Genomic DNA, 57125 nt, shown 5'->3' with positions numbered 1-57125 from the left:
CAGGGCCTCGTCGGCGCGCAGCTGCTGCTCGGAGGTCTTGAGCCGCGTGATGTCGGTGCGCACCGAGATGAGCTTGTCGATCTGCCCGTGGTCGTCCATCACAGGGATGACCACGCTGTTGACCCAGTAGAGCCGGCCATCGCTGGCGCGGTTGCAGACCTCGCCGTGCCAGGACTGCCCGGACTGCACCGTGGCCCACATCTCGGCCCAGAAGCCAGGGGGGTGATGGCCTGAATTGAGGATGCGGTGATCCTGACCGATCAGCGCCTCGCGCGGGTAACGGCTGAGCGCGCAGAAGGCGTCGTTGGCCTCGGTGATGAGGCCGTGGCGGTCGGTGGCCGAGACGATGGCGTACTGGTTGAGGGTGGTCAGCAGGGCCAGGTGGGTGCGCAGGGCCGGATCGGTCTGGGCGCCACGCATGGCGGGGCGTGGGTGGCCTCGGCCCAGCAGGGTGCCGAGGGTCTGCCTGAGGTGATCGAACACGCGTGTCATGGCCCTGTTGCTCGTGGCATGGTTCGGGCCGTGGCGCCAGGTGGACGCTGCCCGCGGGTTTCCCCTATTCGGACATTGTGGGCCGGGGCGGCGCGCTCTGGTCCCCGTGAAACACCCCAGTCCGTGCGCTATTTCGCGTTCACGGTGCGCCGATCAGGCCAGCCACTCGATGCCCGGCAATTTGGCGCACTCGCTGCGGATGATCTGGGCCATGTCCTGCATGTAGGGGCGGGTGGCCTGCGCCTTGGGGCAGATGGCGTGCAGCTCGCTCCACAGGCCTTTGGGGCCGATGGGCAGGGCCTTGACGTAATCGTGCTGCAAGTAGCTCTGCAGGCCCCAGTTCGGCAGGGCGGCGATGCCGCGGCGACTGGCCACCAGCTGCACGATGGCCACCGTCAGCTCGGCGGTGCGACGCGGCAGGCTCAGCCCGGCGGGCCTGAGCACCTCGCGGATCAGGTCGATGCGCTCCTCGGGCACGGGGTAGGTGATCAGGGTCTGGTCGGCCAGGTCTTTGGCGGCGAGGAAGCGCTTGTGGCGCAGCGGGTGTTCGTTGGCCAGCACGGCCAGGATCTCGAAGCGAAACAGCGGCGTGACCGACCAGGCCCGCAGCGCCTTGGGGCGCGAGCCGATCACCAGGTCGGCCTTGCCCTCCTTGAGCAGGGTGAGCGGGTCGGCGTGGAAGCCGGCCACCAGGTCGACCTCGACCTCGGGCCAGCGCTGACGGAAGGCGTGCATCACCGGCATCAGCCAGTCGAAGCAGGTGTGGCACTCCAGCGCGATGCGCAGCTCGCCGGTGGTTTCGCCCTTCATGCGGGCGAGATCGCGCTCGGCCGCGCCCACCTCGGCCATCACGCTGCGGGCGAGGGTCAGCAGCCGTTCGCCCGCGGGCGTGAAGCGCAGGCCCTGGCGGGTGCGCTCGAACAGGGGCAGGCCGTGGTGGTCTTCCAGGGCGCGGATCTGGTGCGACAGCGCCGACTGGCTCAGGTGCACCCGGTCGGCGGCGGTGGCGAGCTTGCCGCTGTCGGCAATGGCAATGAGCGAGCGCAGGTGGCGGATTTCGAGCATGAGCGAGATGATGCCTGATCCGGCTGTGCATGCGCTGCATTCATGTCGCGCTGCCGGGCCGCGCTTGGCTTACAGTGCGGCCATGAGCCTGGACTACCTGATCTTCGATTACAGCGACAGCACCGATGGCACGGGCACCTTCGAGGCCATGGTCTCGGTGGGCCCGCAGCACGTGCCGGCCGTGCACGCCGAGGTGGCGGCCGTGCTGGCCTGGTGCCATGCCCGCTTCGGCTCCGATTGCGGCCCGGTGGGCGAAGGCTTCACCTGGGACGCCGAGCTGCAGGGCCAGCAGGAGTTCAGTGCCCGCGAAGACCTGCACTTCGACGTGGCCACGGGCCGGCTGAGCGCCCGCCTGATGCCGCCCGGCACACCGCGCCACACCCTGACGCTCACGCTCACCGGTGACGAGGCCTTCTGCGAGGCGCTGCGCAGCCACTTCGCACTCGACTGAGTCGCCCCGATCGCCTGGCGCCCAGGGCGCGGGCCGGCGTCCTTACAATGGCGCCCCTTTCCGCCTGGGGCCCTGTGGCCGCCAGGCCCTTTCCCTTTGCCCTGCTGCCTGCCATGAACATCACGGTCAACGAAGACCTGCGCGCCTACATCGACCCGCTCACCCCCGAAGAACACGACGCGCTGGAGCGCAGCATCCTGGCCGAAGGCTGCCGCGATGCCCTGGTGCTGTGGGGCGATGTGCTGGTCGACGGCCACAACCGTTATGGCATCTGCACCAAGCACGGCCTGCCTTTCCAGACCGTGCAGAACACGCGCTTCAAGTCCATGGAAGACGTGCACCTGTGGATGATCGACCAGCACCTGGGCCGCCGCAGCGTCTCGGACTTCCAGCGTGGCGTGCTCGCCTTGCGCAAGAAGGAGATCCTGACCACGCGCGCCGAAGCCGAGGTGAAGGCCAAGGCCGATGCCGCCGCCGCGGCCAAGGCGGCTGCCGAGGCGGCGACCCCGGTGACACCACCCGCCGAAGCCGAGCCTGCGCCCGCGCCCCTCACGCCCGAAGAGCGGGCCGAGGTCGCGGCCCTGGCCAGCCGCGAGGCCCTGGCCCGCGCCGCGCGCATCAGCCCGGCCACCGTGGCCCAGATCGAGAAGATCCAGAAGCTGGCCGCGCCCGAGCTGGTGGAGGCCGTCAAGCAAGGTGCCGTGTCCATCAACACCGCCGCCACCGTGGCCACCTTGCCGGTGGCAGAGCAGGTGGCCGCCGTGGGCGAAGGCAAGAAGGGCCTGCAGCAGGCCGCTCGCCAGGTGCGGGATTCGCGCAAGAAGGAGCGCGAGGCCCGCAGCGCCGAGGTGGTGGAGATGCTGTCCGAAGGCGCCGCCCCCTGGGACGCCGAGGGCGCACAGGACGGCCCGCGCGAAGGCGAATCCCCCGAAGACACCATCACCCGCCTGCTGGCCACCGTGGCCGGTCTGCGCCAGGAGCGTGCCGCCCTGCAGGCGCAGCTGGCGGCCCTGCAAGCCTGATGCGGGCCGGAGTCAGGCCGCCCGCTTCAGCCCGGCCTGGTCCGTGCCTGCGGCCACTGGCTGGCTGAAAACCAGGGTGCCGTCGTCCACGTTGTGGCCCTTGAAGGCCAGCACGTCGAGCAGGTAGTTCTGGTGCATCTTCCAGGGCAGTCGGTTGCCCTGGTTGGGGAAGCGGTTCAGGCTGCGCAGCACGTAGCCCGAGGTGAAGTCCAGCAGGGCTTCGGGCTTGAGGTCGGCAGGGGCGACCGGCGTGGCCACGGGCTGCCCGGTCTTCTGCATGTGGTTCAGCACCTTGCAGACCAGTTCGCTGGTGAGGTCGGCCTTCAGCGTCCACGAGGCATTCGTGTAGCCGAAGGCATAGGCCAGGTTGGGCACGCCCGAGAGCATCATGCCCTTGTAGCTGAAGGTGCGGCGGGGCTTGACCACCTTGCCATCGACCACGATGTCCATGCCGCCAAAGGCCAGCAGGTCCAGGCCCGTGGCGGTCACGATCACGTCGGCCTCGAGGTGGGCGCCCGATTTCAGCTGGATGCCCGTGGCCGTGAAGCGCTCGATGTGGTCGGTCACGACCTCGGCCTTGCCGCTGCGCAGGGCCTTGAACAGGTCGGCATCGGGCACCAGGCAGACACGCTGGTCCCAGGGCTTGTAGCTGGGCTCGAAGTGCCGGAGCAGGTCCTTGCGCGGGCCCAGGGCCCGGGCCACGCCCTTCAGGATGTAGCGCTTCATCATCTCGGGGCGCTGGCGCGAGAGCTTGTAGAACAGCATCTGCATGAGGACGTTCTTCCAGCGCGTGATGCCGTAGGCCAGCTTCAGCGGCAGGGTCTCGTTCATCCAGTTGGCCAGCCTGTCGCTGCCCGGGCGCGCCAGCACATAGGTGGGGGAGCGCTGCAGCATGGTGACCTGCGCAGCCTGTTCGGCCAGAGATGGCACCAGGGTCACGGCCGTGGCGCCACTGCCGATCACCACCATGCGCTGGCCCCGGTGGTCGAGGTCCTGCGGCCAGTGCTGCGGGTGCACGATGCGGCCCTGGAAGTCGGCCGCGCCGGGGAACGCGGGCGCGTGGCCCTGTTCGTAGCGGTAGTAGCCGGTGCAGAGGTAGAGGAAGCGGGCGCTGATCTGGCGCAGCGTGCGCTCCGGGCCCACCTCCACGTCGACCAGCCAGCGCGCGTTGGCACCCGACCAGCTGCTGCGCACCACGCGGTGCTGCAGGCGCACATGGCGTTCGAGGTCGTGCTCGCGGGCCGTCTCTTCGATGTAGGACAGGATGGCGGGGCCGTCGGCGATCGCCTTGGCCCGGGTCCAGGGCTTGAAGGCGTAGCCGAGGGTGTACATGTCGGAGTCGGAGCGGATGCCGGGGTAGCGGAACAGGTCCCAGGTGCCCCCGATGGCCGCGCGGCCCTCCAGGATGGCAAAGCTGTGCCCGGGGCAATGCTGCTTCAGGTGCACGCCCGCGCCAATGCCCGAGAGGCCACCCCCCACGATCAGCACGTCCAACTGCTCGATGCCCATCTTTTCACTCCTCATGTCCTGCGACCGCGCGCCATGACCGCGATCAAAGACGGCGATTGTGCGGGCTGCCCGGGCGCCGCGTGGGGTGCGGGCGCGACACTTTGGCGGCGCGCCCCAACCCCTGGCTGGGGCATCGTGCCGGGGTGCCCGCCGCGTGCCATGATCTCTCCATGTCCATGCCTTCTGTTCCGAGCCCCATGGGCCCCACGGGGCCTGCTTCGTCGCCCTGGTGGCGCCAACGCCGCACCCTGTGGTGGCTGCTGCTGGCCGTGGCCCTGGCCGGTGGCGCCTGGTTGCGCTGGCGCCCGGCCGAGGTGAGTGCCGTGGTGCTGCGCAGCCAGCCCCTGACCCGCACCCTGCAGTTCACCGCCCGCGTCAAGACGCCGGCCCGCGTCGAGCTGGGCAGCACGGTCACGGGCCGCGTGTGGAAGGTGGCGGTGAACGAGGGCGACAGGGTGCAGGCCGGTGCCATCCTCGTGATGCTGGAGGCCGACGAAGCCCGCGCCAACCTCCAGCAAGCCCGTGCGGCCCTGGTGCAGGCCGAGGCGAAGCTGGCCAGCCAGCAGGCCTTGTCCCTGCCCAGCGCCCAGTCGGCACTGGCCCAGGCCGATGCCAATCTGCTGGCGGCCCAGCGCGACCTGGTCCGCACCCAGGAACTCGTGGCCCAGCGTTTCTACAGCACGCAGAAGCTGGACGACAGCCAGCGTGCGGTCGACGTGGCCCGCGCCCAGCGCGACGCCGCCCGCGCGCAGGTGCAGGCCAACCAGCGCGGCGGCGAGCGCGGCGCGGCCGAGGCCCAGGTGGCGTCGGCCCGGGCGGCGGTCGAGGTGGCCCAGGCCCGCCTGGACCAGACCACCCTGCGTGCGCCCGCAGCCGGCCGCGTGCTGCTGCGCACCGTCGAGCCCGGCCAGATCGTGCAGGCTGGCAAGGCCTTGCTGACCCTGGCCGTGCAGGGGCGCACCGAGTTGCTGGCCGATGTGGACGAGCGCTTCCTGGCGCAGCTGCAGGTGGGCCAGACCGCCCGCGTGCTGGCCGATGCCTACCCCACCCAGCCCTTCAGCGCCCATGTGGACCGACTGGGCGCGGCGGTCGACGCCCAGGCCGGTTCGGTCGAGGTGACCTTTGTGCTCGATGCCGCGCCACCGGCCTTCCTGCGCGAAGACATGACCCTGTCCATCGAGGTGGTCACGGGCCAGCGCGCCCAGGCCAGGGTGCTGCCCCTGCGGGCCCTGCGGGGGGCGGCCGATGCCACCCAGCCGGCGCGCGGCAGCGTGCTGGTGGCCGAAGGGGGGCGTGCCGTGCTGCGCGAACTCACCCTGGGCCTGCGCACCCTCGACCAGGCCGAGGTGCTCGCAGGCCTGAAGGATGGCGAAGCCGTCTTGCTCGACGCCACCGTCCAGCCCGGCCAGCGCGTGCGCGCGGTGCTGGCATCGCCCGCCACTCCAAACGCCACTGCGCCGTGAGCCGCGGGCACAAGCCATGAGAGAACACGGCGTCCTGGGCGTGGGCTTCGAACTGAACGTGGCCGTGCGCTTCCTGCGCGAGGGTCGCTTTCAGAGCCTGTTGATCATCGTGGGCGTGGCCGCCGGTGTGGCCGTGGTGGCCTACATCTCGGCCCTGGTGGTGGGCCTGCAGCGCAACACGCTGGAAAAAACGCTGGGCGCCCAGGCCCATGTGGTCGTGTCCCCGCTGGACGACAAGGTCGCGCCGGTGCTGCCGCGTGCGCCCGACCAGGCCGTGATCGCCGACATCCAGACCCGCGCCCAGCGCCTGCGCACCGTGGTCAACTGGCCGGCCGTGGTGGCCGCGCTCGACCGGCGCGAAGGCGTGGCGGCGGTGTCGCCCATGGTGGGCGGTGCGGCCCTGGCGCAGCGCGGCGAGGCCACCCGTGCCGTGGCCATCACGGGGGTCGACATTGCCCGCTACGACCGCATCGTGGGTCTGGGGCAGAAGCTCGTGGCCGGCAGCCTGCGCCTGGGCCCGGGCGAGACCATCGTGGGCCAGACCCTGGCCGCCGACCTGGGCGTGCGCGTGGGCGACCGCCTCACCGTCACCGTGGGCACGGGCGCCACCGCCCGCAGCGAAACGCTGCGGCTCACCGGCCTGGTCGACCTGGGCATCAAGGACCTGAACCGCCGCGTGCTCATCGTGCCGCTGCGCTCGGCCCAGAGCATGCTCGACCTGGCCGGCGGTGCCACGCAGATCGACCTCACGCTGGACGACGTCTGGGCGGCCAAGGCACTGGCTCAGTCACTGAGCCGGGAGCTGCCCTACAAGGTCGAGAGCTGGCAGGAGACCAATGCCCAGCTGGTGACCGCGCTCAATGCCCAGGGCATCAGCACCCTGCTGATCCGCGTGGTGGTGATGATCGTGGTCATCCTGGGCATTGCCAGCGTGCTGGTGGTCTCGGTCGTGCAGAAGCAGCGCGAGATCGGCATCCTGCGGGCCATGGGCGCCACGCGCGACCAGGTCATGCGCATCTTCCTGATCCAGGGCGGGCTGGTGGGCGCCATCGGCTCGGTGCTGGGTGTGGCGATGGCCGCGGGCATGATCTGGGTTTTCACCCACGCCGTGCTGGGCGCCGATGGCAAGCCCCTGTTCGCCATCACCCTGCCGCCCCGCATGGCCCTGCAGATCGTGGGCATCGCCTGGCTGGCCGGGGTGCTGGCCGCGGCCGCACCCGCCCGCCGTGCGGCCCGCATGGACCCGGCGCAGGCCATCCGCTCCTGAACACGCCCTGAACTTGCCATGACCACGCCCCTCATCCAGTTGCAGGCCTTGCGCAAGGTCTACAACGCCGGCCAGCCCAGCGAGGCCGAGGTGCTCCACGGCCTCGGGCTGCAACTCCAGCGGGGCGAATTCGCCGCCCTGATCGGCCCCTCCGGTTCGGGCAAGAGCACCCTGCTCAACATCCTGGGCCTGCTGGAGCGCCCCAGCAGCGGGCAGTACCTGCTGGCAGGGCAGGCCGTGCAGGCCCTGCCAGACGATGCGCTCACACGCCTGCGCCGCGACACCCTGGGCTTCGTCTTCCAGTTCCACCACCTGCTGCCGGCCTACTCTGCGCTGGAAAACGTGGCCATGCCCGTGCTGGTGCGCGACGGCAAGGTCTCCGCCGCAGCGAAGGGCCGTGCCCGCGAACTGCTCGATGCCGTGGGCCTGGGTGGGGCGATGGACCGCCTCTCGGGTCAGCTCTCTGGCGGCATGCAGCAGCGCGTGGCCATCGCGCGGGCCCTCATGCTCTCGCCCGCGCTGGTGCTGGCCGACGAGCCCACGGGCAACCTCGACACGGCCTCGTCGAACGAGGTGTTTGCGCTGCTGCGCCAGATGCACGCCAAGGAGGGCACCACCTTCCTGGTGGTGACCCACGACCCACGCATGGCGGCCCGCTGCGACCGCGTGATCGAGCTGGTCGATGGCCACATCGCCCACGACGGGCCACCCCGAACGGCCACCCTGTGAGGACATGAATGGCATTCATGTGAGTGTGAAAACATCTCGCTTGATGCAAGCCAGCCGAATCGCGAGACTGCGTGCCATCGCATCGATTCGGACCTTTTCCCCATGGCACACACCCACCTTCTCGGCTTCCCGCGCATCGGCGCCCAACGCGAACTGAAGTTCGCCCAGGAGGCCTTCTGGCGCGGCGACCTGGCCGAGCCCCAGCTGCGCGAACTGGGCGCCACGCTGCGCAGCCGCCACTGGCGGCTGCAGCGCGACGCAGGCGTTTCCCGGGTCAGCACCGGTGACTTCGCCTGGTATGACCAGACGCTCACACTTTGCGCCACCCTGGGCGCCTTGCCCAGCCGCTTCGGCTTCGACGCCCGCACGCTCACCTTGAGCCAGTACTTTGAACTCGCCCGTGGCAATGCCGCCCAGCCGGCCATGGAGATGACCAAGTGGTTCGACACCAACTACCACTACCTGGTGCCCGAGCTCTCGCCCGAGAGCCGCTTCGAGGGCGGTGTGGACTGGCTGTTCGACGAGCTCGACGAGGCGCTGGACCAGGGCTTCGAGGCCAAGCCCGTGATCCTGGGACCCCTGACCTTCCTGTGGCTGGCCAAGTGCCATGGCGCCTCGGCCGACTTCGACCGCCTGAGCCTGCTGCCCCGCCTGGTGCAGGCCTACCGCCGCATCCTGCGTGGCTTCGCCCAGCGCGGCGTTGAATGGGTGCAGATCGACGAGCCGGCCCTGTGCCTGGACCTGCCCGCCAACTGGCTGGCCGCCTATGCCCCGGCCTACCAGGACCTCACCGGCACCGGCGTGAAGCTGCTGCTGGCCACCTACTTCGACACCGCGGCCGACCACGCCGTGCTGGCCTGCCAGCTGCCCGTGCAGGGCTTCCACATCGACCTGGTGCGGGCCCCGCAACAGCTGCCGGCCTGGCGCACCGCACTGCCTGCCGACGCGGTGCTCTCGGTCGGTGTGGTCGATGGTCGCAACATCTGGCGCACCGACCTGCGCAAGCAGCTGCCCGTGCTGCAGGCCCTGCATGCCGAGCTGCAAGACCGCCTCTGGGTGGCGCCTTCGTGCTCGCTGCTGCACGTGCCCTTCAGCCTGGCGCAGGAGCGCAAGCTGGACACGGACGTGCGCGCCTGGCTGGCCTTTGCCACCGAAAAACTGGGCGAGTTGCAGACCCTGGCCCGCGCCTTGAATGAGGGCGAAGACGCCGTGGTGGCCGAGCTGGACGCGGCCGATGCCGCCGTGCGCTCGCGCCAGACCTCGCCGCGGGTGCGCCATGCCATCGTGCAAAAGCGCCTGGACCGCCTCACGCCCGAGATGGCGCAACGCCACAGCCCCTTTGTGCAGCGCCAGGCGGTGCAGCGCGAAACGCTGGGCCTGCCTTTGCTGCCGACCACCACCATCGGTTCCTTCCCGCAGACCGCGGCCATCCGCCAGACGCGCGCCGCCCACAAGCGCGGCGAGCTCAGCGCCCAGGCCTACCTTGAACGCATCCGCGAAGAGATCGAACTGGTGGTGCGCAAGCAGGAAGCCCTGGGCCTGGACGTGCTGGTGCACGGCGAGGCCGAGCGCAACGACATGGTCGAGTACTTTGCCGAGCAGCTCTGGGGCTATGCCTTCACCGAACACGGCTGGGTGCAGAGCTACGGTTCGCGCTGTGTCAAACCGCCGGTGCTCTATGGCGATGTGGTGCGTCCCGAGCCCATCACCGTCGAGACCACGCGGTATGCGCAGTCGCTCACCGTCCGGCCCATGAAGGGCATGCTCACCGGCCCGGTCACCATGCTGCAGTGGTCTTTCGTGCGTGACGACCAGCCGCGTGAGACCACGGCCTTCCAGCTGGCCCTGGCCATCCGCGACGAGGTGGCCGACCTGGAAAAGGCCGGCATCCGCCTGATCCAGATCGACGAGCCTGCGTTCCGCGAAGGCCTGCCGCTGCGCCAGTCCGACTGGCCCGTCTACCTCGGCTGGGCCGTGCGGGCCTTCCAGCTCAGCGCGGCCTGTGTGCAGGACAGCACCCAGGTCCACACCCACATGTGCTATGCCGAGTTCAACGACATCCTGCCCTCGATCGCGGCCATGGATGCGGACGTGATCACCATCGAGACCTCGCGCTCGGCCATGGCCTTGCTGGATGGCTTTGGCGACTTCGCCTACCCCAACCAGATCGGCCCGGGTGTCTACGACATCCACTCGCCCCGCGTGCCCAGCGTGGCCGCCATGAGCGCGCTGCTGGGGCGGGCGCTGTCGGTGATCCCGGCGGAGCGGCTCTGGGTCAACCCCGATTGCGGGCTCAAGACCCGGCACTGGCCGGAAACCGAGGCAGCCCTGGCCCACATGGTGCAGGCGGCCCAGGCCTGGCGGGAAAAGCTCGCGGCCTGAGTGGGTGTGGTCTGGCGATGGGGCGCCGGCGCCATCCGCTCAGGCCGGCAGGCTGCGGGGCAGGGTCACGGTGAAGCAGGAGCCCTGGCCTGGTGTGCTCCACACCTGCACCTGCCCGCCCATGCCCTCGACCATCTGCTTGACGATGCACAGGCCCAGGCCGCTGCCTTCCACGTGGCGGGCATGGCGCTCGATGCGCTGGAAGGGCTTGAACAGGCTCGCGACCTCGGCTTCGCTCAGGCCTTCACCGGTGTCGGCAAAGCCCACGGAGACCTGGGTGTCCGTGGCGCAGAGGGTGAGGGTCAGCGTGCCGCCCGGGCGGTTGTACTTGCAGCCATTGCTCATCAGGTTGAGGAAGACCTGTTGAAGACGTCGGCCATCGACCAGGGCCAGCAGGGGCTCGCCCGGCGCGGGGGGGCGCAGCGCAACGCGGTGGCGTTCGGCCACGTTGGCCACGATGGGCAGGCAGCTGTCCAGCAGGGCGCGCACATCGGTCGGCTGCAGGGTCATGCCGATCTCGCCCGCCTCCACCTTGCTCAGGTCGAGCACGTCTTCCACCAGCCGCAGCAGCTGCTGGCCCGCGTCCCGGATCAGCCCGATCTGCTGGCGGTCGCGCTCGGTGTGGTGGCGGTTTTCTTCGCGTGCGAGCAACTGCGCAAAGCCCAGGATGGCGTTGAGCGGGGTGCGCAATTCGTGGCTCAGGCGCGAGAGGAAGCTGCGCTGGGCCAGGGCCACGCGCCGGGCGGTTTCGCCGTCGGCCAGGGCCTGGGTGCGGAGGCGCTCGGTCGTCACGTCGCGCGAGACCCCCAGCACCTGGCCGGTTTCGGCGATGAGCTGGCCGTGGCTTTCGATGTGGCGCACCTGGCCGTCGGGCCACACGGCGCGGTAGTCCAGCCGGCCGATCCGACCTTGGCGGACGATGGTGTCCACGCCCTCGCGGGTGGCGTCCATGTCCTCGGGGTGCAGGCGCTCGCGGATGTCCTCGCGGTGGATGGAGACGGGCCCGGCCAGGCCGTGCAGGCCCGCCACGTGGGCGTCCATCCAGTAATGGCCACTGGCCGGGTTGAGTTCGAACAGGCCCATGCCGGCGCACTGCAGGGCCAGCGCCGTGCGTTCGTTGGCGCGCTGCAGGGCGCGCTGGCGGGCCTCGATGTGGCGCACGGCGCGCCGTGTCGTCCAGATGCACAGCCCACCCAGCAGCAGGCCCAGCGTCAGCTGCGTGCCGGTGATGAGCCGGTAGGTGAGGCGGCCGGAGTGTGCGAGGTCCACCTGGGTCTGGTGTTCGTTGCGGTCCATGTGCTGGCTGAGCGCGTCGATGCGGGTCAGCCAGCGGCGCGTCTGTTCGGCCGATGGCGTGATCCCCTGGAGCATGGCGGCGTCGATCTCGGCCCCCACGGCCAGCATGGCCTGGGCACAGGCCTCGGTCTGCTGCCAGCGGTCGCGGATGGGCTGGAAGCTCGCCATCCTCAGGATCCAGCCATAGACGCGCACCAGCTGGTCGGCGTCATCGGGCAGGGCGCCGCTGCGCACCAGGCCGGCGCGGGCCTGTTCCAGGTTGCCATCAGGCCGGTTGAGTTCGCGCAGGGCCAGGCTGAAGCCCTGCAACTGTGCCGCGCGGGCCTGCGCCTGGTCGTGTGCCTCGGCTGAGGGCAGGGCCGCGTGGCGCAGGAAGGCCATGCTGGTGGCATTGCGGGTCATGGACCAGCGCGCCTGCATGCCCGTGATGGCCCGTCCGGCGTGCTGCACATAGAGCAGGACGAGGCAGGACCCCGTCAGCACGACGAGGGTCAGCAACATGGGCCACAGCACGCGGTAGGTGCGTGCCGAGCTCATGTCGGCGGGAGCCTGAGACACCATGGGTGAAACTGCCTTGCATGGGGCTCCTGGCCTTCAGGGCTCTGTCGGCCCTGCGCTCCCTGGCCAGGGGCGGTCTCAGTCGGCTTGAACGCGCGCGGTCACGGCCTTGCCGCTCTTCAGGCCGAGCTTCTTCATCAGGGCCTGGTCGTTGTCGAAGGCCGGGTTGCCGGTGGTCAGCAGCTTGTCGCCGTAGAAGATGGAGTTGGCGCCAGCCAGGAAGCACAGGGCCTGCACGGCCTCGCTCATGGCCTGACGACCGGCCGACAGGCGCACGCGCGCCGTGGGCATGGTGATGCGGGCCACGGCGATGGTGCGCACGAATTCGAGTGGGTCGAGCTGGGGGGTGTCGGCCAGGGGGGTGCCGGGCACGCGGACCAGGTCGTTGATGGGCACCGACTCGGGGTAGGTGGGCAGGTTGGCCAGTTGGGCGATCAGGCCGGCGCGGCCTTCGCGGGTTTCGCCCATGCCCACGATGCCGCCGCTGCAGACCTTGATGCTGGCTTCGCGCACGTGGGCGAGGGTGTCCAGGCGGTCCTGCATGTCGCGGGTGGTGATGATGTCGCCGTACAGCTCGGGCGCGGTGTCGAGGTTGTGGTTGTAGTAGTCGAGGCCCGCGTCCTTCAGGGAGCGGGCCTGGGTGTCGGTCAGCATGCCCAGGGTGCAGCAGGCCTCAAGGCCTTCTTCCTTGATCACGCCGATGAGTTCGGCCACCTTCTCGATGTCGCGGTCCTTCGGGGCGCGCCAGGCGGCGCCCATGCAGAAGCGGCTGGCGCCGGCTTCCTTGGCGGCAACGACGGCCTCGCGCACTTCCTCGGGGCTCATCAGCTTGCTGGCCTCGACGCCGGTGTCATGGCTGGCCGACTGCGGGCAGTAGCCGCAATCTTCCGGGCAGCCACCGGTCTTGACCGACAGCAGCGTGGCGTGTTCGATCTCGTTGGCGTCCCAGTGCTGGCGGTGCACCTGCTGGGCCTGCCAGAGCAGGTCGTTGAACGGCAGGTTGAAGAGTTCGAGCACCTTGGTGCGCGGCCAGCGGCCGTTGTCGAAGTTCGGGTCGGTGCAGTCTCCGCCGCAGCCGTGGGCGTTGAGCACGGCCTTCCGGGGCACGATCTGGATGGGCTTGGCGGCCGCTTCAGGCTGGGTGGCGTCGGGGGAGGTGCTGCACTGGGACATGGGGCGTTCGGGCTGGCTGCGCGCAGGCGCAGCGTGGGGAGAGGATCAGGCGTGTCGGCCCTCGTGAGGCCAGCCCGGAGTTTAGTGCCCCTGAGGCGCCCGCATCCCGCCTTTTGAAATTCGACCGCACCGGGTGTGGGGGTGGCGCGTTAAGCTTGCGGCATGCGTTTTGAACACCTCATCGAGATCAACTCCCCGGCCACCAGCGTGCAGATGGCGGTGCCGCCGATCACCCGGGCCCAGCTCTGGCGTGGCCTGATGGTGCGCGTGCAGACGCCCCAGCGTTTCCCCATGGGGCCCGAGTCCTGCGACTGGCAGGAGACCGAGCCCGGCCTCTTCGCCCGCACCCTGCGTTTCGGCCAGCATGTGATGCAGGACGAGGTGCGCTGCACGCCCGAGTCCCGCCTGGTGTTCACGCCCCAGGCCCACGGCGAGACGGCGCCCATTCGCCTGACCCTGACCATCGAAGAGCCGGCCCCGGCGCTGATGGTGCTGCGCTTCGTTTACGAGGCCCTGGGCGAGCAGACGGCCGAAGAGGCCTATTACAACGACTACCGCCACAACGCCTGGCTGCACAACGACCGCGACATGGTCCGCACCCTGCGCGAGTGGCTGACCGACGAAGGCCTGTGAGCCGAGCTGGCTTGGGAGCGATCGCGCTTCAGCGCTCAGGCGGGCAGCTGGCCGGGTCGCCAAGGTAGGCGGCCTCGCCCTGCGTGGGCAGGCGCCGCAGGTAGCAGATGGGGTGACGCGCCCAGGCGTAAGCCCGGTCGTCCTGCAGGATGGCGGGCACGTTGCTCACATCCGCCGCGGCCACGTCGATCTGTGCCAGGCCGGCGGCCCGGGTCACGGCTTCGAGCAGCAGCATGTCGCTGAGCAGGTAGGCCGCATGGGCCGGTGGCAGCCCGGCGGCATCGGCCAGGTGCGCGCTGTCCTGGCCCGACCAGGTGTCGATCACGCGGGCCAGGTCTGCCAGGCTCAGCACGCCCGCGTCCGGCAGCCCCAGCAGCCTTTGCACCGCCGGTGCCACGCCCAGCGTCACCGGGCGGGTGAAGGCGGTCATGGCCCGCGGCGGGGGCAATTGGTCGCTCAGGCCCTGCAGGCGGGATGCGGCCAAGGCGCGCAGCCGCTCCCGCTCGGTGGGCGTGAGGGGCTGCAGTGCGCAGCCTGTGGGGGAGGCTGTGGTGGGCGTGGTGGGCACGGGGTGAGGGCGCCCCAGGGCCGCGCAGGCGAGCTGTTGCCAGGCCTTCTGTCCCAGCGGCACACCAAAGCTGCCCGCCGCGCCATTGACCTGCAGGCTGCCTCCGCCCACGTCCAGCACATAGGGCGTGCGCAGCCGGGCGCCCAGGGTCGCAGCCGCGGCGGTGTGGCCGTAGCGCCCTTCCTGCTCTGCGGGCACGATGAGCACCGTCAGGCCGGTGCGCTCGTGCAGGGCCTTCAGCGCGTCGCGCAGGCCGATGGGGTCCTTCTGCTGGGCCAGTCGCCAGGCGGAAAAGCCCACCGCCACGCGTTCGCGGCAGGGCTTGTGGGCATCAGCCAGGACCTGATCTCCCCGTTGATCCCCCAGCAGGTCTTTCAGCAGATTTCCCACCTTTTGCCCCAGGCCACGCACGCCATCGGGGCCATTCACCAGGGCGAGGGCATCGAGGTCGACGCGATGCAGGATGGGGGGCTGGGTGGCGTCGATGCGGCCTTGGCCTGCCCGCAGGCCTGAAGAGCCGAGGTCGATGGCCAGGCGGCAATCAGCGTCGTGTGCTGCGGGCCGCTGGGGTGGTTCGGCCGCCTGGCTGGCGCCACATGCGGCCAGACAGGTCAGGGTGGCCAAGGCCCACGCCGCAGACCGCTTCCTGGCGGCAGGCCTGGCCATGCGAGCCTGCCGTTCTTCGCTCATCAGGCGCCCAGTGCGCCCACGGCGCCGGCGATCAGGCCCAGGCCGCTGGCCACATAGACGCTCCACAGCATCCACTTCTTGCGCGAGAGCAGGGTGATGGCCGACAGGCCGATGGCAATCTGCAGCAAGGTGGTCGCCATGGCCCAGCGCTCGTGCAGGTGCATCTCGTGTTCGCTGAGGTGGTCGGCCTCGCGGGCCTTTTCTTCCAGGGCTTCGGCTTCTTTCTTGATGGCCTCTTTTTCCTGCTTGTAGCGCTCGACGGCCTGCTTGTAGGCCTCTTTGTCGGCGCCGCTGGTCAGGGTCACGGCCAGCTCGGCCAGGTTCTGCTTGTTGCTCTTGCCCTGGTAGTAGTTCCAGCTGTTGGAGGCGGAGGTCTTCTGGATGGCCGCCTCGTTCTTGTACATCAGCGCGGCGTTCTGGGCGTGGCCCCCCAGGAAGCCGAAGATGGCGCCCACGGTGGACAAGACCGCCGTGAGCACCGCCACGCGCGAGGTGAAACCATCGCCGCCGTGCTGGGTGGCGTGCTCCAGCTCGTGGTCATGGGGGCCGTGAACGTGAAAACCGTGGCCAGACATCGAAGGGGCTCCAATTGCGGTGGGTGCCGCGGTGCGGCGGAGGCGGCCGATTCTGCCAGAGCGCATGGGTCTGCCTCAGAGCGGGAGCACGGGCTGGGGCCCTGTGGCGATCGCGATGCGCTCGGCCGGTGGTGTCAGCGCGGCCCTCATCGCCGCGACCCGCTCGGGCATGTCGGCCGGGTTCGAGCCCAGCCCACGGACCACGCACAAGGCCGCGGGGCCGCAGGCGCTGAAGCGGGCCAGGTCTTCGGGTGTCAGGAGGCCGCCGATGGCGACCACGGGCACCGGGCTCTGCGCCACCCACCAGCGCAGGTTGCGCTCGCCTTGCGGGCGCCAGGGCATGTCCTTGGTGGTGGTGGCCAGCACCGGCCCGCAGGCCACGTAGCTCGCGCCGCAACCCAGGGCCCGGGCCAGTTCCCACAGGCTGTGTGAACTCAGGCCCAGGATCAGTCGACCGGCCTCGGCTTGCAGCAGGGCCTGGTCGGCCGGGCCGAGGGCCAGCAGGTCTTCCTGGCCCAGGTGCAATCCCAGGCGGTAGGTGGGGGCCGCATCCACCTTGGGCGGCAGCGCCAGGGCTTCACGCCAGTGGTCGTTCACGAAGAGCTGCGCCCCGGCCTGTGCCGCGGCGTCGATGCTGCCCAGCAGATGGGGCATGAGGCCCTCGCATGCCTTGTGGCGCAGCTGCACGCAGCGCAGGCCGGCACCGAGCGCGCCGCGCAGCTGCGGCGCATCCGGCAGGATGCCGTAGAGGCGGTCGGCAGGTGGTGCAAAGGGGGCGAAGGCGGTGAAGCGGGGTTCCAGCGCCCAGGGCAGGGCTTCGCCCAGCCCCAGCCAGGGCATGGGTGCGCCTCCCGCTTGCGGGCCGGCATCGAAGCCGGGTCGGGCTTTCACGGGGCCCGGGCCCCTGCCTGCACCATGCGCCTGCATCAGCGCATGGCGGGTGAGCAGGTTGGCCAGCACGATGGCATCGGCCTCGACATGGCCCAGGGCCCAGGCTGCGGCCACGCCGGTGGCGAAGGTGCAGCCGGTGCCATGGTGGTGCGGGGTGTCGACCCGCGGTGCCGTGAGCCAGCCCTGTGCATGCGGGGTCTGCAGCCAGTCCAGGCAGTGCGGGCGGCGACCGTCGGCGCCGGGGGCCGATGGCGCATCGCCACCGGTGATGACCACGCTGCGAGCGCCCAGGGCCTGCAGCCGCCGCGCCAGGGCGGGCAGGTCCGTGTCGACGGCCTCCTTGCCATGCGGGTGAGGGCCATCGGCCGGCAGGCCCAGCAGGCGCTGGGCTTCGGCGCGGTTGGGCGTGAGCACAGTGGCGCGGGGCAGCAGCCATTCGCGGCAGGCCTGCAGCACGGACGCGCTGGCAAAGGCCGAGCCGCCGGCCGAGGCGCCGAGCACCGGGTCCACGATGAGGGCGAGTTGGCGGTGCGGGTCCTGGCCTGCGGGTGTGCGGGCGCGGAAGTGGTCGACCCACCGGGCGACCGCCTGGACCGCTGCCACGCTGCCCAGCAAGCCCGTCTTGATGGCCTCCGGGGGCAGGTCTTCGGCCAGCGCCTGCAGCTGGGCTTCCAGCTGCGCCTCGGGCACCGGAAAGACCGCTTCCACGCCTTGCGAATGCTGGGCGGTGAGCGCAGCGGCCACGGGGCAGAGGTGCACGCCCAGGGCGTCTGCGGCGCGCTGGTCGGCGCTCAGGCCGGCGCCGCCCGCGGTGTCCAGGCCCGCGATGGACCAGATGATGGGGCGGGGGCTCACAGCAGCACGAAAGGTTGGCCGCCCACGGGCGTGGTGGCGATGGCGACGTCGCTGGTGGGCATGAGGCCGGCCAGGAAGCCGCTGCGGCCGGCGTCCACCGCCCGCCTGAAGGCGTGGGCCATGCGCACCGGATCGAGCGATTGCGACACGGCCGAGTTCAGCAGCACGGCGTCCATGCCCAACTCCATGGCGGCGGTGGCGTGCGAGGGTGCGCCCAGGCCCGCGTCGACGATGAGGGTGATGCCCGGCAGGCGGGCGCGCAGGGTGCGCAGCGCCCAGGGGTTGAGCAGGCCCAGACCCGAGCCGATGGGGGCGGCCCAGGGCATGAGGATGCGGCAGCCTGCATCGACCAGGCGTTGGGCGCTGACCAGGTCATCGGTGCAGTAGGGCAGCACGTTGAAGCCATCCTGGACCAGCTGGCGTGCGGCGTCGACCAGCTCGAAGGGGTCGGGCTGAAGCGTCTGCTCGTCGCCGACCACCTCCAGCTTGATCCAGGCCGTGCCGAGCAGTTCGCGGGCCATGTGGGCCAGGGTGATGGCCTCTTTGGCGCTGCGGCAGCCGGCGGTGTTGGGCAGCAGGTGGGCACCTTGTGCCGCTGCCGCGTCGCGGATGGTCTGCACAAAGCCGTTGTCGCCTCCGGTCACGGCCAGGGTGCGCTTGAGCCCGAGCGTGAGCACCTGGCTGCCCGAGGCCACGATGGCATCGTGCAGGGTCTGCGGTGAAGGGTAGCCGGCGGTGCCCAGCAGGAAGCGGCTTTGCAGGCGGGTGTCCCCGATCTGCCAGGTGTCTGGCGAGGGCGTGGCGGAGGCTGAGGTCATGGTGGGAACTCCTGTGGGGCGGCTGGCGCTGTCAGCCGCCGGTGATGGGCGCAAAGCACAGCACGGTGTCGCCCTGGCTCAGGTGGTGAGCCTCTCGGGCATGGCGTGCCACGAAGAGGCCGTTGACGGCGGTGGCCACGCCGGCCGGGTCCTGGCCGCTCTGGGCCAGCAAGGCGGCCACGGCGTCGGCCAGGGTGCTGCCAGGCGGCAGGCTCAGCGGCCCCCGGTCGGTCTGGATGGTGAGGTCGTTGCTCATGCGGATGCAGGTGAGGAGGCGGGTGTGGAGGTGGGCATGGTGGCCGCGCAGGGCAGGGGCGGCCAGCCCATCAGGGCCAGGGCCTCGTCCACCACCGAGGGCGCCAGCAGCCAGCCATGGCGGTACAGGCCATTGAGGCGCAGCAGGCCCGGTTCGTGGTGGACCCGGGGGCGGTGGTCGGGCAGGGCAGGGCGCAGGTTGCGGTCCATGCGCAGGATGCGGGCTTCGGCCAGGGCCGGCAGCACGCTGTGGGCCGCGGCCATCAGTTCGACCGCCGAGCGCAGCGACACCGGGGAGCGGTCTTCGCTTTCGATCTCGCTGGCGCCGATGAGCACGGTGTCGTCGGCGCGGGGCACGATGTAGACGCGGTGACGCGGGTGCAGCAGGCGCAGCGGGCGCTGCAGACCCAGGCCGGGCGCGTGCAGCCAGATCACCTCGCCACGCACGCCGCGCACCGGCCAGGTGGGGCGCGCGCCCACGCCACGGGCGTCGATCACCAGGTCGAAGGCTTCGGCCCCCCGCGTCTGCCAGCGGCCAGGCGACAGGTCCTCCACCGTTTCGCCCCAGCGCCATTGCACGCCCGGGGCCTGAGCCTGCAGGCGTGCCAGGGTGCGCACCGTGTCGATCTGGGCCTCGCCTGGCAGCAGCCAGGCGTGCAGGGCGCCAGCGCTGCCGTGCAGGCTGGGTTCCAGGGCGTTCAAGGCCGGCCGATCGAGGGCCTGCGGCGAGCAGCCCGCCGGTTGCCCCGGCATGGGCTGGGCCACGCGGGCCAGCACACGTCGGGCGGCCCCCAGGTCGCTGCCATGGGCCACCATCAGGCTGCCACGCTGGGTGAAGGCGGGCGCCTCATCCTGACCGGTGGCGGTGGCACCGTCGGCCAGCAAGGCGCTGATGGCCGACCAGCGCGCGATGCTGTGCCAGCCGCGGCCGGCCACATCGGGTTCGGCGGCGTCCAGCTCGGCCAGGGGGCTGAGCATGCCGGCCGCGGTGAAGCCGGCCGCGCCCTGGCCGTCGAACAGGGGGGCGGGGCCGGGCGCCGGGTCGACCACGGTCACCTGGTGGCCCAGCCTCCCGAGCTGCCAGGCCAGCAGGCGGCCGAGCAGGCCTGCGCCCGCGATGCCGATGCGGGCGCAGGCGCTGGTGGATGAGGGCGTCATGGGCGGCTCCGCGCTCAGGCCTGGGGCTTGATCGGGATGTAGAGCTCGCCGCCCACGCCCTTGAACTGCGCCGACATCTCGGCCATGCCGGTTTCCAGGGCCTGTTGCTCGCTCACCCCCTGCGTCTTGGCGAACTCGCGCACCTCCTGCGTGATCTTCATCGAGCAGAACTTCGGGCCGCACATCGAGCAGAAGTGCGCCACCTTGGCCGCGTCCTTCGGCAGCGTCTCGTCATGGAAGTCGCGTGCCGTCTCCGGGTCCAGGCCCAGGTTGAACTGGTCCTGCCAGCGGAAGTCGAAGCGCGCCTGCGAGAGCGCATCGTCACGCGAGCGCGCACCCGGGTGCCCCTTGGCCACGTCGGCCGCGTGCGCGGCGATCTTGTAGGCGATCAGGCCCTGCTTCACGTCATCGCGGTTGGGCAGGCCCAGGTGCTCCTTCGGCGTCACGTAGCAGAGCATGGCCGTGCCCATCCAGCCGATCATGGCTGCGCCAATGGCGCTGGCGATGTGGTCGTAGCCCGGTGCGATGTCGATGGTCAGCGGGCCCAGGGTGTAGAAGGGCGCTTCGTGGCAGGTCTTGAGCTGCTCGTCCATGTTGGCCTGGATCATGTGCATCGGCACGTGGCCCGGGCCTTCGATCATGGTCTGCACATCGTGCTGCCACGCGATCTGCGTGAGCTCGCCCAGTGTGCGGAGTTCGGCGAACTGGGCCTCGTCGTTGGCGTCGCTCAGCGAGCCCGGGCGCAGGCCATCGCCCAGCGAGAAGGTCACGTCATAAGCCTTCATGATCTCGCAGATCTCGTCGAAGTGCGTGTAGAGGAAGTTCTCCTTGTGGTGGGCGATGCACCACTTGGCCAGGATCGAGCCGCCACGCGAGACGATGCCCGTGCGACGGTTGGCCGTGAGGTGGATGAAGGGCAGTCGCACGCCGGCGTGGATGGTGAAGTAGTCCACGCCCTGCTCGGCCTGCTCGATCAGGGTGTCGCGGTAGATCTCCCAGGTGAGGTCTTCGGCCACGCCGCCCACCTTCTCCAGCGCCTGGTAGATGGGCACGGTGCCGATGGGCACGGGGCTGTTGCGCACGATCCAGTCGCGGGTGGTGTGGATGTGTTTGCCTGTCGACAAGTCCATCACGTTGTCGGCACCCCAGCGGATGGCCCACACCAGCTTCTCCACCTCTTCCTCGATCGACGAGGTCACGGCCGAGTTGCCGATGTTGGCGTTGATCTTCACCAGGAAGTTGCGGCCGATGGCCATGGGCTCCAGCTCGGTGTGGTTGATGTTGGCCGGGATCACGGCGCGGCCACGGGCCACTTCATCGCGCACGAACTCGGGCGTGTAGACGCGGGGGATGGCCGCGCCCATGGGGTTGCCGCGCAGGCGGGCTTCGCGCTCGGCGTCGGCGCCGTACTGGTCGCGCCAGTCTTCCAGCAGCTCGGTGCGGCGCTGGTTTTCGCGCAGGGCCACGAACTCCATCTCGGGCGTGACGATGCCCTTGCGGGCGTAGTGCATCTGGCTCACGTTGTGGCCGCTCCTGGCGCGGCGTGGCGTGCGCTGAAGGGCGGCCGCGGCCTGTCGCAGGGCGGCCATGCGCTCGTCGTGGCGCTCATCGGGCTTGAGGCCATCGTCCACCGCCTGCACGCGGCGGCCTTCGTAGGTTTCGGTGTCGCCGCGGGCCACCACGGCGGCTTCGCGCACGGGCGGCAGGCCTTTGGTCACGTCGATCTGCACGGCCGGGTCCGTGTAGGGGCCGGAACAGTCGTACAGCGTGATGGCTTCGCCGTTGGTGAGCGTGACCTCGCGCATGGGCACGCGCACACCCTCATGGCTGCCTTGCACATAGACCTTGCGCGATGCGGGCAGGGGTTCGCGCGTCAGGCGCGTGAGCTCATCGAGCGCTTGCAGGGCTGAGCGGGTGACGGCGGTGTCGGGGGCGTTCATGGCGGGCTCCTTGGATGCAGGTGGTCAACACGTGCTCCGAGGGCCCTGGGCCGGGCGCTGGCGGAATGAGGGTGGGTGGAGGCGCCTGGGCGCTGCGGGCACAGCACTTCCCAGGGCCGCACCTGCCTTCGGCCCAACCAGGGCGTCGTTCAGGACAGCTCTTCTTTCGCCGGTATCAGCCGGATCAAGTTCAGCGGGTTTGGATCGGATCCATCTCAGTGCCTGCACGCATCGCGTGAGGCACACCCCGGAGCAAGGCGAAGTGTAGCGCCAAGTCCGGCAGGTCTGTGGGGGGGGCCACGCCGCGGCCCATCCCGGGCCGGGTCAGTGCGGGGTCAGCGCTGGGTGGCCGCTTCGATCAGGGGGCGCACGCGGTTGGCCGAGGCATTGCCTTCGAGCAGGGCCGGTGCCCAGTCGAGCAGGCGTTCCTTCAGGCGGGAGATGGCCTGGTCGGCTTCCGTGCGGGCGGGGCCGATGAGGGCCAGCACCAGCGCCAGGGGTGCGATCGCGTACAGAGGTTTCATGGGGGAGGCAACAGGGTGGCGCGGAACATCAATGCGCGCAGTCTAGGCAGACCCACCAGCCTTGCCCACCCCCGGCACACGGGGCCAGGGCCCCTTGTCCACGGGGGGCGTGGCGGTGGCGCTGGGCTGCGCGAGGCCGGTGTTCAGGCCGGGTCGGTGTGCGGTCGCACGATGTGGACGCGGTGGTCCCGGGTGGGCGTGGCCCCGCCACCGGCACACTGGCCGCAACCCTGCCCGCAGGCCGACGCGGGCGGGGCGCTCACGCCCTGGTCCGTGTGGCAAGCCTCTCGGGCCGATATGGCCGACGCGGCCGCAGGGCGCCACAGCTGTCGCCAGGTGGGCCACCAGCGGCGCAGCAGGTAGGCGCTGGCCAGCAGGCCGATCAGGAGGGTGATCGTGGTTTGCAGCATGTGGAGGGCCTGACCGTGGCGCTGGGGGCTCAGCCCAGCCAGGCCCGGGCCAGGTGGTAGACGATGAAGCTGGCCAGGTAGGCCAGGCCAAACAGGTAGCCCAGCATGATCAGCGGGGTGCGCCAGCCGTTGGTTTCACGCTTGACCACGATCAGGGTCGACAGGCACTGCGGTGCGAACACATACCAGGTCATCAGCGACAGGGCCGTGGGCAGGGTCCAGGCGTGTTGCACCAGCTGCGTCAGGGCCGAACTCAGCTCGTCCCCCGTCTGCGACATGGCGTAGACCGTGCCTAGGGCCGCCACCGCCACCTCGCGGGCCGCCAGGCCGGGCACCAGCGCGATGCAGATCTGCCAGGTGAAGCCGATCGGGGCAAAGATCACCTCCAGCGCGCGGCCGGCCATGCCGGCCAGGCTGTACTCGATGGCCGGGCCCGTGGCGCCTTCCGGGGGCGCCGGGAAGTTCGACAGGAACCACAGCACCACCATCAGCGACAGGATGATGGTGCCCACGCGTGCCACGAAGATGCTGGCGCGCTCCCACAGGCCGATGGCCAGGTTGCGCAGGTGAGGCCAGTGGTAGTCGGGCAGCTCCATCAGCAGGGGCTGGGCCACGCCCTGTTTCATGAGGCGCTTGAGCACCAGGGCCACGACCATGGCCGAGACGATGCCCGCCATGTAAAGCGCAAACAGCACCAGGCCCTGCAGGTTGAAGATGCCGCCCACGGTGCGGTCGGGGATGAAGGCGGCGATCAGCAGCGCGTACACCGGCAGGCGGGCCGAGCACGTCATCAGCGGCGCAATGAGGATGGTGACGAGGCGGTCCCGCGGTTCGGCAATCGTGCGCGTGGCCATGATGCCGGGGATGGCGCAGGCGAAGCTGGAGAGCAGCGGGATGAAGGCGCGGCCCGACAGGCCCACGCTGCCCATGATGCGATCGAGCAGGAAGGCGGCTCGCGGCAGGTAGCCGGAGTCTTCCAGTGCCAGGATGAAGCCGAACAGGATCACGATCTGCGGCAGGAAGACCAGCACGCTGCCCGCCCCGCCGATCACGCCATCGACAAGCAGGCTGCGCAGCATGCCGTCGGCCATGTGGTCCTTGAGCAGGTCGCCCAGGTGACCCATGCCGGCGTCGATCCAGTCCATGGGGGCGGCGGCCCAGCTGAACACGGCCTGGAAGACCAGGAACATCAGCGCCGCCAGGATCATCGGCCCCATGACGGGGTGCAGCACGTAACGGTCGAGCGTGCTGGTGAAGTGCGAGACGTGTTCGGGTGTGTGCACGCAATCGGCCAGCAGGCGGCCCACGCGCTGGTGGGTGGCCTCCACGGGCGAGGCTGCAATGCGCTCCATGGGCCGCAGCTTGGTGGGCGCGGGCAGGCGGGCCCAGTCCAGGGCGTCCAGCTGGGCCAGCAGGGCCTGCTCGCCGCCCGCGCGCACGGCCACGGTCTCCACCACGGGAATACCGAGTTCCTGTTGCAGGCGTGCCGTGTCGATGTGGATGCCGCGGCGCGTGGCCTGGTCCATCATGTTGACGGCCAGGACCATTGGCACGCCCAAGGTCTGCAACTCCAGCACCATGCGCAGGTTCAGGCGCAGGTTGGTGGCATCGACCACGCAGACCAGGCCCACGGGGGCCGCTTCGCCCGGTCGGGCGCCGGCGATCACGTCGCGCGTGATGGCTTCATCGGGGGTGGCGGCCAGCAGGCTGTAGGCGCCAGGCAGATCGAGCACACGCCAGCCTTGGCCGGCGGGCGAGACGAATTGCCCTTCCTTGCGCTCCACCGTCACGCCCGCGTAGTTGCCCACCTTCTGGCGTGCACCGGTGAGGCGGTTGAACAGCGCGGTCTTGCCGCAGTTGGGGTTGCCCACCAGGGCGATCAGGGGAGGGGATGACACGGTGGGCGTCGCGGCCGCCATGGGGACTCGATTCTTGTGCAGCAGAGGAGGGGAGGGCGAGGGCCTGACTCAGGCGGGCACGACCTCGATCAGCGAGGACTCGAGCTTGCGCATGGCAAATGTGCTGGTGCCCACCCGCACCGCGAGCGGGCCGCGGCCGGCAAAGACCCGGCGCAGCACCTGCACCCGTTCGCCCGGCACAAAGCCCAGCTCCATCAGTCGGCGCTTGAGGGCGCCGCCGTCGTGGTGGTGGCCGGTCTGCACTTCCTGGATCGTCGCCACCGTGTGCACGGGCAGCTTGTCCAGGGTGATGGCGGGCTTGTCCGGGTGGGCAGCGGGATGGCGGCGGGTGTGTGGCATGAACCCATTCTAGGTTCGAATGCGAACTATTCGCAACACGTGGTTTTTGATCCAGATCACGCCTGTCGGGCATCCGTCACAGGGTCTTCCCCTGCGCCACCTCGTCGCCACCTCTGCGGGGCGATCGCCTCAGAACAGCTCCAGTGCCCCTGAGCCCAGCAGGTTGTTCACCAGGGCCTCGTTCTCCTTGAAGCGTTCGGGCGACCAGTTCAGGTTGAACACGAAGCGCTGGTAGATCGACAGCGGTGGGCTGTCGCCTTCGGCGTCGTGCAGGGTGTACTTGAAGCACAGCTGCGGGTCGTCCGAGCCGAAGGAGATGTAGCGGTGGGCGTGGTTCACGATGATGGGCACCTGGGTGAGGTGGCCCGTGAAGGCCTCTTGCGAGGTGTAGCGGTTCTTGAAGGCGCCCCAGATCAGGTTGGTCAGCTCGCCCAGCACGTTGTTGATGTCGCGGAAATTGGTGGCGCCACTGTCGATGTGCGTCTTGTCCTGGCGAACGAAGTCGACCAGGGGCTGCTCGGCCGTCTGCAGCATCATGTAGCCGCGGCACCAGTCGCTTTCAAGGGGGATCAGGCTGAGCAGCTCGCCGTAGATCAGCCGGTCGCGCACGATGTAGGGCGCATCGGCCGTGATCTCCACGCCCTTGAACTGGCTCTCCAGCGAGTGGCGGGTGAATTCGGCCACGCCGCGCACCAGGGCCACCGGGTAGACCAGGCTGAACAGCGAGGCATTGATCAGCTTGCGCAACCGGCCCATGTCCTTGAGCGTGAAGGCGCCGCGGAAGATGGCCTGGTCGCTGTCGCTCAGGTCGCTCAGCTGGCTGCCGTGTTCGCGCCGCAGGAAGATGGGCAGCTCGGGGCGTATGCCGTGGATCAGCCGGGCCAGCAGGACGCCGCCCTGGGTGTGCTCGCCGTGGTGCTCGGCGATGAAGACGGCACCCAGGTCGACGTTGGAGCGCAGCACGGCCATGACGTCGTCGGGCCGGGCGGTGAGGCCCACCAGCTGGTTGTCCTCGCAGAACGCCTTGATGTGGGCGGCGCTATCGGACTGGCTTTCCAGCACCAGCACCTTGCTGATCAGTCGGGCGGCTTCGGTCATGGGGTGGGCTCCACGGTAACGCCCCAGCTTAGCGGGCGGGGCTGGGTGGCAGGCGAGCGAATGTGCCCAGGAATCCACGCTTTTCCCCCCGATGGAGGGCCTTCGCGCCCCATCGGCTGCATGGCCAGGGGGTGCCCGCCGCTTGCGGGGGGATGTCCCGGCTCCAATGGGGGGTATTTCTCAGCATTCACTTCCAGACCCATTCGCAGGTCCTTGATTTGTAAAGACTTTTTTTCTGGCACTTTGCGGCGAAATCTTTTCTAAGTCTTTGATTTCATTGGGCATTTTTTTGAAATCACCCTTGTTTAAGGGGGTGTTCATCGGTTAAAGTGGGATGAAGTGCATTTTTGTGGGGATTTGTGGTGAGCTTGGTCTTTCAAGGGGCATCGGCGTTGTCGCTGGACGCGAAGGGGCGGATGGCCGTCCCTGCGCGCCATCGCGACGCCCTGCAGGCCCTTTGCAGCGGCCAATTGACCATCACCAAGCACCCCGACGGCTGCCTGATGGTCTTCCCGCGCCCCGCCTGGGAGACCTTCCGCGACAAGGTGGCCTCCCTGCCCATGTCGGCCTCCGGCTGGAAGCGCGTCTTCCTGGGCAACGCGATGGACGTCGAGGTCGACAGCGCCGCCCGCGTGCTGGTCTCGCCCGAGCTGCGCGCCGCTGCCGGCATCACCAAAGACGTGATGTTGCTGGGCATGGGCAGCCATTTTGAGCTGTGGGACGCCGAGCGCCACGCCGCGCACGAGGCCGAGGTCATGGCCCAGCCCATGCCTGCGGCCCTGCAGGATTTCACCTTCTGAGCCCGATGCCCCTGCCCACGCCCGACACCCCCCACAGCGCCCCGGCCGGCGCGGCCATGCCGCACCGCACCGTGCTGTTGAACGAGGCCGTCCAGGCCCTGTGGGGCGAGGCTGGTCCCGTGCCGGAGGGCACCTATGTCGACGCCACCTTTGGCCGTGGCGGGCACTCGCGCCTGATCCTGTCCTTGCTGGGGCCACAGGCCCGCCTGCTCGCGCTCGACCGCGACCCCGACGCCATCGCCCACGCAACGCAAGGCGAGGGGGCCATCGCCGACCCGCGCTTCCGCATCGAGCATGCGGCCTTCTCGTCCTGGGGCGATGTGGTCGAGCAGCTGGGCTGGGGGCCGGTGCAGGGGTTGCTGATGGACATCGGCGTGTCCTCGCCGCAGATCGACAACCCGGCGCGCGGCTTCAGCTTCCGCTTCGATGCGCCGCTGGACATGCGCATGGACACCACCCAGGGTGAGAGTGCCGCCGACTTCCTGGCCCGCGCCGACGTGCAGACCATCGCCGACGTGATCCGCAACTACGGCGAAGAGCGTTTCGCCTGGGGCATCGCCAACGCCATCGTGGCCGAGCGCGATGCCGGCCGCTCGCCGCAGACCACGGCCGAACTGCAGGCCATCGTCGCCCGCACCGTCAAGACCCGCGAGCCCGGCCAGGATCCTGCCACCCGCACCTTCCAGGCCCTGCGCATCCACGTCAACCGCGAGCTCGGCGAGCTGGAGGACGCGCTCGACGCCGCCCTGAAGATGCTGGCGCCGGGTGGCCACCTGGCCGTCATCAGCTTCCATTCGCTGGAAGACCGCATCGTCAAGACCTTCATCGCGCGCCACAGCCGCGAAGAGGTCGATCGCCGGGTGCCCTTCGCCCAGGAGCGCCCGCTGCTGCTGGAGGCCCTCGCGCGCATCAAGCCCAGCGCCGAAGAGGTCGCGGCCAACCCCCGTTCGCGTTCGGCCGTGCTGCGTGTGGCCCGTCGCACCGCGGTGCCCTGGTCGCCCGAGGCCGTGCGCGCCGCCGGTGGGCCGGGGGCGGTCCAGTCGGTCGAGGCGTCGCCTGCCAAGTCGGGGCGCAGCGGCAAGCCTGCGTCCAAGTCCGCTCACAAGGCGGCGGGCAAGGCTGGAGGCAAGCCGCCGGCACGGGGAGGTCGCCGGTGACGCTGCGCCTCAACATCGTGCTCGCCCTGGTGCTGGTCTTCAGCTGCGTCTGGCTGATCCGCTCCAGCAACGACTCGCGCCGCCTCTTCTCTGACCTGGAGAAGGCACAGGCCCGCTCGCACGAATTGCAGATCGACTACGAGCGCCTGCAGCTCGACAAGCGCGCCCAGGCCACGCCCTTGCGCGTCGAAAAGCTTGCGCGCGAAAAGCTGCACATGTTCAACAACAGCCCGACGCTGACGCACTACGTGTCGACTTCGGCGTCGGTGTCCGCCTCCGGCGTGGCCCCGGCTGCGGCCTCGGGGGTGTCCCCATGAGCCGCGTCAGCGAGTTCTTTCGCCGCCTGCGGGGCCAGCCGCGCCGCCAGGGTGGCACGGGCATGCCCACGGTGCGCTATGCCACCAGCCCGCTGCTGGCCTCGCGCACGCCCCCCTGGCGTGTCAAGTTCCTGATCGGGGCCATCGGCCTGGGCTTCGCCGTGCTGATCGGCCGTGCCGCGTGGATCCAGATCATCCACAACGATTTCTACCTGCAGCAGGGTGCCAACCGCTATGAGCGCCGCGTCGAGCTGCCGGCCAACCGTGGCCGCATCACCGACCGCCACGGCGAGCTGCTGGCGTCGAGCGTGCCGTCGCCTTCCCTGTGGGCCATCCCCAAGGACATGGTCGCCTCGCCCGCCGAGTTGCTCGCCCTTGGCAAGCTGCTGGACATGAAGCCGCAGGAACTCAAGAAGCGCCTGGCCTCCAACCCCAACTTCGTGTGGCTGCGCCGCCAGGTGCCTGACGACGTCGCCAGGCAGGTGGCCGAGCTCAAGGTCAAGGGCGTCTACGAACTGCACGAGTCCAAGCGCCAGTACCCTGAAGGCGAGGCCACGGCCCACATCGTTGGCTTCACCAACATCGAAGACCAGGGGCAGGAAGGCATCGAGCTGGCCTATCAGAAGCAGCTGGCGGGTCGCGACGGCGCACGCCATGTGATCAAGGATCGCCTGGGCCGCGTGGTCGAAGCCGTGGGCGACCTGGTGCCGGCCGAAGACGGCCAGCCCGTGCGCCTCTCCATCGACGCCAAGATCCAGTTCTACGCCTACCAGCGCATCCGCGACGCCGTGCTGCAGCACAAGGCCAAGGCCGGCAGCGTGGTGGTGCTCGACGCGGTGACCGGCGAGGTGCTGGCGCTGGCCAACGTGCCCAGCTACACGCCCGACGACCGCCGCAACCTCACCGGTGCGCAGTTGCGCAACCGCGCCCTGACCGACACCTTCGAGCCTGGCTCCACCATGAAGCCGCTGATCGTGTCGATCGCGCTCGAGACCAAGCGCGTCACGCCGAACACGATGATCCCGACCACCGGCGGGCGCCTGACCATCGATGGCTCGACCATCACCGACTCCCACGCCCACGGCGACCTGACGGTGTCCGAGGTCATCCAGAAGTCCAGCAACGTGGGCACGGCCCGCATGGCGCTGATGATGCAGCCGCAGGAAATGTGGAACATGTTCACGGCCGTGGGCCTGGGGCAGAAGCCGCAGATCGGATTTCCCGGCGTGGTCACGGGGCGCTTGCGCCCCTACAAGAGCTGGCGCCGCATCGAGCAGGTCACCATGAGCTACGGCTATGGCCTGTCTGCCAGCCTGTTCCAGCTGGCCCATGCCTACACGATCTTCGCCAGCGATGGCGAGCTCATTCCCATCAGCCTGCTGAAGCGCGAGACCGAGGCGCAGCCTGATGACGGTGCGGCCCGCCGCTCGACGATGGCCGGCGATGCACGTCCGACGCTGGCGTTCAAGACCGCTTTCCGTCCGGGCCAGGACGCGGCGACCGATGGCCCCGCGCAGGTGGCGGGCCACGAGCCCGAACAGCTTCGCGGCACCCGTGTGATTTCCCCCGAAACCGCCCGCACCGTGCGCAAGATGCTGCAGTTGGTGACGGGCCCCGGGGGCACCGCGCCCAAGGCCCAGACCCAGGGCTACAGCGTCGGCGGCAAGACCGGCACGGCGCACAAGCAAGAGGGCAAGGGCTACGCGGGCAACAAGTACCGTGCCTGGTTTGTGGGCATCGCGCCCATCAGCAAGCCGCGCATCGTGGTCGCCGTGATGGTGGACGAGCCCGGCAACGGCGTCTACTTCGGTGGCGATGTGGCAGCGCCGGTCTTCAGCCAGGTGGTGCAGCAGACGCTGACCCGCCTGGGAGTGATGCCCGATCAGCAGATCGAGCCCAAGATCATCTCGACCCAGCCCGCCGAGCAGGAGAGCTTCTGATGAGCGCCCACCTGCTTCACCTGCACAACACCGCCGAAGCCCTGGCCTGGCTGCGCCAGCAGGGTGTGGCCGCCATCACGGTCGACAGCCGCCAGGTGCCCGGCCTGGCCGCGCAGGGCGCCGGCTTCGTGGCCTGGCCCGGTGCCGCCCGCGATGGCCGTGCCTTCGTGGCCCAGGCCCTGAAGGATGGCGCCCGCGCCTGCCTGGTCGAGGCCGAGGGCGCCGAGGCCTTTGGTTTTGCCGATGCCCGTGTGGCCGCGGTCAAGGGCCTCAAGGCCCTGAGCGCCGAGATCGCCCATGGTTTCTACGGCGAACCCAGCGCCCAGTTGAAGGTCGTGGCCGTGACCGGCACCAATGGCAAGACTTCCACCTCCTGGTGGACGGCGCAGGCCCTCAATGCCCTGGGGCAGGGCTGCGGCGTGGTGGGCACCCTGGGCGTCGGCCGCGTGGGCGAGGTGGTGTCCACCGGCCTGACCACGCCCGATCCGCTCACCCTGCACGCCACCTTCCGGCATTTTGTGGACCAGGGACTGAAGGCCGCGGCCATCGAGGCATCGTCCATCGGCATCGAAGAACTGCGCCTGCACGCCACGCACATCGCCGTGGCCCAGTTCACCAACTTCACGCAGGACCACCTGGATTACCACGGCAGCATGGCCGCCTACTGGCAGGCCAAGCGCGCCCTGTTCGACTGGCCCGGCCTGCCGGCTGCGGTGATCAACCTCGATGACGAGATGGGCTCGCCGCTGCTGGCCCACGCCCGTGCGCGGGGGCTGGCCTGCTGGTCGTATGGCATCGAGGGCGGCTTGAACAAGGGCGCCCGCCTGCTCGCTCACCGTGTGAGCCACCAGTCCGGTGGCCTGGCGTTCGCCGTGACCGAGCGTGACGAGTCCCTGCAAGGGAAGCAGGACGAAGCGTTGGTGCAGGCCCCGGTGATCGGCGCCTTCAATGTGTCCAACCTGCTGGCCGTGATCGGGGCCTTGCGCGCGCTGGGCGTGCCCCTGGCTCAGGCGGCCGAAGCGTGCAGCGGCCTGCGCGGTGTGCCCGGCCGCATGGAGATCGTGCCGGCGCCGGTCGACGCGCCCCTGGCCGTGGTCGACTACGCCCACACCCCCGACGCCCTGCAGAAGGCCCTCGAGGCCCTGCACCCTGTGGCCCAGGCCCGCGGGGGGCGGTTGTGGTGCGTGTTCGGTTGCGGAGGCAACCGCGACCCGCTCAAGCGCCCGCTGATGGGCGCCATCGCCGACCAGCAGGCCGACCAGGTCGTCCTGACCAGCGACAACCCGCGCGGCGAAGCCCCGGCCTTCATCCTCTCTCAGATCATGGCTGGCGTGCCCGGCCGCGATGGCGTCGACGTGATCGAAGACCGCCGCGCCGCCATCGACCATGCCCTGGTGGCCGCCGAGCCGAAGGATGTGGTCCTGATCGCCGGCAAGGGCCACGAAACCTACCAGGAAGTGGCGGGCCAGCGCAGCCACTTCTCCGACGTGGAAGAGGCTGCCCGCGCGCTGCGCCAGCGCCTTGCCGCCACCGAACCCGATTCCCGCATCCCCGCCGCCGCGCAGAAGGGAGATGCCGCATGAGCGCCCCCATGATGATGACCCTGGGCCTGGCCCATTCCCTCCTGCCCGGCTCGGTGCTGCACGGCGACCCGGCGACCCCGATCGCCCGCGTGCACACCGACACGCGCACCCTGCAGCCTGGCGACCTCTTCGTGGCCTTGCGCGGTGAGCGCTTCGATGCGCACGACTTCCTGCCGCAGGCGGCACAGGCCGGCGCCGTGGCCGTGCTGGTGCAGCAGGGCGCCGACACCAGCGGCCTGCCCAGCCTCACCGTGCCCGACACCCGCGCCGCCCTGGGCTGGCTCGCGGCCGGCTGGCGTGCGCGTTTCGACATCCCCCTGATCGGCGTGACCGGCAGCAATGGCAAGACCACGGTCACGCAGATGATCGCGTCCATCCTGCGCGCCTGGGTGAGCGAGCAGGGTGCGCCCGAGGCTTCGCTGGCCACGCAGGGCAACTTCAACAACGACATCGGCGTGCCGCTCACGCTGCTGCGCTTGCGCGAAGGTGTGCACCGCTGCGCCGTGGTCGAGCTGGGCATGAACCACCCGGGCGAGATCGCCGAGCTGGCCGCCATCGCCGCGCCCACCGTGGGCCTGGTCAACAACGCCCAGCGCGAGCACCAGGAGTTCATGCACACCGTCGAGGCCGTGGCCCGCGAGAACGGTGCCGTGCTGCACGCCCTCACGCGCACCGGCGTGGCCGTGTTCCCGGCCGACGATGCCTACACCGCCATCTGGCGCGAGCAGGCCAATGGCTACCCCAAGGTCGACTTTGCCACCCGCGGCAAGGCCCGCGTGACCGGCACGGCCGCCTGGGTGGCCGACCCGGCGCCGCACTGGCTGATCAAGCTCGGCACGCCGGAAGGTGAGGCCGATGTGGCCCTGCACATGGCTGGTGAGCACAATGTGCGCAACGCCCTGGCGGCCACCGCAGCCGCCCTGGGGGCCGGCGTGCCGCTGAGCGCCGTGGTCAGCGGGCTGGTTGCCTTCGAGCCGGTCAAGGGCCGTTCGCAGCTGCACCGCATCACACTCGACGGCCGGGCCGTCACCCTGGTCGACGACAGCTACAACGCCAACCCTGACTCCGTGCGCGCGGCCATCGACATGCTGGCCGGCCTCCCGGGCCCGCACTGGCTGGTGCTGGGCGACATGGGCGAAGTGGGCTCACAAGGCCCGGCCTTCCATGCCGAAGTCGGCGCCTACGCCCGCGAGCGCGGCATCGCGCATTTCTGGACCGCCGGCAGCCTGTGCGCCGACGCGGCCAAGGCCTTCGATGGCGGCGCCCGGCATTTCGCCAGCGCGGCCGACATCGTGGCCACCCTCCAATCCCCGAGCCAGGTCCCTGTGGTGGCCTCGGTGCTCGTCAAAGGTTCTCGCTTCATGAAGATGGAACAAGTTGCCCACCTGCTGTGTGGAGGTGCGCATGCTGCTTAGTCTGGCGCTCTGGCTGCAGGGCCTGCACCCCGAATGGGGCTTCCTGCGTGTCTTCCAGTACCTGACCTTCCGCTCGGTGATGGCGGCCGTCACGGCCCTGCTCATCGGCCTGGGCCTGGGGCCGCTGGTGATCCGCAAGCTGACCGAACTCAAGATCGGCCAGCCCATCCGTGAGTACGGCATGCAGACCCACCTGGCCAAGCGGGGTACGCCCACGATGGGCGGTGCGCTGATCCTGCTGTCCATCGGCCTGTCGACGATGCTGTGGTTCGACTGGGCCAACCGCTTCGTCTGGATCGTGATGATCGTGACCATGGGCTTTGGTGCCATCGGCTGGGTCGACGACTGGCGAAAGGTCGTCCTGAAAGACCCGGAGGGCATGCCCTCGCGCGAGAAGTACTTCTGGCAATCGCTCATCGGCCTGATCGCCGCGCTCTATCTGGCCTTCAACGTGTCCGAAGTGAACGCGTTGCGCGTGGTCGAACTGTTCTTCCGCTGGGTGGCCTCGGGCTTCTCCAACGACCTCCCGCCGAAGGCCGACCTGATCGTGCCCTTCTTCAAGACCGTCAGCTACCCGCTGGGCGTCTGGGGCTTCATCGCGCTCACCTACGTGGTGATCGTGGGCACCAGCAACGCGGTGAACCTGACCGATGGCCTCGACGGCCTGGCCATCATGCCGGTGGTGATGGTGTCGGCGGCCCTGGGCATCTTTGCCTACGTGACCGGCAACGCGGTGTTTGCCAAGTACCTGTTGCTGCCCCACATCCCCGGGGCGGGCGAGTTGCTCGTGTTCTGCGCGGCACTGTCGGGCGCGGGCCTGGCCTTCCTCTGGTTCAACGCCTACCCCGCCCAGGTCTTCATGGGTGACGTGGGGGCACTGGCCCTGGGTGGCGCGCTGGGCACCATCGCGGTCATCGTGCGGCAGGAGATCGTGCTGGCCTTCATGGGGGGGGTGTTCGTGCTCGAAGCCTTGTCCGTGATGATGCAGGTGAGCTACTTCAAGTACACGAAGAAGAAGTACGGCGAAGGCCGTCGAATTCTGTTGATGGCACCGCTGCACCACCACTTCGAGAAATCGGGCTGGAAGGAGACGCAGGTCGTGGTGCGCTTCTGGATCATCACCATGCTGCTGTGCCTGGTGGGCCTGTCTTCCCTCAAGCTGCGCTGAGCCGTTCACGATGCACCACCTTCACCACCTCACCGTGCTGATCCTGGGTCTGGGCGACTCGGGCCTGGCCATGGCGCGCTGGTGCGCCCGGTGTGGCGCGAACGTGCGCGTGGCCGACACGCGCCAGGCCCCGCCGCAAGCCGCCGCGCTGGCCGCCGCCGTGCCCGCGGCCACCTTGCACCAGGGCCTGGATCCGGCCTTGCTGGATGGCGTGGACCTCGTGCTCAAGAGCCCGGGCCTGGCCCCGAACGCGCCCGACGTGGCCGCGCTGTGTGGTCGCGCCGACGTGCTGGGCATCCCGGTGCGTGGCGAGCTCTCGCTGTTCGCCTCGGCCCTGGCCGACCTGAAGACCGATCTGGGCTATGTGCCCAAGGTGTTGGCCATCACCGGCACCAACGGCAAGACGACGACCACCTCGCTCACCGCCCAGCTGATCGAGCGTGCCGGTCTGCGTGTGGGCATGGCGGGCAACATCGGCCCGACCCTGCTTGACACCCTGAGCCAGGCCCTGGACGCCGAACCCGCGCGCGCGGTCGCCGCCGAAGAGGCCGAGGCAGAGGCCGAGGCCGCTGCGCCGGTGGACGCCGTCGAGGACGCCCCGCCCGTGGTGGAGGCCGATGCCGATGTGGCCGCAGGCGAGCCGGAGGCGGCCCTGTCGAGCGACGTCGACGATGCCGACGCCCCGCTGATCACCCTGGCCCCGCCCCCTCCCGCTGCGCCCACTTTTGAGGTGCTGCCCGAGGTCTGGGTGCTGGAACTCTCCAGCTTCCAGCTGGATGGTGTGAGCAACTTCGAGCCCAGCGCGGCGGCGGTGCTCAACGTCACGCAGGATCACCTCGACTGGCATGGCTCCATGGCCGCTTATGCCGAGGCCAAGGCCCGCATCCACGGCAAGACCGGCATCATGGTCATCAACCGCGATGACGATGTGGTCGCCGCCATGGTGCCCCCGCCCGAGGTGATCAAGTCAGGCGTGCGAGGCCGTCCGGCGCGCATGGTCGAGCGCCAGGTGGTGCGTTTCGGTCTGGATGCGCCCAAGCGCCCAGGTGATTTCGGTCTGGTCACCGAAGCCGGCATGGCCTGGCTGGTCCGTGCCCACGAGTCCGACCCCACGATCAAGCGCAAGAAGGGCGACCCGGAAGAAGAGATCACCCTGCAGCGCCTGATGCCGGCCGATGCCCTGCGCATCCGCGGTCGCCACAACGCCTCCAACGCACTGGCGGCCCTGGCCCTGGCCACCGCCATCGGTGTGCCCATGGCGCCCATGCTGCATGGCCTGCGTGAGTACCGTGGTGAGCCGCACCGGGTCGAGCACGTCACCACCGTGGGCGGCGTGGACGCCATCGACGACAGCAAGGGCACCAATGTGGGGGCCACCGTGGCCGCCCTGCAGGGCCTGGGCGCCGACCTGGCGCCAGGCAAGCTCATCGTCATCCTGGGTGGCGATGGCAAGGGGCAGGACTTCGGCCCGCTGCGCGACCCGGTGTGCCGCCATGCCCGCGCCGTGGCCCTGATCGGCCGCGATGCCGACGCCATCGGTGCCGTGCTGCAGGGCGCAGAAAGCCCGAACGGGCAGGCCCTCCACATCGCCGCCCATGCCTCGCTGGAGGCCGCCACGCGCTGGGCCTTCGAGCAGGCCGTGCCCGGTGACGCCGTGCTGCTCAGCCCGGCCTGCGCCAGCCTGGACATGTTCCGCAACTATGCCCATCGGGCCGAGGTCTTCATCGCCGCGGTGCACGAGGTCGCGGCCGACCGGGGAGACATCGCATGAGTGGCCAGACCGCACGCCGCCCCTTCGTCTCGGGCCTGATCGGCAGCCTGCGCGCCCGCCTGGGCCGCGAGGGCTCGGCCGACAGCGGCAGCCTGCCGGTGCGCGATTTCGTCAACGTCAACGCGTCGCACCCGTCCCGCGTGATGGGCTTCGACCAGCCGCTGGTGTGGCTGACCATCTCGCTGCTGGTCATGGGGCTGATCATGGTCTATTCGGCCACCATCGCCCTGCCCGACAGTCCGCGCTTTGCCAACTACGCGCCCATGCACTTCTTCACCCGACACCTGATGTCGCTGGTGATGGCGGTGGCCGTCGGGGCCGTGGTCACGCAGATCCCGATGTCGACCTGGGAGCGCTGGGCTCCCTGGCTGTTCGTGGCCTCGCTGGTGCTGCTCATCCTGGTGCTGATCCCGCACGTCGGCAAGGTGGTCTATGGCGCGCGGCGCTGGTTGCCCCTGGGCTTCATGAACTTCCAGCCGTCCGAGCTGGCCAAGCTGGCCATCGTGCTCTACGCCTCCGACTACATGGTGCGCAAGATGGACGTGAAGGAACACTTCTTCCGCGCTGTCACGCCCATGGCCGTGGCCGTGGGCGTCGTGGGCCTGCTGCTGCTGGCCGAGCCCGACATGGGCGCCTTCATGGTGATCGCCACCATCGCCATGGCCATCCTCTTCCTCGGCGGTGTGAACGGCAAGATGTTCACGCTGATCACCGGCGTGCTGCTGGGGGCCTTCATGCTGATGATCTCGCTGAGCCCCTGGCGGCGCGAGCGCATCTTCGCCTACCTCGACCCCTGGAGCGAAAAGAACGCCCTGGGCAAGGCCTACCAGCTGACCCACTCGCTCATCGCCTTTGGCCGTGGCGAAATCTTTGGCGAAGGGCTGGGCTCCAGCCTGGAGAAGCTGCATTACCTGCCCGAGGCCCACACCGACTTCCTGCTGGCCGTGATCGGTGAAGAGCTGGGCTTCATCGGCGTGGCCGTGGTCATCATCGCCTTCTTCTGGCTGGTGGTGCGCCTCTTCAACATCGGCCGGCAGGCCATTGCGCTCGACCGCGTCTTCTCCGGCCTCGTGGCCCAGGGCGTGGCGGTGTGGATGGGCGGCCAGGGCTTCATCAACATGGGTGTGAACCTGGGCGTGCTGCCCACCAAGGGCCTGACCCTGCCGCTGATGAGCTTTGGTGGTTCGGGCGTGATGCTCAACTGCATTGCCCTCGCCATCTGTCTCCGTGTCGACATGGAGAACAGGCAGTTGATGAGGGGAGGCCGCGCATGAGCAGGCACCTCGTCATCATGGCCGCCGGCACCGGGGGGCACATCATGCCCGGCCTGGCCGTGGCCGATGAAATGAAGGCCCGCGGCTGGACTGTGTCCTGGCTGGGCACGGCCGGTGGCATGGAAAACCGCCTGGTGCCGCCCACCGGCATCCCGCTGGACACCATCGCTTTCAATGGCCTGCGCGGCAAGAGCCTGAAGGACACCGTCTTTGGCGGCGTGCGCCTGCTCAAGGCTTTCCTCGATTGCTTCAAGGTGCTCAAGGCGCGCCGTGCCGACGCCGTGCTGGGCATGGGGGGCTACGTCTGCTTCCCTGGCGGCCTGATGGGCGTGGCCCGAGGCCTGCCCCTGGTCATGGTGAATGCGGATGCGGCCATCCTGTTGAGCAACCGCGCCCTGCTGCCCATCACCGACGTGCTGGCCTGCGGCTTCGATGGCGACGCCTCGAAGCACAAGGTCGCCCGCGTGACCGGCAACCCCGTGCGCGCCGAGATCGAGGCCATCGCGCCGCCCGCCGAGCGCTTTGCCGCCCGGACCGGCCCCCTGCGCGTGCTGGTGGTCGGAGGCAGCCTGGGTGCCCGCGTGCTGAACCAGACCGTGCCGCAGGCCCTGGCCCTGATCCCGGCCGACCAGCGTCCGCTGATCACGCACCAGACCGGCATGGCCAACCTCGACGACGTCAAGGCCGCCTACCAGGCCGCCGGGCTGGACGCCTCCCGCGACGCCGAGGTCCTCCCCTTCATCAACAACATGGCGCAGCGCCTGGCCGAGTGCGACGTCATCGTCTGCCGAGCCGGTGCCATCACCGTGAGCGAACTGTGTGCAGCGGGCGTGCCCAGCGTGCTGATCCCGCTCATCGTGTCGACCACGTCGCACCAGCGTGACAACGCCGCCTACATGGCCGCCCATGGCGCCGCCGTGCACCTGCCCCAGACCGAGCTCTCGCCTGCGTCGCTGGCGCAGCGCTTGCAAGCCCTCAACCGGGCCGATCTGCTCACCATGGCCCAGTCGGCCCGCGCCCTGGCCCGTCCCCGTTCGGCCGCCGCGGTGGCCGATGCCATCGAAGAACACGTGAAACCCACAACAGCAAAGGCAGCGTCATGAAGCACGCCGTCAAACACATCCACTTCGTCGGCATCGGTGGTGCCGGCATGAGCGGCATCGCCGAGATCCTCCACAACCTGGGCTATGTGGTCTCGGGCTCCGACCAGTCGAGCAGCGCCACCTCGCGCCGCCTGGCCAGCCTCGGCATCACCGTGCACGAAGGCCACGACGCCGCCCACATCGCGGGCGCCGAAGCGGTTGTCACCTCCACCGCCGTGAAGGGCGACAACCCCGAGGTCATCGCCGCCCGCGCCAAACGCATTCCCGTGGTGCCCCGCGCCGTGATGCTGGCCGAGTTGATGCGCCTGCGCAAAGGCATCGCCATCGCCGGCACGCATGGCAAGACCACCACCACCTCCCTGGTCACGGCCATCCTGGCCGAAGCCGGTGTGGACCCCACCTTCGTCATCGGCGGCAAGCTCAACAGTGCTGGCGCCAACTCGGCGCTGGGCAAGGGCGAGTACATCGTGGTCGAGGCCGACGAGTCCGACGCCTCCTTCCTCAACCTGTTGCCCGTGCTCTCGGTCGTCACCAACATCGACGCCGATCACATGGACACCTATGGGCACGATTTCGCACGCCTGAAGCAGGCCTTCGTCGAGTTCCTGCACCGCATGCCGTTTTACGGCTCGGCCATCCTGTGTGCGGACGACCCTGGCGTGCGCAGCATCATCCCGCTGATCTCGCGCCCGGTCATCACCTACGGTTTCGGTGAGGACGCCCAGGTGCGCGCCGTCAACGTCGAGGCCCTGGCCGGTGGTCAGATGCGCTTCACCGTGCAGCGCCGCAACGGAACCGTCATGCCCGACCTCACGGTCACGCTCAACCTGCCGGGCGAGCACAACGTGCTCAACGCACTGGCCGCCATTGCCGTGGCCACCGAGATCGAGCTGCCCGACGAGCCCATCGTCCAGGCCCTGGCCGCGTTCTCGGGCGTGGGGCGCCGCTTCCAGCGCTATGGCGAGTGCCCGGCTGCCGACGGTGGTCGTTTCACCCTGATCGACGACTACGGTCACCACCCGGTCGAAATGGCCGCGGTGATCGCTGCCGCCCGCGGGGCCTTCCCCGGTCAGCGCCTGGTGCTGGCCTTCCAGCCCCACCGCTACACCCGCACACGCGACTGTTTCGAAGACTTCGTCAAGGTGCTGGGCACGGCGGATGCCGTCCTGCTGACCGAGGTCTACAGCGCCGGGGAATCGCCCATCGTGGCCGCCGATGGGCGCGCCCTGACCCGCGCGGTGCGCGTGGCCGGCAAGGTCGAGCCGATCTTTGTGGACGAGGTCGCAGGCCTGCCGCAGGTCATTGCCGAATCGACCCGCGATGGCGACATCGTGATCTGCATGGGCGCCGGCACCATCGGTGGCGTGCCTGCCAAGGTCGTGGACCTGCTGAACTCGGGAGCTGCCGCATGAGCTTCACCCCCCTGCAAGCCCCCCGCGTGAACCCGGCCGAACTCGGCAAGGTGGCCGTGCTGTTTGGTGGCACCTCGGCCGAGCGCGACGTCTCCCTGATGTCGGGCAGCGGCGTGCTGGCCGCGCTGCAGGCCGAAGGCGTCAACGCCATCGCCTTCGACCCGGCCGAGCGCCCGCTCGAAGACCTGATCAAGGAAGGCGTCGACCGCTGTTTCATCGCCCTGCATGGCCGGGGCGGCGAAGACGGCTCGCTGCAAGGCGCGCTCGAACTGCTCAAGATCCCCTACACGGGTTCGGGCGTGATGGCTTCGTCCATCGCCATGGACAAGATCATGACCAAGCGCATCTGGCGCTTCGAAGGCCTGCCGACCCCCGATTGGCGCCTGGTCGCCAGCGCCGAAGACTGCGAGCACGCGCTCACGGCCCTGGGCGCGCCGATGATCGTCAAGCCCGCTCGCGAAGGCTCGTCCATCGGCCTGACCAAGGTGACCGACCCGTCGCAGTGCGCTGCCGCCTATGCGGCCGCGGCCCAGCACGACCCCGAGGTGCTGTGCGAGCAGTTCATCGATGGCGAAGAAACCACCTGCCCGGTGCTGACCGTCGAGGGCGAGGCCCAGTCCCTGCCCGTCATCCGCATCAAGGCCCCGGGGGGCAACTACGACTACCAGAACAAGTACTTCAGTGACGACGTGAAGTACCTCTGCCCCAGCCTGCTCGATGCGGACGAAGAGGCCGAGATCCAGCGCCTGGTGCTGCGCGCCTTCAAGACCCTGGGTTGCCGGGGCTGGGCCCGCGCCGACGTGATGATCCGCGCCACCGACCGTCAGCCCTTCCTGCTGGAGATCAACACCTCGCCCGGCATGACCAGCCACTCCCTGGTGCCGATGTCGGCCAAGGTGGCCGGCCTGGCCTATGGCCAGCTCTGCGTGCACCTGCTGGCCTCGGCCAGCCTGGACGCGGCCATCCGCTGAAGCCCACCGACGCTCACCCAGCCCACCATGCTTGCCGCTGCCGCCCTCCACCCCAGCCCCGCTTCCAGCGAGACGCCGACCGACGTCCGCTGGATGAACGTGGCCACCATCGCGCTGGCGCTGGGGCTGCTGGGCCTGTTGCTGGCGTCGGGCCTGGTGCGGCTGTCGCGCCTGCCTTATTTCGCGCTGGAGCGCATCGAGGTCGAAGGCGACCTGGATCGCAACAACCTGGCCACCGTGCGTGCCAACGTGGCGCAGCGCCTCTCGGGCGGTTTTTTCAGCGTCGACCTGGCGAAGAGTCGAGAGGCCTTTGAGGCCGTGCCCTGGGTGCGCAAGGCCGTGGTGCGCCGCGTCTTCCCCAACGAGCTGCGTGTGGTGCTGGAAGAGCACAAGCCCGCCGCCTACTGGGCCCACGAGGACCGTGACGACCAGCTGGTCAACACCTTTGGCGAAGTCTTCGATGCCAACCTCGGTGACGTCGAAGACGAGCACCTGCCCACGCTGGAGGCCCCCGCCAACCCGACGGCCGACGAGGCCCGCGCCATGCTCGACATGCTCCACCGCCTGCAGCCCGTGTTCAAGCCCCTGGGCGAGATCGCCACCCTGCGCCTGACGGAGCGCGGCTCCTGGAGCGTGGAGCTGGACAACGATGCCAGCGTGGTGATCGGCCGAGGCTCACCCGATGAGCTGGTGGCGCGAGCCGACCGTTTCGTGCGCACCCTGCCCGATGTGCAGCGCAAATACCCCGCCCCTCTGGCCTACGCCGACCTGCGTTACCCCGAGGCCTACGCCGTCAAGCTGCGTGGCTTGAGCACCTGGCAGGACGGCACGGCCAAACCCCTGATTCCGCGCAAGCCCGCAGCCCACAAGGCCGCGCCGGCTGCCACCCATTGACCTACACGGAAACCCAGCACCCACCATGCCCAAGGAATACAAGGATCTGGTTGTCGGACTCGACATCGGCACCGCCAAAGTGATGGCGGTCGTGGCCGAAGTCCTGCCCGGTGGCGAGCTGCGCATCGCCGGGCTGGGCGTGGCCCCGAGCCACGGCCTCAAGCGCGGCGTGGTCGTCAACATCGACGCCACGGTGCAGTCCATCCAGCAGGCCCTGAAAGAGGCCGAGTTGATGGCCGACTGCAAGATCAGCCGCGTCTGGACCGGCATCACCGGCAGCCACATCCGCGGCCAGAACAGCACCGGCATGGTCATCGTGCGCGACAAGGAAGTCGCCCCGATCGACGTGCAACGTGTGGTCGAGACCGCCAAGGCCATCAACATTCCCAACGACCAGCGCCTGCTGCTGGTCGAGCCGCAAGAGTTCATCATCGATGGCCACGAGGTGAAGGAGCCCATCGGCATGAGCGGTGGCCGCCTCGAGGTGAAGGTGCACATCGTGACCGGTGCGCAGAGCGCGGCCGAGAACATCGTCAAGTGCGTGCGCCGCTGTGGCCTGGAGGCCGAGCAGCTGGTGCTCAACCCCAGCGCGTCGAGTGCCGCCGTGCTGACCGACGACGAAAAGGCCCTGGGCGTGGCCCTGGTCGACATCGGGGCGGGCACGACCGATGTGTCCATCTTCACCGATGGCTCGGTGCGCCACACGGCCGTGATCCCCATTGCCGGTGACCTGATCACCAGCGACATCGCCATGGCCCTGCGCACCCCCACGAAGGACGCCGAGGACATCAAGGTCGAACACGGTGTGGCCAAGCAGCTGCTGGCCGATCCGAACGACCAGGTCGAGGTGCCCGGCCTGGGCGATCGCGCCCCGCGCATGCTCTCGCGTCAGGCTTTGGCCGGCGTGATCGAGCCGCGCGTCGAAGAGATTTTCTCGCTGGTTCACCAGGTGATCCGCGAGTCTGGATACGAGGAACTGCTGTCGTCCGGCATCGTGCTGACCGGTGGCTCGGCGGTGATGCCGGGCATGGTCGAACTGGCCGAAGACATCTTCCTCAAGCCGGTGCGCAAGGGCACGCCCTTGTACTCCGGCGCACTGCACGACATGGTGGCGAGCCCCCGCTCGGCCACCGTCATGGGCTTGCTCGAAGAAGCGAGACTCGCGCGTTCGCGCGGGATGAAGGCGGCGCAACAGGCCGGGTCGGTTCAGACCCTGTTTGGACGCGTACGCGATTGGTTTGTAGGCAATTTCTGAAACCTCATTGGTACGTTTTCACTGGCAACTGCTTGAACAAAAGAGAGGCATGACATGGCAATCGAAATGATCGAAAACTTCGACACCGGCACGCAGATCAAGGTGATCGGTGTGGGTGGCGGCGGCGGCAACGCCGTGGACCACATGATCGCGGAAGGCGTTCAGGGCGTGCAGTTCATCTGCGCCAACACCGACTCGCAGGCGCTGAACCGCTCGTCGGCCGAGATGCAGCTGCAACTCGGTGGCACGGGCCTGGGCGCCGGCGCCAAGCCCGAGGCGGGCAAGGCCGCAGCCGAAGAGGCCGTCGACCAGATCCGTGCCGCGCTGGACGGCGCGCACATGGTCTTCATCACCGCCGGCATGGGCGGTGGCACAGGCACGGGCGCTGCGCCGGTGATCGCCCGCGTGGCCAAGGAAATGGGCATCCTCACCGTCGGTGTGGTGACCAAGCCCTTCGAATTCGAAGGCAACCGCCGCATGAAGCAGGCCGATCAGGGCCTGGCCGAACTCGAAGCCAACGTCGATTCGCTGATCGTTGTGCTCAACGAGAAGCTGCTGGAAGTGCTGGGTGACGACATCACCCAGGAAGAAGCCTTCTGCAAGGCCAACGACGTGCTGAAGAACGCCGTGGGCGGCATCTCCGACATCATCCACATCCCGGGTCTGGTGAACGTCGACTTCGAAGACGTCAAGACCGTGATGAGCGAGCCGGGCAAGGCCATGATGGGCACCGCCACCGCAGGTGGCCCGGACCGCGCCACCAAGGCCGCCGAAGCCGCTGTCGCCTGCCCGCTGCTCGAAGGCATCGACCTCTCTGGCGCCCGTGGCGTGCTGGTGCTGATTGCCGCCGGCAAGTCCAGCTTCAAGCTGAGCGAGTCGCGCAACGCGATGAACACCATCCGCCGTTACGCGGCCGAAGACGCGCACGTGATCTACGGCACCGCCTATGACGAGTCGCTGGGCAACGAGCTGCGCGTCACCGTGATCGCCACCGGTCTGAGCTCGGCCCGTCGCGCCCAGGCGCCGATGACCGTGGTGCACAGCGCCGCGACCACCCAGGCTTTCGCCCGCACCGGTACCGACAACATCCCCGTGCTGACCCAGCCGGTGGGTCACGCCCAGGCCCACAGCGTGGCCCATGGCAGCAGCCACGACTTCAGCGGCATGAACACGCCCAGCGTGTGGCGCTCGGGTCGCACCCAGGCGGCCGCCAAGGTCGACGCCCTGGCCAGCAATGGCATGGACGAGATCGAAATCCCGGCCTTCCTGCGCAAGCAGGCTGACTGATCGGCCTCTGGGCAGCGTCCTCAGGGGCGAGCCCATCTTGTTCTTTTGTCAGTGAAGCCTCTTTTCCCCCTGTGCCCATGCGTGGCACAGGGGGTTTTTGGCATCCTTGTTGGCATCGCGCCCTGCATGGCGCTCAGCGTGTGCGGAACACCGACACCGCCTCCATCAGCCCATTGGCCTGGTGTCGCAGGCTCTCGGCTGCCGCAGACGTTTCTTCGACCAGCGCCGCATTCTGCTGCGTGGCCTGGTCCAGCTGGTTGACGGCCTGGTTGATCTGGCCGACGCCGGTGCTTTGTTCCGTGCTCGACGAGGTGATCTCGCCGATCAGGTCATTGACCTTGCGCACCTGCATCACCACGTCGGCAATCGTGCGCCCGGCGTTGTTGACCTGGGTGCTGCCGATCTCGACCTTCTCGACGCTGTCGGTGATCAGGCTCTTGATTTCCTTGGCCGCATTGGCCGAGCGTTGCGCCAGTGAGCGCACTTCCGATGCCACGACCGCAAAACCACGACCTTGCTCGCCAGCGCGGGCGGCTTCGACCGCGGCGTTCAGCGCCAGGATGTTGGTCTGGAAGGCGATGCCGTCGATGACCGAGATGATGTCGGAGATGCGGCGGCTGGATTCCTGGATGGCCGACATGGTGGCCACGACCTGGTTCACGTCTTCCCCCCCTTGAGCGGCCACCATCGTGGCCTGGGCCACCAGCTGGTTGGCCTGGCGGGCGTTGTCCGAGGTGGCGCGCACCGTGTCGTTCATCTGGTGCATCGAGGCGGCCGTTTCCTGCAGGCTTGCGGCCTGCTGTTCGGTGCGCGACGACAGGTCGGCATTGCCCTGGGCGATCTGGGCAGACGCGGTGGCGATGGCGTCGGTGCCCTGGCGCACGCCGTGCACCAGCTCTGACAGGTTGCGGCTCATCTGGTTCATGCCGCGAACCAGGTCGCCCACCTCGTCGCCGGCGGTGGTGTGGACCTCGCGGCTCAGGTCGCCTTCGGCCACGGCCTGGCTGAGCTGCACGGCCTCGGCCAGGGGCCTGGTGATGGAGCGGGTGATGGTGTAGGCCAGCACGCCGCAGGTGGCCATCAGCAGACCCACGGCGATCACCAGCACGGTGACGGCCCTCTGGTAGACCTGCTGGGAGTCGTTCCAGGAGTCGACCGAGCCCTTGGCGTTGAGGTCGACGGCCTTTTGCACCAGGGCCATGACTTCGTTGAAGTCCCGTGCCGAGTCGCCGACGGCGTAAGCGCGCGCTTCCTCGAACCGGGCGGGACCGTCGTCCGACATGGCCAGCAGATTGGTCATGCTGGTGTCCGCTGAGCCCATGGCGTCCTGGATCTCCTTGAAGAGGGCGGCCTCTTCGGGCGACGAGATCAGCTTTTCGTAGTGGGCCAGCAGCTTGGGCAGCTTGTCCTTGCTGGATGCGGTGACGGCTTCCAGCTGCTGGCGCTTGCCGCCGGCATCGGGCTCCAGGGTGTGGCGCAAGGCCGCGCGGCGCATGTTGTTCAGTTCGGAGCGGATGTCACCCAGGGCCTGCACGCTGGGCAGCCAGTTGGTGGCCAACTCTTCGGTGCGGTCGTTGACCTTGGCCATTTGCGTGAGCCCGAACACGCCTGTGCACACCACCAGCAGTCCGGTGATGCCAAACGCCAGGCCCAGTCGGGCGCCCAATCTCAGCTTCATCAACCACGCCATGTCTCGCTCCTCGTGTACTGCTGGTCTGCTGACCACACGGTGCTTGTCGGACGGCCGGCGCCGGACTTGATGAAATGAAACCTTTGATAGATCTGAAGCCGATGCGTGCGTGCGTTCCGTCACGAAAGCGCGCGTGCGCCCTGCAGGGCCGCGAGCCGCGCAGCGGTGATGGCCGCGCCGACCGCTGGCCCCTTCAGGCCTTTTGCCAGTGCCTGCGCCGACACCGCCGCGGTGTCGACGGCCAGCACCGTGGCCAGGGCGGCGGTCAGGCGGGTGGCCTGGGGGTAGGGCTGCTCGCTCAGGCCCAGGCGGCCCCGGGCGTCGCACTCGCAGGCCAGCAGCAGTTCGGCAAAGCGCGCGGGCTTGCGCAGGGCGTCGCAACGCTCGAGCAGGCGCAGGGTGGCCTCCGGCCCCAGGTCGCCGCTGCGGTGCACGTTGCCGTGTTCTCGGGCCACCACGTCGGCCAGTTCACGGCAGTCATTGGGGGCTCGTAAGCGAGTGCTCACTTCTTTGAGGAGGCGCGCGCTGCGGCCTTCGTGACCCAGGTGGCGAGGCAGCACATCGGGCGGGGTCGTGCCTTTGCCCAGGTCGTGGCCCAGGCAGGCGTAGCGCACCGGCAGGCTGGTGCTCAGCTGGGCGGCCATGTCCAGCACCATCATCAGGTGGACCCCGGTGTCGATTTCCGGGTGGTGGTCGGCGCGCTGGGGCACGCCCCAGAGCCGGTCGACCTCGGGCAGCAGCCGGGCCAGGGCCCCGCAATCGCGCAGCACGGTGAACATGCGCGAGGGGCGGGCCTCCATCAGCCCGCGGGCGAGTTCCTGCCAGACGCGCTCGGCCACGAGGTGGTCGACCTCGCCTGCGGCGACCATGTCCCGCATCAGGGCCTGGGTCTCGGGCGCGACGGTGAAGTCGTGGAAGCGGGCGGCAAAGCGGGCCAGTCGCAGGATGCGCACCGGGTCTTCAGAGAAGGCAGGCGAGACGTGGCGCAGCACCCGGTCGGCCAGGTCTCGCTGGCCGCCGTGCGGGTCGATCAGGCGTCCATCGGCATCCTGGGCGATGGCGTTGACGGTGAGGTCACGGCGGACCAGGTCGTCTTCCAGGGTGACGTCCGGGGCCGCGTGGACCACGAAGCCATGGTAGCCGTGGCCCTGTTTGCGTTCGGTGCGGGCCAGTGCGTGTTCCTCGCCCGTCTCGGGGTGGAGGAAGACGGGGAAGTCCTTGCCCACGGGGCGAAAGCCCAGGTCGACCATGGCCTGCGGGGTGCCGCCCACGACCACCCAGTCGCGGTCGCCCACGGGCCGGCCGAGCAGGCGGTCGCGCACGGCGCCGCCAACGAGGTAGGTTTTCATGCTTGCAGTGTAGTGAAGGCGCCTGGCCGTGCGGCCCGGTGGGCCGCCTTGGGGCGTTGGGGGATGAGGGTGAACCACGATGGGGCAAACCCTGGAATGGGCGGTCAGGCTGGCTCTGTTTTGCCACGGCATCGGGCGCCCGATGGGCCTGGGGCATGGCGTGGTGTCTGGCACGGCGTGTGCATTGCTTCACACATCCGCATCAACCAGGATGTTTGCCATGAAGTCCAGGATCCTTGCCCTCCTCGTGCTGAGCTGCGCCGCCAACCTGGCCCAGGCCGCGACCCCTGAGGTGACGGAGGCCGTCCCCACCGGCATGCGCGGCATGCCCGAGGTGCTGGCGCAGTGGACGGCACCTTCCCTGTCCTCGTCGCCTTTGCTGGCCTCCATGCTGGCCGGGGCAGGCCTGGTGGTCGGTCTGGCGCGCCGCCGCCTTCAAAAGTGAGGCGAAGGCCGGGCTTGCCCGGCATGGGCATGGTCAGCGCTTGAGGGCCGCCAGCGCCAGGTAATCGCTCACCGGCACCTCTTCGGCACGGCGTTGCAGGTCGAAGTCGGTGTCGATGCCGTGCTCTTCGATCCAGTGGCCCAGGGTATGGCGCAGCAGTTTGCGGCGCTGCGAGAAGGCGACCGCCACCATCTTTTCCAGCACCTGCGGATCGACCGCAGGCACCTCGGCCAGCGGCGTCATGCGCACCACGGCCGAGTCCACCTTCGGCGGCGGGTCAAAGGCCTCCGGGGGCACGTGAACCACGTTTTCCATGGCGTAGCGCCACTGCAGCATCACGCTCAGTCGGCCGTAGTCCTTGTTGCCCGGGCTGGCCACCATGCGGTCCACCACCTCCTTCTGCAGCATGAAGTGCTGGTCGACAACGTGGTCGGCCCAGGGCAGCAGGTGGAAGAGGATGGGGCTGGAGATGTTGTAGGGCAGGTTGCCGATCACCCGCAGTTTCTGGCCGGCATCGCGGGCGATCGCGCCGAAGTCCACCTTCAGCACGTCGGACTCGATCACCTGCAGCTCGCTGCGCTTGCGCAGGCGGGCGGCGAGGTCGCGGTCCAGTTCGATGACGGTGAGCCGTTCGCTGCGCTCGACCACCGGGTTGGTCAGGGCGGCGAGGCCAGGGCCGATTTCGACCAGGGACTGGCCTGGCTTGGGCGCGATGGCGCGCACGATCTCGTCGATGACGCCGAGGTCGCTCAGGAAGTGCTGGCCAAAACGCTTGCGGGCGATGTGTCCGCCACCGCCGGCGACGGCGCGCTTGGGGCCTTGGGGGCGGGTGTCGTGGCCGGGCCGGCTGCCGGGGCGGTCAGGGCGCATCGCGCATTTCCACGTAGGCGGCGGCGCGGAGTTCGCGTGCCCATTCTTCATAGGTGGGCTCGAACTTGCGTTCGCGCAGCACCGCACGGGCGGCTTCGCGCTGCTGGGCATCGGTCAGCTTGACCTCGCGGCGCTCGATCAGCTGGATCAGGTGCACGCCAAAGCGGCTGACGATGGGCTCGGAGATCTGGCCGGGCTGCAGGGCCACCATGGCCTTCTCGAACTCGGGCACGAACTGGCCGGGCGCGGCCCAGCCCAGGTCGCCGCCTTTGGCGGCGCTGCCGTCTTCGGAGTACTGGCGCGCCATCTGCGCGAAGCTGCCTTGGCCGCCAATGATCTGTTTGCGGATCTCGCTCAGGCGCTTGATCTGCTCGGCCGGAGGCTGCTGCGGTGTGGTGCGCAGCAGGATGTGGCGGGCACGCTGCTCGGTGTAGCTGGCCTGGGCCGAGTTTTCGCGCTCGATCAGCTTGACGATGTGGAAGCCCGCGTTGGAGCGCACCAGCGGAGCCACCTGGCCGACCTTGAGGTCCTTGGTGACGTTGACGAAGATGTCGGGCAGCTTGCTGGCCGGGCGCATGCCGAAGCCGCCGCCCTGGTCGCGGGTGGCCTTGTCGGCGGAGTTGTCCTTGGCGAGCTGGCCGAAGTTGGCGCCGCGGGATGCGCTCTCCTGCAGCGCCTGGGCCTTGGCCTGCAAGGCCTGCACCTGGGCGGCCGTGGCACCTTCGGGCACGGCGATCAGGATGTGGGCGACATTCAGGTTGACCTCGGCCTGCGCGGCCGGATCGGAGGCGATGAAGGCGTCGAGCTCTTCGTCGCTGATCTTGATGCGGGGGATGACCTCGCGCTCGCGCACTCGCTGCAGCAGGATCTGCTCCTTCAGGCTCGCGCGGTAGCGCTGGAAATCCAGGCCATCGCTTTCCATGCGCTGGCGCAGCTCGGCCAGGCTGAGCTGGTTCTGCGAGGCGATGCTCTCGATGGTGCCGTCGATCTCGGACTCACCGACGTCGATGCCGTTGTTCTTGGCGAAGGAAATCTGGACCTTCTCGTCGATCAGGGCGTCGAGCACCTGGCTGCGCAGCTCATCGGCGGGTGGCAGTTGCGTGTTGCGCTGGGCGGTGTCGAGGATGCGGCTGACGCGTTTGTCGACATCGGTGTGGGTGATGAGCTCGCTGTTGACCACGGCGACGATGTAGTCGGCGGTGGTTTGTTGGCCGGCCAGGTTGAGCTCGGTGCTCATGCTGCGGTTGCCGGGGATGCGTGGCGAGGTCGCGGGGGCGTCCTTGCGCTGCAGCTGGGCCAGGGCGGGGGGCATGCCACCGGCGAGCAGGCTCAGGGCCACGCAGCTGGCGATCACGCGCGGGCGCCAGGCGGGCTGGGCGCTCAGCCCCGCGGCAGACGCAGGGTGGCGGGCGGGGCGGGTCGAGCGTGAGGAGGGCAGGTGGTCAGTCATCGGTGGTGGTTCGCGTGGCGCCGGGCGCAGACAGCACGCTGCTTTGTTCGCGCAGCAGGCTGTAGCCAGGGATATTGTCCTTCAATGTGCTCAGCGGGTTCGAGCCGATGCGCGACAGGCCCACCAGTTCCAGCTGGAACATGATGCGGGTGCTGGCCTGGGTGCTGCCGGTGGTGACCCGTTCGCCGACGACGCGGGCGATCCAGCAGCCGGCGTCGTATTCGACGCCCAGCAGGGTGTTGGCCATGCGGCCGTCCCGCAGGCTGTAGTTCAGGCGTCCCACGCCATACCAGGTGCCGCCGCATTGCTGGCCTGATGTCGCGCCTTGCTGGTTGAGCGCGATCTGATCGGGCGAAGAGGCCTGGGCCTTGAGCTGGCTGACCGTGGTCTTGCGGCCGAACAGGGGCCATTGCCAGCCCAAGTCGATCTGGTTGGTGGCGCCACGGGTGTAGCGGTAGGTGGTGCTGACCGTGCGGAAGGGCCCGGGCGAGTAGCGCACGCCCATGGTGGCGCGTTCGGCCTCGTGGGTCTGGCCATTGAGTTGCACCACGCTGTCGAGGTTCCAGGACGGGATCACCGAGGTGGAGCCCAGCAGCAGCAGGTCGGACAGGCGCTGCGTGATCGGCCCGGTGCCCGAGGGGTTGATGCGCTGGTCGGACAGCAGCAGCTTTTGCACCACGCCAAAGCGCATGGCTTCGGCGCCGGTCTTGTTGTCGAGCAGGCGCGAGCTCACGCCCATGGTGATCTGGTTGGCGTCGGACACGCGGTCCACGCCGGTGTAGGCGTTTTCGCTGTAGATGGCGTACTGGTTGAAGTCGCGCGGGGCGCTGTCGAACAGGGGCAGCAGGCTCTGGTCGCTGTAGGGCGTGCGCACGTACTGGATGCGCGGCTCCAGGGTCTGGGTGAGGTCTCGGCCGAACAGGGTGGCCGGGCGCTCCAGCGTCATGCCGGCGTTCAGGCTGAAGGTGGGCAGGGTGCGTGAGGCGGTGCGGCTGCCGTTGGCCAGCGCCTGGTCCAGGTCGTACTGGGTGCTGTTGAGGGCCAGGCGCGGGGTGAGCGTGACGCCACCCAGGTCGATGGCGCGCTCCACCTGGCCGGTCAGGTTCACGCGGTTGCCGGTGATCTTGCTGGCGTCCTGGTGGGTGAAGCGGTCGATCTGGGCCTGGGTGGTCCAGCTCAGGGCGCTGTCGACGTCGCTGCGGCTGCGCAAGCCGAGCTGGCTGCGGCGGTAGGGGGCTTCGATGGCGCTGCTGGTGGCGTCGGCCGTGGTGTCGAGGTCGCGCAGGACCTGCCAGGTCTGCACGCCGCCATACAGCGTGGTCTGGGTGTTGCCCAGGCCCCAGTTCTGCGCATTGAGCTGGCGTTCGACGTTGGCGTGGCTGTCGTACAGGCGCGGTGTGATCGAGGGCAGGTTGCGCGGGAAGTCGCGCCAGTAGTCGTCGTCCGAGACGCGGCGCCAGCGGATGTCGTAGCTGGTCAGGGCGAAGCTGTCGCTGCTCTCCAGGCTGCCAAGGTGCTTGAAGTCGACCAGGCCGCGGGACTTGCCGGCCACGCTGTCATCGGGGATGCCGTAGACCTCCAGCGAGCCCAGGTCGTGAGCCCCCATGTAGCGGAACTCGGCGCCCAGACCCGGGCCGCGGCGGGTGGACACCGTGGGCGTGAGGGTGAGGTCGCGCTGGGGCGCGATGTTCCAGTAGTAGGGGACGCCGAATTCGAGGCCGCTCTTGTTGTCGTAGTCGATGCTGGGCGGCAACCAGCCGGACTTGCGCTGGTCGTTGAGCGGGAAGGTCAGCACCGGCGCGGCCAGGATGGGCACGCCCTGGAACCAGATGACGGCGTTTTCGGCGCGGCCCTCGTTGGCGTCGAAGTCCATGTCGACGCGGCTGGTCTTGAGGGACCAGTCGGGCTCGCCGGGGCTGCCATCGGCGGTGTTCTCCGGGGTGCAGCTGCTGTAGCTGGTGCGGAAGGCGCGCAGGCGGTTCTCGCCGAGGAACTCGATCAGCTCGGCCTGACCGCCGGCCTGGGTGCGGGCGAACCAGTACTGCGGGCGGATGAACTCGCCGGTCAGGGTGTCGAGCTTCAGGTTGAGCTCGGGGCCGGAAAACACATTGCCGTTGCGTGTGATGACCACATGGCCCATGGCGCTGGCGGCGTTGTCGGCTTGGGTGTGGGTCATCTCGTCGGCACGCACGGTCAGCTCGCCCTGGCGCAGGCGCACGGCACCGGTGGCACGGGTGCGGCTGCCGCTTTCGCCCTCGAGGTGGTCGGCCTCGAAGAAAAGCGGCTGCTTGCCGTCGTGGGGGGCACTCGGCGTGCTGGGCAGGGAGAAGCTCAGGCGCGAGGCGCCGGTGCCGCGGTCGCTGTCCCGGGTCAGGGGGGCGTCGCCTGCCGGGGCGGACACCTGGGCGGCGGCCTTGGTGGCCGGGGCAGGTGAAGCCGTCGTGGCCGGTGCCTGGGTGGGCTTGACCGTGGTGTCGGCCTTGGTGGCCTTGATGGCTTTGCTGGTGGCCGAGGCGGATGCAGCGGCCGCGGCAGATGCGGCGGATGCCGCCTGGGCAGCGGCCACCGCGCTCAGGGCCCGAGCCCGCGCGGCCACGGTGGAGCGCTCGGGCGTGTTGCCGGCGAGGGGCTCGGTCGGCTCGGCCGACCAGGCGGTGGGCAGGCAGGCGAAGGAGGCCGCGCACAGGGCCGCGGCCAGGGCCATCGGGGTGCAGCGGGGCAGGGCAGGGAGGCGGTGAAGGCGGTTCACAAGGCGGTCAGAAAGGGCTGTGGCGGGCGGCCAGGGAGTGGCTGTCGCAGAGAGGCTGCGGCGTGGGCGTCCGCGTTGCGATCCGGCCTTGCCTAGAATCGCCGCATTATTTCATGCCGCCCGCCTTCCCTGAGTCTTCACCCGAGTCGCCCTGCCATGACCGCATCCCCCGCCCAGACCTCCCCGATCTCCTGGTCCGATCCTGCCCGCCAGGCGGCCTTTGAGGCCTGGCTGGCCGGTGTGGCGCCGGCCCATGGCCTGCAGCCCGCCAGCGTGCGCTCGGCCAGCGCCGATGCCAGCTTCCGACGCTATTTCCGGGTCGACACGGCCGCCGGCGCCAGCCTGATCGTGATGGACGCCCCGCCCGCCAAGGAAGATTGCCGTCCCTTTGTGGCCATCGACCGCCTGCTGGCCGCCGGGGGCGTGAACGTCCCCGTGATCCATGCATGGGACGAGGTCCAGGGCTTCATGCTGCTGAGCGACCTGGGGGCCCACACCTTCCTGTCGACCCTGGACATGGGTGAGCTGGACCACCACCCCGGTCAGCCCAACCGCTTGCGCTACATGGCCGCCATCGACGAGCTGCTGCGCCTGCAGGCCGTGCCTGCCGACAGCCTGCCGCCCTATGACGACGCCCTGCTGCAGCGCGAGCTCGACCTGATGCCCGACTGGTACTTCACCCAGCTGCGCGGCCAAACCATCTCGGATGCCGACCGCACCGTGTTCGACAAGGCCTTCGCCCTGATCAAGGCCGAGTGCCTGGCGCAGCCCGTGGCCTTCGTGCACCGGGACTTCCACAGCCGCAACCTCATGGTCGACCCGGCCAACCCGGCGGCCCGCCCCGGCGTGATCGACTTCCAGGATGCCGTGCGTGGCCCCCTGACCTACGACCTGGTCTCGCTGCTGCGCGACGCCTACGTGATCTGGGACGAAGACATCCAGCTGGACTACGCCGTGCGCTACTGGGAGCGCGCCAAAAAGGCCGGCCTGCCCGTGACCGCCGACTTCGCCGATTTCTGGCGCCAGTTCGAGTGGATGGGCCTGCAGCGCCACCTCAAGGTGCTGGGCATCTTCGCCCGCCTGGGCATCCGCGACGGCAAGCGCCAGTACCTGGACGACATCCCCCGCGTCTGGACCTTTGCCCACCGTGTGGCCTCACGCTACCAGGGCCTGGGCCCGCTGGCCCACCTGCTGGAGCGCGCCGAAGCCGCCCATGGGGGCACCCAGACCCAGGTCGGTTTCACCTTCTGAGCCCCCGTCTGCCGAACTGGCCGGCCCTTTCGCCCAATAAAACTGCGCAAAAATGCAGCAAGAGGCGGATAATGCGCAACCGATGAATTCAAATCTGCCCCAAGCGACCACCCCTGCCGACCTGGTCGCGGCACAGCCTGACGCTGCGCCTGTCACCCCCGCGGCACCTCTGTCCGACGCTTCCCTGGTGCCCGCAACCCAAGATGCGGCGCCAGAGGCCGCGCCCGAAGCCCCCGCCCGCTTCGACACCCTGCCGCTCGACCCCAAGATCCTGCGCGCCATCACGTATCCCACGATGACGCCCATCCAGGCCAAGGCCATCCCCTTGGTGCTGGCTGGTCGTGACGTGATGGGCGCCGCGCAAACCGGCACCGGCAAGACCGCCGCCTTCTCGATCCCCCTGCTTCAGAAGATGATGAAGCACGAGAACGCCAGCATGTCGCCCGCCCGCCACCCGGTGCGCGCCATCGTGCTGGCGCCCACGCGCGAGCTGGCCATCCAGGTGGCCGACAACGTCAAGACCTACGCCAGCAAGTGCAACCTGCGCTCGGCCGTGGTCTTTGGCGGCATGAACATGAAGGAGCAGACGGTCGAGCTCAAGGCCGGCGTCGAGGTGCTGATCGCCACCCCGGGCCGCCTGATCGACCACATCGAGGCCAAGAACTGCAACCTCTCGCAGGTTGAGTACGTGGTGCTCGACGAGGCCGACCGCATGCTGGACATCGGCTTCCTGCCGGACCTGCAGCGCATCCTGAGCTACCTGCCCAAGACCCGCCAGACCCTGCTGTTCTCGGCCACCTTCTCGCCCGAGATCAAGAAGCTGGCGCAGAGCTACCTGCAGGACCCGGTGCTGGTCGAAGTGGCCCGCCCGAACCAGACGGCGACCAACGTCGAGCAGCGCTTCTACCGCGTCGACGATGACAGCAAGCGCGCCGCCATCGTCAAGATCCTGCGCGAGCGCGAGATCAAGCAGTCCATCGTCTTCGTGAACTCCAAGCTGGGTTGCGCCCGCCTGGCCCGTTCCTTTGAACGCGACGGCCTGCGCACCTCGGCCCTGCACGGCGACAAATCGCAGGACGAGCGCATCAAGGCCCTGGACGCCTTCAAGCGCGGTGACGTGGACATGCTCGTGGCCACCGACGTGGCCGCCCGCGGCATCGACATCGCGGCCCTGCCGGCGGTGTTCAACTTCGACATCCCCTTCAACGCCGAAGACTATGTGCACCGCATTGGCCGCACCGGTCGTGCAGGTGCGAGCGGCCTGGCCGTGTCGCTGGTGAGCGGCTCGGATGCCCGCCTGATGGCCGACATCGAGAAGCTGATCAAGAAGAAGATCGACGTGGAGTCCTTCGAGGTCGACCCACCCCGCCGCTTCAGCGACCGTGGCAGTGACCGCGACCGCGACAGCAGCCACCGCCGCGAACCCCGCCGCGACGATGGCGAACCCGGCTACGCCCCGCGCGCCGCCGAGTCGCGCGACAGCCGCCCTGCGGCCCGCCCGGCACCGCGCCGCCAGCCGGTCGACCCCTTCTTCGAGAAGCCCTACGAGCCTGACCCTTCGGCCGCCCCGGTGTGGGACGACAAGGCCGCTGCCGCCGCCCCGGCCAATCCGGGCGCAGGCCTCTCGCGCTTCATCAAGCCCAAGCGCAAGGTGGCCGCCTTGCTGGGCGGCACGGGCACGGCCCGCCGCTGAGCAGGCCGACCGCCCGCAACACGAAACCGCCTCCGGGCGGTTTTTTCATGCCTGCCCGGTTCCGAGCGAGGCGGTGCGCTGCAGCCGCCAGGCCGAGGGCGAGGCCCCGTAGGCGCGCTTGAACGCCTGGCTGAAGGCGGCCTCGGAGGCATAGCCCACTTCGTCGGCAATGCGGTTCACGGGCAGGGCGCTGTGGCTGAGTTGCCGCGCGGCCAGGCGCATGCGGTGGCGGGTGAGGTAGGTCAGCGGGGGCTCACCCAGGGTCTGGGTGAAGCGGTCTGCAAAGGCCGAGCGCGACAGGCAGGCCTGCTGCGCCAGTTCGGGCACCGTCCAGGCGCGGCGGGGCTCGCGGTGCATGCAGGCCAGGGCGGTGGAGAGCGCCCGGTCCTTCAGCGCAGCCAGCCAGTTGCCCGAGCCTTCGGGCAGGGCCTCGACGTGCTCTCGGATGCACTCCATGAAGAGGATGTCGCCCAGGCGGTTGACGATGGCCTGTTGGGCCGGGCGTGGCGCGGCGACCTCCTGGGCCAGGAACTGCAGACCGATGGCCAGCCACAGGGGCGGGGCCTCGCCCAGGCCGCGCACGTGCATCAGCGGGGGCAGGGCGGCCACCAGTGGCGCGGCCATGTCGACGTCAAAGCGGGCATGGCCGCTGATGAGCTGGCAGGGCGTGCCACCGCCGCCATGAGGGTGGGCGGCCATCTGCGACCGGGTCATGCGCGGCCGCAGCGGCTCGGCCACGGCCAGGCTCTGGGGTTTGTCGACCAGGCGGTGGGCGCCGCCGTCGGCCAGCACGACCAGGTCGCCGTGCTGCAGCAGGGTGGGTTCCAGGCCCTCGCGCAGCAGCCAGCACTGGCCGCCCGTGACCATGTGGAAGCAGGCCAGGCCCGGGGTGGCCAGCGACCAGGCCCAGGGCGCGGTGTTGTGCGTGGCGGCGAAGACGACGCCATCGAAGTGCATGTCGTCGAGGATGAGGCTGAGGCTGTCCATCGTACGGCACCTTGCCACACCGCACGGGCGCTGCGCACCCTGGTAAAGCCGCATCCCTGGTGCGTGGCGCCGGGATCGGTCCGTCAGCCGCCGAACCCGGCCGGTGGGCCGGGTTTGCCCCGATGGGTGGGCGGCGTTGCACAACAGGGGCGCGGCCGTGTGCGGCTTCACGCGCAGGCCCGGCGCCCCGAGACTGGCGCCATCCCTGAAAGAC

Annotated in this window: 46 protein-coding genes, 2 pseudogenes and 1 riboswitch (1 of these 49 running past the window's edge); of the genes and pseudogenes, 25 read left to right on the top strand and 23 right to left on the bottom strand. The window is 69.3% G+C overall.

The genetic code is table 11. The features are described from left to right. Positions 1 to 492 carry the start of a response regulator gene (locus QZ994_RS00950; protein WP_290867011.1) on the bottom strand. It extends 3057 nt beyond the left edge of the window, so 492 of the gene's 3549 nt are visible here — the first part of the coding sequence; the start codon lies at positions 490 to 492; its stop codon lies beyond the left edge, outside the window. Positions 493 to 645: 153 nt separating this feature from the next. Continuing rightward, a complete protein-coding gene (locus tag QZ994_RS00945) occupies positions 646 to 1557 on the bottom strand; it encodes a LysR family transcriptional regulator (protein WP_290867008.1) in 912 nt (303 codons plus the stop codon). Between the two features lie 82 nt (positions 1558 to 1639). On the opposite strand from QZ994_RS00945, the gene QZ994_RS00940 reads away from it, so the two are divergent. Both QZ994_RS00940 and QZ994_RS00935 read left to right on the top strand, forming a co-directional pair. After that, on the top strand, positions 1640 to 2008 hold the full coding sequence (locus QZ994_RS00940; RefSeq protein WP_290867006.1) for a hypothetical protein: 369 nt from the start codon (positions 1640 to 1642) through the stop codon (positions 2006 to 2008). Positions 2009 to 2121: 113 nt separating this feature from the next. Further along, entirely contained in the window at positions 2122 to 3030 is a 909-nt protein-coding gene (locus QZ994_RS00935; protein WP_290867003.1) for a plasmid replication/partition related protein, read from the top strand. 12 nt (positions 3031 to 3042) lie between these two features. Here the strand turns inward: QZ994_RS00935 and QZ994_RS00930 are convergent, their stop codons facing one another. Beyond that, positions 3043 to 4539, bottom strand: a complete 1497-nt coding sequence (locus QZ994_RS00930; RefSeq protein WP_290867001.1) for an NAD(P)/FAD-dependent oxidoreductase — start codon at positions 4537 to 4539, stop codon at positions 3043 to 3045. 170 nt (positions 4540 to 4709) lie between these two features. Here QZ994_RS00930 and QZ994_RS00925 point away from each other — a divergent pair, with 170 nt between their 5' ends. The 4 genes from QZ994_RS00925 (at position 4710) to metE (ending at position 10380) form a co-directional block, all read left to right on the top strand. Next, entirely contained in the window at positions 4710 to 6002 is a 1293-nt protein-coding gene (locus QZ994_RS00925) for an efflux RND transporter periplasmic adaptor subunit (protein WP_290866998.1), read from the top strand. Between the two features lie 16 nt (positions 6003 to 6018). Continuing rightward, entirely contained in the window at positions 6019 to 7269 is a 1251-nt protein-coding gene (locus tag QZ994_RS00920; RefSeq protein ID WP_290866996.1) for an FtsX-like permease family protein, read from the top strand. A gap of 18 nt (positions 7270 to 7287) precedes the next feature. Beyond that, positions 7288 to 7998 carry an ABC transporter ATP-binding protein gene (locus QZ994_RS00915; RefSeq protein ID WP_290866993.1) on the top strand — a complete coding sequence of 237 codons (711 nt, stop codon included), beginning with the start codon at positions 7288 to 7290 and terminating at the stop codon, positions 7996 to 7998. 102 nt (positions 7999 to 8100) lie between these two features. After that, on the top strand, positions 8101 to 10380 hold the full coding sequence (metE, locus tag QZ994_RS00910) for a 5-methyltetrahydropteroyltriglutamate--homocysteine S-methyltransferase (RefSeq protein ID WP_290866991.1): 2280 nt from the start codon (positions 8101 to 8103) through the stop codon (positions 10378 to 10380). A gap of 39 nt (positions 10381 to 10419) precedes the next feature. On the opposite strand, the gene QZ994_RS00905 is transcribed toward metE, so the two are convergent. Together QZ994_RS00905 and bioB are read right to left on the bottom strand one after the other, a co-directional pair. Further along, complete coding sequence (locus tag QZ994_RS00905; protein WP_290866990.1) at positions 10420 to 12213, bottom strand: PAS domain-containing sensor histidine kinase; 1794 nt, start codon at positions 12211 to 12213, stop codon at positions 10420 to 10422. Positions 12214 to 12312: 99 nt separating this feature from the next. Next, positions 12313 to 13266, bottom strand: a pseudogene (gene bioB / locus QZ994_RS00900) (biotin synthase BioB); the annotation flags it as partial. A 303-nt stretch (positions 13267 to 13569) separates the two neighbouring features. On the opposite strand from bioB, the gene QZ994_RS00895 reads away from it, so the two are divergent. Continuing rightward, positions 13570 to 14040, top strand: coding sequence for an AtaL-like protein (locus tag QZ994_RS00895; protein WP_290866985.1), 471 nt, complete (start codon positions 13570 to 13572; stop codon positions 14038 to 14040). 28 nt (positions 14041 to 14068) lie between these two features. Here the strand turns inward: QZ994_RS00895 and QZ994_RS00890 are convergent, their stop codons facing one another. From QZ994_RS00890 to QZ994_RS00835, 12 genes are all read right to left on the bottom strand, one after another. After that, a complete protein-coding gene (locus QZ994_RS00890) occupies positions 14069 to 15232 on the bottom strand; it encodes a hypothetical protein (protein ID WP_290866983.1) in 1164 nt (387 codons plus the stop codon). Positions 15233 to 15297: 65 nt separating this feature from the next. After that, positions 15298 to 15873 (bottom strand): DUF4337 domain-containing protein, encoded by a 576-nt coding sequence (locus QZ994_RS00885; protein ID WP_290866980.1) that lies wholly within the window; start codon positions 15871 to 15873, stop codon positions 15298 to 15300. Positions 15874 to 15948: 75 nt separating this feature from the next. After that, complete coding sequence (locus QZ994_RS00880; protein ID WP_290866978.1) at positions 15949 to 17619, bottom strand: bifunctional hydroxymethylpyrimidine kinase/phosphomethylpyrimidine kinase; 1671 nt, start codon at positions 17617 to 17619, stop codon at positions 15949 to 15951. Beyond that, positions 17616 to 18437: a thiazole synthase gene (locus QZ994_RS00875; protein WP_290866976.1), complete on the bottom strand. Its 822-nt coding sequence runs from the start codon at positions 18435 to 18437 to the stop codon at positions 17616 to 17618. Before QZ994_RS00875 ends, QZ994_RS00880 begins: the two co-directional genes overlap by 4 nt. Before the next feature lie 31 nt (positions 18438 to 18468). Further along, positions 18469 to 18693, bottom strand: a complete 225-nt coding sequence (locus QZ994_RS00870) for a MoaD/ThiS family protein (RefSeq protein ID WP_290866973.1) — start codon at positions 18691 to 18693, stop codon at positions 18469 to 18471. Beyond that, a complete protein-coding gene (locus tag QZ994_RS00865; RefSeq protein WP_290866971.1) occupies positions 18690 to 19850 on the bottom strand; it encodes an FAD-dependent oxidoreductase in 1161 nt (386 codons plus the stop codon). The genes QZ994_RS00870 and QZ994_RS00865 overlap by 4 nt, the downstream gene beginning before the upstream one ends. A 14-nt stretch (positions 19851 to 19864) precedes the next feature. Next, on the bottom strand, positions 19865 to 21790 hold the full coding sequence (gene thiC, locus QZ994_RS00860; protein ID WP_290866968.1) for a phosphomethylpyrimidine synthase ThiC: 1926 nt from the start codon (positions 21788 to 21790) through the stop codon (positions 19865 to 19867). A gap of 144 nt (positions 21791 to 21934) precedes the next feature. Continuing rightward, a riboswitch (TPP riboswitch) is annotated at positions 21935 to 22050 on the bottom strand. Positions 22051 to 22125: 75 nt separating this feature from the next. Beyond that, positions 22126 to 22314: a hypothetical protein gene (locus QZ994_RS00855; protein WP_290866966.1), complete on the bottom strand. Its 189-nt coding sequence runs from the start codon at positions 22312 to 22314 to the stop codon at positions 22126 to 22128. Positions 22315 to 22457: 143 nt separating this feature from the next. Then, the gene (locus QZ994_RS00850; RefSeq protein ID WP_290866964.1) at positions 22458 to 22724 is read right to left on the bottom strand and encodes a hypothetical protein; all 267 of its coding nucleotides are present in this window, start codon (positions 22722 to 22724) and stop codon (positions 22458 to 22460) included. A gap of 29 nt (positions 22725 to 22753) precedes the next feature. After that, complete coding sequence (feoB, locus tag QZ994_RS00845) at positions 22754 to 24643, bottom strand: ferrous iron transport protein B (protein WP_290866962.1); 1890 nt, start codon at positions 24641 to 24643, stop codon at positions 22754 to 22756. A 48-nt stretch (positions 24644 to 24691) separates the two neighbouring features. After that, on the bottom strand, positions 24692 to 24982 hold the full coding sequence (locus tag QZ994_RS00840; RefSeq protein ID WP_290866960.1) for a FeoA family protein: 291 nt from the start codon (positions 24980 to 24982) through the stop codon (positions 24692 to 24694). Between the two features lie 129 nt (positions 24983 to 25111). Beyond that, a complete protein-coding gene (locus QZ994_RS00835) occupies positions 25112 to 26080 on the bottom strand; it encodes a chemotaxis protein CheX (RefSeq protein WP_290866958.1) in 969 nt (322 codons plus the stop codon). Between the two features lie 368 nt (positions 26081 to 26448). On the opposite strand from QZ994_RS00835, the gene mraZ reads away from it, so the two are divergent. The 15 genes and pseudogenes from mraZ (at position 26449) to ftsZ (ending at position 44427) form a co-directional block, all read left to right on the top strand. Next, positions 26449 to 26880 (top strand): division/cell wall cluster transcriptional repressor MraZ, encoded by a 432-nt coding sequence (gene mraZ / locus QZ994_RS00830; protein WP_290867040.1) that lies wholly within the window; start codon positions 26449 to 26451, stop codon positions 26878 to 26880. Between the two features lie 56 nt (positions 26881 to 26936). Beyond that, positions 26937 to 27872: pseudogene (gene rsmH / locus QZ994_RS00825) on the top strand (16S rRNA (cytosine(1402)-N(4))-methyltransferase RsmH); the annotation flags it as partial. A gap of 161 nt (positions 27873 to 28033) precedes the next feature. Next, positions 28034 to 28354, top strand: coding sequence for a cell division protein FtsL (gene ftsL / locus QZ994_RS00820; RefSeq protein ID WP_290866956.1), 321 nt, complete (start codon positions 28034 to 28036; stop codon positions 28352 to 28354). Next, positions 28351 to 30294, top strand: a complete 1944-nt coding sequence (locus tag QZ994_RS00815) for a penicillin-binding protein 2 (protein WP_290866953.1) — start codon at positions 28351 to 28353, stop codon at positions 30292 to 30294. The genes ftsL and QZ994_RS00815 overlap by 4 nt, the downstream gene beginning before the upstream one ends. Further along, positions 30294 to 31877 carry a UDP-N-acetylmuramoyl-L-alanyl-D-glutamate--2,6-diaminopimelate ligase gene (locus QZ994_RS00810; protein WP_290866951.1) on the top strand — a complete coding sequence of 528 codons (1584 nt, stop codon included), beginning with the start codon at positions 30294 to 30296 and terminating at the stop codon, positions 31875 to 31877. Before QZ994_RS00815 ends, QZ994_RS00810 begins: the two co-directional genes overlap by 1 nt. After that, the gene (murF, locus tag QZ994_RS00805; RefSeq protein WP_290866949.1) at positions 31874 to 33292 is read left to right on the top strand and encodes a UDP-N-acetylmuramoyl-tripeptide--D-alanyl-D-alanine ligase; all 1419 of its coding nucleotides are present in this window, start codon (positions 31874 to 31876) and stop codon (positions 33290 to 33292) included. The genes QZ994_RS00810 and murF overlap by 4 nt, the downstream gene beginning before the upstream one ends. After that, the gene (gene mraY, locus QZ994_RS00800) at positions 33282 to 34460 is read left to right on the top strand and encodes a phospho-N-acetylmuramoyl-pentapeptide-transferase (RefSeq protein WP_290866947.1); all 1179 of its coding nucleotides are present in this window, start codon (positions 33282 to 33284) and stop codon (positions 34458 to 34460) included. The genes murF and mraY overlap by 11 nt, the downstream gene beginning before the upstream one ends. Positions 34461 to 34470: 10 nt before the next feature. Then, positions 34471 to 36231 (top strand): UDP-N-acetylmuramoyl-L-alanine--D-glutamate ligase, encoded by a 1761-nt coding sequence (murD, locus tag QZ994_RS00795; protein WP_290866945.1) that lies wholly within the window; start codon positions 34471 to 34473, stop codon positions 36229 to 36231. Beyond that, positions 36228 to 37505 (top strand): putative lipid II flippase FtsW, encoded by a 1278-nt coding sequence (gene ftsW / locus QZ994_RS00790; RefSeq protein WP_290866943.1) that lies wholly within the window; start codon positions 36228 to 36230, stop codon positions 37503 to 37505. The genes murD and ftsW overlap by 4 nt, the downstream gene beginning before the upstream one ends. Further along, the gene (gene murG, locus QZ994_RS00785) at positions 37502 to 38608 is read left to right on the top strand and encodes an undecaprenyldiphospho-muramoylpentapeptide beta-N-acetylglucosaminyltransferase (RefSeq protein WP_290866939.1); all 1107 of its coding nucleotides are present in this window, start codon (positions 37502 to 37504) and stop codon (positions 38606 to 38608) included. Before ftsW ends, murG begins: the two co-directional genes overlap by 4 nt. After that, on the top strand, positions 38605 to 40020 hold the full coding sequence (gene murC / locus QZ994_RS00780; protein ID WP_290866936.1) for a UDP-N-acetylmuramate--L-alanine ligase: 1416 nt from the start codon (positions 38605 to 38607) through the stop codon (positions 40018 to 40020). Before murG ends, murC begins: the two co-directional genes overlap by 4 nt. Then, on the top strand, positions 40017 to 40991 hold the full coding sequence (locus QZ994_RS00775) for a D-alanine--D-alanine ligase (RefSeq protein WP_290866933.1): 975 nt from the start codon (positions 40017 to 40019) through the stop codon (positions 40989 to 40991). The genes murC and QZ994_RS00775 overlap by 4 nt, the downstream gene beginning before the upstream one ends. A gap of 27 nt (positions 40992 to 41018) precedes the next feature. Further along, positions 41019 to 41885 (top strand): cell division protein FtsQ/DivIB, encoded by an 867-nt coding sequence (locus QZ994_RS00770; RefSeq protein ID WP_290866930.1) that lies wholly within the window; start codon positions 41019 to 41021, stop codon positions 41883 to 41885. A 25-nt stretch (positions 41886 to 41910) separates the two neighbouring features. Then, the gene (gene ftsA, locus QZ994_RS00765; protein WP_290866927.1) at positions 41911 to 43140 is read left to right on the top strand and encodes a cell division protein FtsA; all 1230 of its coding nucleotides are present in this window, start codon (positions 41911 to 41913) and stop codon (positions 43138 to 43140) included. A gap of 54 nt (positions 43141 to 43194) precedes the next feature. Beyond that, on the top strand, positions 43195 to 44427 hold the full coding sequence (gene ftsZ / locus QZ994_RS00760; protein WP_290866924.1) for a cell division protein FtsZ: 1233 nt from the start codon (positions 43195 to 43197) through the stop codon (positions 44425 to 44427). 133 nt (positions 44428 to 44560) lie between these two features. Here the strand turns inward: ftsZ and QZ994_RS00755 are convergent, their stop codons facing one another. Both QZ994_RS00755 and QZ994_RS00750 read right to left on the bottom strand, forming a co-directional pair. Continuing rightward, complete coding sequence (locus QZ994_RS00755) at positions 44561 to 46117, bottom strand: methyl-accepting chemotaxis protein (protein WP_290866921.1); 1557 nt, start codon at positions 46115 to 46117, stop codon at positions 44561 to 44563. 119 nt (positions 46118 to 46236) lie between these two features. Continuing rightward, positions 46237 to 47466 carry a multifunctional CCA addition/repair protein gene (locus QZ994_RS00750; protein ID WP_290866917.1) on the bottom strand — a complete coding sequence of 410 codons (1230 nt, stop codon included), beginning with the start codon at positions 47464 to 47466 and terminating at the stop codon, positions 46237 to 46239. A gap of 220 nt (positions 47467 to 47686) precedes the next feature. Between QZ994_RS00750 and QZ994_RS00745 the strand changes: the two genes are divergently transcribed. Next, a complete protein-coding gene (locus QZ994_RS00745) occupies positions 47687 to 47911 on the top strand; it encodes a hypothetical protein (RefSeq protein WP_290866914.1) in 225 nt (74 codons plus the stop codon). Between the two features lie 33 nt (positions 47912 to 47944). Here QZ994_RS00745 and rsmA read toward each other — a convergent pair whose 3' ends face one another. Genes rsmA through lptD form a run of 3 tightly spaced genes read right to left on the bottom strand, consistent with a single transcriptional unit; the run spans position 47945 to position 52980 of the window. Beyond that, positions 47945 to 48781 carry a 16S rRNA (adenine(1518)-N(6)/adenine(1519)-N(6))-dimethyltransferase RsmA gene (gene rsmA / locus QZ994_RS00740; protein ID WP_290866910.1) on the bottom strand — a complete coding sequence of 279 codons (837 nt, stop codon included), beginning with the start codon at positions 48779 to 48781 and terminating at the stop codon, positions 47945 to 47947. Further along, positions 48771 to 50231: a peptidylprolyl isomerase gene (locus QZ994_RS00735; RefSeq protein ID WP_290866907.1), complete on the bottom strand. Its 1461-nt coding sequence runs from the start codon at positions 50229 to 50231 to the stop codon at positions 48771 to 48773. Before QZ994_RS00735 ends, rsmA begins: the two co-directional genes overlap by 11 nt. Continuing rightward, positions 50224 to 52980 carry an LPS assembly protein LptD gene (gene lptD / locus QZ994_RS00730; RefSeq protein WP_290866902.1) on the bottom strand — a complete coding sequence of 919 codons (2757 nt, stop codon included), beginning with the start codon at positions 52978 to 52980 and terminating at the stop codon, positions 50224 to 50226. Before lptD ends, QZ994_RS00735 begins: the two co-directional genes overlap by 8 nt. Before the next feature lie 156 nt (positions 52981 to 53136). Here lptD and QZ994_RS00725 point away from each other — a divergent pair, with 156 nt between their 5' ends. Then, the gene (locus QZ994_RS00725) at positions 53137 to 54231 is read left to right on the top strand and encodes a phosphotransferase (protein ID WP_290866899.1); all 1095 of its coding nucleotides are present in this window, start codon (positions 53137 to 53139) and stop codon (positions 54229 to 54231) included. Positions 54232 to 54415: 184 nt separating this feature from the next. Continuing rightward, complete coding sequence (locus QZ994_RS00720) at positions 54416 to 55924, top strand: DEAD/DEAH box helicase (RefSeq protein WP_290867037.1); 1509 nt, start codon at positions 54416 to 54418, stop codon at positions 55922 to 55924. Positions 55925 to 55969: 45 nt separating this feature from the next. Here QZ994_RS00720 and QZ994_RS00715 read toward each other — a convergent pair whose 3' ends face one another. Next, positions 55970 to 56911 carry an AraC family transcriptional regulator gene (locus QZ994_RS00715; protein ID WP_290866896.1) on the bottom strand — a complete coding sequence of 314 codons (942 nt, stop codon included), beginning with the start codon at positions 56909 to 56911 and terminating at the stop codon, positions 55970 to 55972. Positions 56912 to 57125 lie beyond the last annotated feature (214 nt).

It is taken from the genome of Aquabacterium sp. (genome assembly GCF_021768455.1).
GTDB lineage: Bacteria > Pseudomonadota > Gammaproteobacteria > Burkholderiales > Burkholderiaceae_C > Aquabacterium.
This window is presented reverse-complemented; position numbering and strand designations above follow the sequence as displayed.

Excerpts from the sequence above, each read along its gene's own strand:
- QZ994_RS00945 (WP_290867008.1), bottom strand. The coding sequence starts at position 1,557 with ATGCTCGAAATCCGCCACCTGCGCTCGCTCATTGCCATTGCCGACAGC.
- QZ994_RS00940 (WP_290867006.1), top strand. The coding sequence starts at position 1,640 with ATGAGCCTGGACTACCTGATCTTCGATTACAGCGACAGCACCGATGGC.
- QZ994_RS00935 (WP_290867003.1), top strand. The coding sequence starts at position 2,122 with ATGAACATCACGGTCAACGAAGACCTGCGCGCCTACATCGACCCGCTC.
- QZ994_RS00930 (WP_290867001.1), bottom strand. The coding sequence starts at position 4,539 with ATGGGCATCGAGCAGTTGGACGTGCTGATCGTGGGGGGTGGCCTCTCG.
- QZ994_RS00925 (WP_290866998.1), top strand. The coding sequence starts at position 4,710 with ATGTCCATGCCTTCTGTTCCGAGCCCCATGGGCCCCACGGGGCCTGCT.
- QZ994_RS00920 (WP_290866996.1), top strand. The coding sequence starts at position 6,019 with ATGAGAGAACACGGCGTCCTGGGCGTGGGCTTCGAACTGAACGTGGCC.
- QZ994_RS00915 (WP_290866993.1), top strand. The coding sequence starts at position 7,288 with ATGACCACGCCCCTCATCCAGTTGCAGGCCTTGCGCAAGGTCTACAAC.
- metE (WP_290866991.1), top strand. The coding sequence starts at position 8,101 with ATGGCACACACCCACCTTCTCGGCTTCCCGCGCATCGGCGCCCAACGC.
- QZ994_RS00905 (WP_290866990.1), bottom strand. The coding sequence starts at position 12,213 with ATGAGCTCGGCACGCACCTACCGCGTGCTGTGGCCCATGTTGCTGACC.
- QZ994_RS00895 (WP_290866985.1), top strand. The coding sequence starts at position 13,570 with ATGCGTTTTGAACACCTCATCGAGATCAACTCCCCGGCCACCAGCGTG.
- QZ994_RS00885 (WP_290866980.1), bottom strand. The coding sequence starts at position 15,873 with ATGTCTGGCCACGGTTTTCACGTTCACGGCCCCCATGACCACGAGCTG.
- QZ994_RS00875 (WP_290866976.1), bottom strand. The coding sequence starts at position 18,437 with ATGACCTCAGCCTCCGCCACGCCCTCGCCAGACACCTGGCAGATCGGG.
- QZ994_RS00870 (WP_290866973.1), bottom strand. The coding sequence starts at position 18,693 with ATGAGCAACGACCTCACCATCCAGACCGACCGGGGGCCGCTGAGCCTG.
- QZ994_RS00865 (WP_290866971.1), bottom strand. The coding sequence starts at position 19,850 with ATGACGCCCTCATCCACCAGCGCCTGCGCCCGCATCGGCATCGCGGGC.
- thiC (WP_290866968.1), bottom strand. The coding sequence starts at position 21,790 with ATGAACGCCCCCGACACCGCCGTCACCCGCTCAGCCCTGCAAGCGCTC.
- QZ994_RS00855 (WP_290866966.1), bottom strand. The coding sequence starts at position 22,314 with ATGAAACCTCTGTACGCGATCGCACCCCTGGCGCTGGTGCTGGCCCTC.
- QZ994_RS00850 (WP_290866964.1), bottom strand. The coding sequence starts at position 22,724 with ATGCTGCAAACCACGATCACCCTCCTGATCGGCCTGCTGGCCAGCGCC.
- feoB (WP_290866962.1), bottom strand. The coding sequence starts at position 24,643 with ATGGCGGCCGCGACGCCCACCGTGTCATCCCCTCCCCTGATCGCCCTG.
- QZ994_RS00840 (WP_290866960.1), bottom strand. The coding sequence starts at position 24,982 with ATGCCACACACCCGCCGCCATCCCGCTGCCCACCCGGACAAGCCCGCC.
- QZ994_RS00835 (WP_290866958.1), bottom strand. The coding sequence starts at position 26,080 with ATGACCGAAGCCGCCCGACTGATCAGCAAGGTGCTGGTGCTGGAAAGC.
- QZ994_RS00815 (WP_290866953.1), top strand. The coding sequence starts at position 28,351 with ATGAGCCGCGTCAGCGAGTTCTTTCGCCGCCTGCGGGGCCAGCCGCGC.
- QZ994_RS00810 (WP_290866951.1), top strand. The coding sequence starts at position 30,294 with ATGAGCGCCCACCTGCTTCACCTGCACAACACCGCCGAAGCCCTGGCC.
- murF (WP_290866949.1), top strand. The coding sequence starts at position 31,874 with ATGAGCGCCCCCATGATGATGACCCTGGGCCTGGCCCATTCCCTCCTG.
- mraY (WP_290866947.1), top strand. The coding sequence starts at position 33,282 with ATGCTGCTTAGTCTGGCGCTCTGGCTGCAGGGCCTGCACCCCGAATGG.
- murD (WP_290866945.1), top strand. The coding sequence starts at position 34,471 with ATGCACCACCTTCACCACCTCACCGTGCTGATCCTGGGTCTGGGCGAC.
- ftsW (WP_290866943.1), top strand. The coding sequence starts at position 36,228 with ATGAGTGGCCAGACCGCACGCCGCCCCTTCGTCTCGGGCCTGATCGGC.
- murG (WP_290866939.1), top strand. The coding sequence starts at position 37,502 with ATGAGCAGGCACCTCGTCATCATGGCCGCCGGCACCGGGGGGCACATC.
- murC (WP_290866936.1), top strand. The coding sequence starts at position 38,605 with ATGAAGCACGCCGTCAAACACATCCACTTCGTCGGCATCGGTGGTGCC.
- QZ994_RS00775 (WP_290866933.1), top strand. The coding sequence starts at position 40,017 with ATGAGCTTCACCCCCCTGCAAGCCCCCCGCGTGAACCCGGCCGAACTC.
- QZ994_RS00770 (WP_290866930.1), top strand. The coding sequence starts at position 41,019 with ATGCTTGCCGCTGCCGCCCTCCACCCCAGCCCCGCTTCCAGCGAGACG.
- ftsA (WP_290866927.1), top strand. The coding sequence starts at position 41,911 with ATGCCCAAGGAATACAAGGATCTGGTTGTCGGACTCGACATCGGCACC.
- ftsZ (WP_290866924.1), top strand. The coding sequence starts at position 43,195 with ATGGCAATCGAAATGATCGAAAACTTCGACACCGGCACGCAGATCAAG.
- QZ994_RS00755 (WP_290866921.1), bottom strand. The coding sequence starts at position 46,117 with ATGGCGTGGTTGATGAAGCTGAGATTGGGCGCCCGACTGGGCCTGGCG.
- QZ994_RS00750 (WP_290866917.1), bottom strand. The coding sequence starts at position 47,466 with ATGAAAACCTACCTCGTTGGCGGCGCCGTGCGCGACCGCCTGCTCGGC.
- QZ994_RS00745 (WP_290866914.1), top strand. The coding sequence starts at position 47,687 with ATGAAGTCCAGGATCCTTGCCCTCCTCGTGCTGAGCTGCGCCGCCAAC.
- rsmA (WP_290866910.1), bottom strand. The coding sequence starts at position 48,781 with ATGCGCCCTGACCGCCCCGGCAGCCGGCCCGGCCACGACACCCGCCCC.
- QZ994_RS00735 (WP_290866907.1), bottom strand. The coding sequence starts at position 50,231 with ATGACTGACCACCTGCCCTCCTCACGCTCGACCCGCCCCGCCCGCCAC.
- QZ994_RS00725 (WP_290866899.1), top strand. The coding sequence starts at position 53,137 with ATGACCGCATCCCCCGCCCAGACCTCCCCGATCTCCTGGTCCGATCCT.
- QZ994_RS00715 (WP_290866896.1), bottom strand. The coding sequence starts at position 56,911 with ATGGACAGCCTCAGCCTCATCCTCGACGACATGCACTTCGATGGCGTC.